Annotated in this window: 45 protein-coding genes and 1 tRNA gene; 21 read left to right on the top strand and 25 right to left on the bottom strand. The window is 52.5% G+C overall.

Going from position 1 to position 42,501, the window contains the following annotated elements:
* Positions 1 to 628, top strand: a 628-nt coding sequence (locus VGM48_RS21275) for a sensor histidine kinase (RefSeq protein WP_331582451.1), incomplete at its 5' end; no start/stop codon positions are given.
* Between the two features lie 2 nt (positions 629 to 630).
* Positions 631 to 1,068, top strand: a complete 438-nt coding sequence (locus VGM48_RS21270; RefSeq protein WP_331582450.1) for a response regulator — start codon at positions 631 to 633, stop codon at positions 1,066 to 1,068.
* 514 nt (positions 1,069 to 1,582) lie between these two features.
* On the opposite strand, the gene VGM48_RS21265 is transcribed toward VGM48_RS21270, so the two are convergent.
* The 11 genes from VGM48_RS21265 to VGM48_RS21215 all read right to left on the bottom strand — a co-directional run bounded on the left by VGM48_RS21265 (position 1,583) and on the right by VGM48_RS21215 (position 8,603).
* Positions 1,583 to 1,762, bottom strand: a complete 180-nt coding sequence (locus tag VGM48_RS21265; protein WP_331582452.1) for a relaxase/mobilization nuclease domain-containing protein — start codon at positions 1,760 to 1,762, stop codon at positions 1,583 to 1,585.
* Between the two features lie 122 nt (positions 1,763 to 1,884).
* Positions 1,885 to 2,658, bottom strand: a complete 774-nt coding sequence (locus VGM48_RS21260; protein WP_331582449.1) for a metallophosphoesterase family protein — start codon at positions 2,656 to 2,658, stop codon at positions 1,885 to 1,887.
* 11 nt (positions 2,659 to 2,669) lie between these two features.
* Entirely contained in the window at positions 2,670 to 3,305 is a 636-nt protein-coding gene (locus VGM48_RS21255; protein WP_331582448.1) for an MIP/aquaporin family protein, read from the bottom strand.
* A 5-nt stretch (positions 3,306 to 3,310) separates the two neighbouring features.
* Positions 3,311 to 4,156: an arsenite methyltransferase gene (locus tag VGM48_RS21250; protein WP_331582447.1), complete on the bottom strand. Its 846-nt coding sequence runs from the start codon at positions 4,154 to 4,156 to the stop codon at positions 3,311 to 3,313.
* Positions 4,157 to 4,168: 12 nt separating this feature from the next.
* Positions 4,169 to 4,645: an arsenate reductase ArsC gene (locus tag VGM48_RS21245; protein WP_331582446.1), complete on the bottom strand. Its 477-nt coding sequence runs from the start codon at positions 4,643 to 4,645 to the stop codon at positions 4,169 to 4,171.
* Between the two features lie 55 nt (positions 4,646 to 4,700).
* Positions 4,701 to 5,033, bottom strand: coding sequence for a metalloregulator ArsR/SmtB family transcription factor (locus VGM48_RS21240; protein WP_331582445.1), 333 nt, complete (start codon positions 5,031 to 5,033; stop codon positions 4,701 to 4,703).
* A gap of 291 nt (positions 5,034 to 5,324) precedes the next feature.
* The gene (locus VGM48_RS21235; RefSeq protein ID WP_331582444.1) at positions 5,325 to 5,549 is read right to left on the bottom strand and encodes a hypothetical protein; all 225 of its coding nucleotides are present in this window, start codon (positions 5,547 to 5,549) and stop codon (positions 5,325 to 5,327) included.
* A gap of 7 nt (positions 5,550 to 5,556) precedes the next feature.
* On the bottom strand, positions 5,557 to 6,324 hold the full coding sequence (locus tag VGM48_RS21230; RefSeq protein WP_331582443.1) for a ceramidase domain-containing protein: 768 nt from the start codon (positions 6,322 to 6,324) through the stop codon (positions 5,557 to 5,559).
* Positions 6,325 to 6,360: 36 nt separating this feature from the next.
* Entirely contained in the window at positions 6,361 to 6,753 is a 393-nt protein-coding gene (locus tag VGM48_RS21225) for a hypothetical protein (protein WP_331582442.1), read from the bottom strand.
* Between the two features lie 27 nt (positions 6,754 to 6,780).
* Positions 6,781 to 7,224, bottom strand: a complete 444-nt coding sequence (locus tag VGM48_RS21220; RefSeq protein ID WP_331582441.1) for a hypothetical protein — start codon at positions 7,222 to 7,224, stop codon at positions 6,781 to 6,783.
* 11 nt (positions 7,225 to 7,235) lie between these two features.
* Positions 7,236 to 8,603 (bottom strand): hypothetical protein, encoded by a 1,368-nt coding sequence (locus tag VGM48_RS21215; RefSeq protein ID WP_331582440.1) that lies wholly within the window; start codon positions 8,601 to 8,603, stop codon positions 7,236 to 7,238.
* A 648-nt stretch (positions 8,604 to 9,251) separates the two neighbouring features.
* Between VGM48_RS21215 and VGM48_RS21210 the strand changes: the two genes are divergently transcribed.
* Positions 9,252 to 9,611 carry a hypothetical protein gene (locus VGM48_RS21210; protein ID WP_331582439.1) on the top strand — a complete coding sequence of 120 codons (360 nt, stop codon included), beginning with the start codon at positions 9,252 to 9,254 and terminating at the stop codon, positions 9,609 to 9,611.
* Positions 9,612 to 9,650: 39 nt separating this feature from the next.
* Here the strand turns inward: VGM48_RS21210 and VGM48_RS21205 are convergent, their stop codons facing one another.
* The 3 genes from VGM48_RS21205 to ypfJ form a co-directional block, all read right to left on the bottom strand.
* Positions 9,651 to 10,073 carry a hypothetical protein gene (locus VGM48_RS21205; RefSeq protein WP_331582438.1) on the bottom strand — a complete coding sequence of 141 codons (423 nt, stop codon included), beginning with the start codon at positions 10,071 to 10,073 and terminating at the stop codon, positions 9,651 to 9,653.
* 208 nt (positions 10,074 to 10,281) lie between these two features.
* Positions 10,282 to 12,978, bottom strand: a complete 2,697-nt coding sequence (locus VGM48_RS21200; RefSeq protein WP_331582437.1) for a carbohydrate binding domain-containing protein — start codon at positions 12,976 to 12,978, stop codon at positions 10,282 to 10,284.
* Between the two features lie 193 nt (positions 12,979 to 13,171).
* On the bottom strand, positions 13,172 to 14,275 hold the full coding sequence (gene ypfJ, locus VGM48_RS21195) for a KPN_02809 family neutral zinc metallopeptidase (protein ID WP_331582436.1): 1,104 nt from the start codon (positions 14,273 to 14,275) through the stop codon (positions 13,172 to 13,174).
* 135 nt (positions 14,276 to 14,410) lie between these two features.
* Between ypfJ and VGM48_RS21190 the strand changes: the two genes are divergently transcribed.
* Positions 14,411 to 14,977, top strand: coding sequence for a helix-turn-helix domain-containing protein (locus VGM48_RS21190; protein ID WP_331582435.1), 567 nt, complete (start codon positions 14,411 to 14,413; stop codon positions 14,975 to 14,977).
* A 68-nt stretch (positions 14,978 to 15,045) separates the two neighbouring features.
* Positions 15,046 to 15,543 carry an SgcJ/EcaC family oxidoreductase gene (locus VGM48_RS21185; protein WP_331582434.1) on the top strand — a complete coding sequence of 166 codons (498 nt, stop codon included), beginning with the start codon at positions 15,046 to 15,048 and terminating at the stop codon, positions 15,541 to 15,543.
* Positions 15,544 to 15,552: 9 nt separating this feature from the next.
* Here VGM48_RS21185 and VGM48_RS21180 read toward each other — a convergent pair whose 3' ends face one another.
* From VGM48_RS21180 to VGM48_RS21160, 5 genes are all read right to left on the bottom strand, one after another.
* Positions 15,553 to 16,227: a hypothetical protein gene (locus VGM48_RS21180; RefSeq protein WP_331582433.1), complete on the bottom strand. Its 675-nt coding sequence runs from the start codon at positions 16,225 to 16,227 to the stop codon at positions 15,553 to 15,555.
* 12 nt (positions 16,228 to 16,239) lie between these two features.
* A complete protein-coding gene (locus VGM48_RS21175; RefSeq protein WP_331582432.1) occupies positions 16,240 to 17,268 on the bottom strand; it encodes a hypothetical protein in 1,029 nt (342 codons plus the stop codon).
* Between the two features lie 10 nt (positions 17,269 to 17,278).
* The gene (locus VGM48_RS21170; RefSeq protein WP_331582431.1) at positions 17,279 to 18,217 is read right to left on the bottom strand and encodes an ankyrin repeat domain-containing protein; all 939 of its coding nucleotides are present in this window, start codon (positions 18,215 to 18,217) and stop codon (positions 17,279 to 17,281) included.
* 77 nt (positions 18,218 to 18,294) lie between these two features.
* On the bottom strand, positions 18,295 to 18,933 hold the full coding sequence (locus VGM48_RS21165) for a response regulator transcription factor (RefSeq protein WP_331582430.1): 639 nt from the start codon (positions 18,931 to 18,933) through the stop codon (positions 18,295 to 18,297).
* The gene (locus VGM48_RS21160; RefSeq protein ID WP_331582429.1) at positions 18,933 to 20,681 is read right to left on the bottom strand and encodes a sensor histidine kinase; all 1,749 of its coding nucleotides are present in this window, start codon (positions 20,679 to 20,681) and stop codon (positions 18,933 to 18,935) included. The genes VGM48_RS21165 and VGM48_RS21160 overlap by 1 nt, the downstream gene beginning before the upstream one ends.
* Positions 20,682 to 21,205: 524 nt before the next feature.
* Between VGM48_RS21160 and VGM48_RS21155 the strand changes: the two genes are divergently transcribed.
* The 4 genes from VGM48_RS21155 (at position 21,206) to VGM48_RS21140 (ending at position 24,650) form a co-directional block, all read left to right on the top strand.
* Positions 21,206 to 22,024: an SDR family NAD(P)-dependent oxidoreductase gene (locus tag VGM48_RS21155; protein WP_331582428.1), complete on the top strand. Its 819-nt coding sequence runs from the start codon at positions 21,206 to 21,208 to the stop codon at positions 22,022 to 22,024.
* Positions 22,025 to 22,041: 17 nt separating this feature from the next.
* Positions 22,042 to 22,935 (top strand): AraC family transcriptional regulator, encoded by an 894-nt coding sequence (locus VGM48_RS21150; RefSeq protein WP_331582427.1) that lies wholly within the window; start codon positions 22,042 to 22,044, stop codon positions 22,933 to 22,935.
* Positions 22,936 to 23,018: 83 nt separating this feature from the next.
* Complete coding sequence (locus VGM48_RS21145; RefSeq protein ID WP_331582426.1) at positions 23,019 to 23,519, top strand: cupin domain-containing protein; 501 nt, start codon at positions 23,019 to 23,021, stop codon at positions 23,517 to 23,519.
* 342 nt (positions 23,520 to 23,861) lie between these two features.
* Complete coding sequence (locus VGM48_RS21140; RefSeq protein ID WP_331582425.1) at positions 23,862 to 24,650, top strand: SDR family oxidoreductase; 789 nt, start codon at positions 23,862 to 23,864, stop codon at positions 24,648 to 24,650.
* A gap of 77 nt (positions 24,651 to 24,727) precedes the next feature.
* Here VGM48_RS21140 and VGM48_RS21135 read toward each other — a convergent pair whose 3' ends face one another.
* Both VGM48_RS21135 and VGM48_RS21130 read right to left on the bottom strand, forming a co-directional pair.
* Entirely contained in the window at positions 24,728 to 25,795 is a 1,068-nt protein-coding gene (locus tag VGM48_RS21135) for an acyltransferase (protein ID WP_331582424.1), read from the bottom strand.
* A 509-nt stretch (positions 25,796 to 26,304) separates the two neighbouring features.
* Positions 26,305 to 26,386: transfer RNA gene (locus VGM48_RS21130), tRNA-Leu, on the bottom strand.
* 157 nt (positions 26,387 to 26,543) lie between these two features.
* Here VGM48_RS21130 and VGM48_RS21125 point away from each other — a divergent pair.
* On the top strand, positions 26,544 to 27,866 hold the full coding sequence (locus VGM48_RS21125; RefSeq protein ID WP_331582423.1) for a DEAD/DEAH box helicase: 1,323 nt from the start codon (positions 26,544 to 26,546) through the stop codon (positions 27,864 to 27,866).
* Positions 27,867 to 27,874: 8 nt separating this feature from the next.
* On the opposite strand, the gene VGM48_RS21120 is transcribed toward VGM48_RS21125, so the two are convergent.
* Positions 27,875 to 28,840 carry a DMT family transporter gene (locus tag VGM48_RS21120; protein ID WP_331582422.1) on the bottom strand — a complete coding sequence of 322 codons (966 nt, stop codon included), beginning with the start codon at positions 28,838 to 28,840 and terminating at the stop codon, positions 27,875 to 27,877.
* A 35-nt stretch (positions 28,841 to 28,875) separates the two neighbouring features.
* Positions 28,876 to 29,775 carry a 2,3,4,5-tetrahydropyridine-2,6-dicarboxylate N-succinyltransferase gene (locus tag VGM48_RS21115; RefSeq protein WP_331582421.1) on the bottom strand — a complete coding sequence of 300 codons (900 nt, stop codon included), beginning with the start codon at positions 29,773 to 29,775 and terminating at the stop codon, positions 28,876 to 28,878.
* Positions 29,776 to 29,826: 51 nt separating this feature from the next.
* Between VGM48_RS21115 and VGM48_RS21110 the strand changes: the two genes are divergently transcribed.
* The 9 genes from VGM48_RS21110 to VGM48_RS21070 all read left to right on the top strand — a co-directional run bounded on the left by VGM48_RS21110 (position 29,827) and on the right by VGM48_RS21070 (position 38,639).
* Positions 29,827 to 30,396 carry an L-threonylcarbamoyladenylate synthase gene (locus tag VGM48_RS21110; RefSeq protein ID WP_331582420.1) on the top strand — a complete coding sequence of 190 codons (570 nt, stop codon included), beginning with the start codon at positions 29,827 to 29,829 and terminating at the stop codon, positions 30,394 to 30,396.
* A gap of 95 nt (positions 30,397 to 30,491) precedes the next feature.
* Positions 30,492 to 30,869, top strand: coding sequence for a hypothetical protein (locus VGM48_RS21105; RefSeq protein WP_331582419.1), 378 nt, complete (start codon positions 30,492 to 30,494; stop codon positions 30,867 to 30,869).
* A 9-nt stretch (positions 30,870 to 30,878) separates the two neighbouring features.
* Entirely contained in the window at positions 30,879 to 32,009 is a 1,131-nt protein-coding gene (locus VGM48_RS21100; RefSeq protein ID WP_331582418.1) for a glycosyltransferase family 9 protein, read from the top strand.
* An 82-nt stretch (positions 32,010 to 32,091) separates the two neighbouring features.
* Entirely contained in the window at positions 32,092 to 33,510 is a 1,419-nt protein-coding gene (locus VGM48_RS21095) for a CCA tRNA nucleotidyltransferase (RefSeq protein ID WP_331582417.1), read from the top strand.
* An 83-nt stretch (positions 33,511 to 33,593) separates the two neighbouring features.
* A complete protein-coding gene (locus tag VGM48_RS21090) occupies positions 33,594 to 34,187 on the top strand; it encodes an IS1096 element passenger TnpR family protein (RefSeq protein ID WP_331582416.1) in 594 nt (197 codons plus the stop codon).
* Between the two features lie 28 nt (positions 34,188 to 34,215).
* A complete protein-coding gene (gene miaA / locus VGM48_RS21085; protein WP_331582415.1) occupies positions 34,216 to 35,106 on the top strand; it encodes a tRNA (adenosine(37)-N6)-dimethylallyltransferase MiaA in 891 nt (296 codons plus the stop codon).
* 64 nt (positions 35,107 to 35,170) lie between these two features.
* Complete coding sequence (locus VGM48_RS21080; RefSeq protein ID WP_331582414.1) at positions 35,171 to 35,893, top strand: hypothetical protein; 723 nt, start codon at positions 35,171 to 35,173, stop codon at positions 35,891 to 35,893.
* Positions 35,894 to 36,035: 142 nt separating this feature from the next.
* On the top strand, positions 36,036 to 37,394 hold the full coding sequence (locus VGM48_RS21075) for a GH1 family beta-glucosidase (RefSeq protein WP_331582413.1): 1,359 nt from the start codon (positions 36,036 to 36,038) through the stop codon (positions 37,392 to 37,394).
* 54 nt (positions 37,395 to 37,448) lie between these two features.
* On the top strand, positions 37,449 to 38,639 hold the full coding sequence (locus VGM48_RS21070; RefSeq protein WP_331582412.1) for a cytochrome c3 family protein: 1,191 nt from the start codon (positions 37,449 to 37,451) through the stop codon (positions 38,637 to 38,639).
* Between the two features lie 101 nt (positions 38,640 to 38,740).
* On the opposite strand, the gene VGM48_RS21065 is transcribed toward VGM48_RS21070, so the two are convergent.
* Both VGM48_RS21065 and VGM48_RS21060 read right to left on the bottom strand, forming a co-directional pair.
* Complete coding sequence (locus tag VGM48_RS21065) at positions 38,741 to 39,529, bottom strand: polysaccharide deacetylase family protein (RefSeq protein WP_331582411.1); 789 nt, start codon at positions 39,527 to 39,529, stop codon at positions 38,741 to 38,743.
* A 38-nt stretch (positions 39,530 to 39,567) separates the two neighbouring features.
* The gene (locus VGM48_RS21060) at positions 39,568 to 40,056 is read right to left on the bottom strand and encodes a GAF domain-containing protein (RefSeq protein ID WP_331582410.1); all 489 of its coding nucleotides are present in this window, start codon (positions 40,054 to 40,056) and stop codon (positions 39,568 to 39,570) included.
* A 37-nt stretch (positions 40,057 to 40,093) separates the two neighbouring features.
* On the opposite strand from VGM48_RS21060, the gene VGM48_RS21055 reads away from it, so the two are divergent.
* Together VGM48_RS21055 and VGM48_RS21050 are read left to right on the top strand one after the other, a co-directional pair.
* Complete coding sequence (locus VGM48_RS21055) at positions 40,094 to 41,188, top strand: aromatic ring-hydroxylating dioxygenase subunit alpha (protein WP_331582409.1); 1,095 nt, start codon at positions 40,094 to 40,096, stop codon at positions 41,186 to 41,188.
* A gap of 10 nt (positions 41,189 to 41,198) precedes the next feature.
* On the top strand, positions 41,199 to 42,501 hold a 1,303-nt coding region (locus VGM48_RS21050; RefSeq protein WP_331582408.1), incomplete at its 3' end, for an APC family permease.

Below are 42,501 nucleotides of genomic sequence, written 5' to 3'. Positions count from 1 at the left end.
TGCCTATGTGGTCTCTCATGACCTGAAAGCGCCCGTAAGAGGTATCGCCAACGTCGTTCAATGGATAGAGGAGGATCTTCCCGACGAGATATCCGGGAAGATGCGGACGTACCTGGATCTTATTCCTGACCGCATTCGCCGAATCGAAATGCTCATAGACGGCCTGCTCGAATATGCACGCGTAGGCCGCGATAACCCCGTAAAGCAACGCGTAGACGTCGGCATTTTGATCGATGAACTGAACGATATCATGGTGCCGAAGGACTGCCGGGTCGACAAAATGCACCTGCCTGTTTTCCGGACGGAAAAACTGTTGCTGCAACAGGTGTTTGGCAATCTCATCAGCAATGCCGTGAAATACGGCGGGGACGAGATAGCCATCTCCTGCCGGGAGGAAAGTGACCGTTACGAGTTCTCGGTCGCCGACAACGGGCCGGGCATCCCGGAGGAATACCATGAAAAGATCTTTGTCATTTTTCAAACCCTTCGCGATAAAGAGGATAAGGAAAGTACAGGCATCGGGCTTGCCATTGTCAAAAAGATCATCGATGATAAACATTGCAACATCCGGGTCGGTTCCTCCGGCAGCGGCGGTGCAATGTTCGTATTCACCTGGCCAAAAAGCTGAACATGGATAAAAAAACGATCTTATTGGTAGAGGACGATCAGTTGGACATCATCAGCGTACAACGGTCGTTGAACAAACTGGAGCTCCCATACCAACTGCACACCGCATTCAACGGCATCGAGGCGCTGGAAATGCTCCGGGGCAGCGCCGGCAAGGCCCCGATAACGCCGCTTCCGGACATTATCTTGCTGGATATCAATATGCCGAAGATGAACGGCATCGAATTTCTTAGGGCCTTACGCCGGGAAGTACGGTTCAACGACATCAAGGTCTTTATTATGACCACCTCCGGCGAACAAGCTGATCGCACCGAGACCGAACAACTCGGCATATCCGGATATCTGATCAAACCGCTTAATTTCAGCAACAACACAAAACGCGCCGATTCAATGGATGGATTTGTCCAATTCTATATCGGAAAGATCCTGCGCGAAGGCTGACCGGTGTCCCCGCGGGCCCTATTTTGCACGAAAATACCAGTTCCTATTTACCGAATGGCGAATGACGAGGACATGCTTTAAAAAGGAGAGTTTATTTTCTGAATCGAGATCTCGTAAGATGTTTCGTATTGGGAGCCCGTCTCTATGATTCATTTTGAAAATGCCTTTTTCAATAAATAATGGCATCAGCTCCTTGGCAAGGATTTCTTCGGAATCTGGGTGTTCCTGAAAGTAGTCGCGGACAACTTGATCGATCCGGCCAATTTTGTGTAGCTTCTCTTCCGATAACGGTGCCATAAGAGTCGTATGGGGTCAATCATCTATTCGTGTCGTTCGCCGGCTCGGGCGAGCAGCTGGATATTCGGCGAAAGAACTTTTGTGTGCTACAAGGTAAACCTTACCCTTCAAAAAAACCGGCTTGATTAGCAGTTGCCATACGGGTATCAGCGTCTGAAACGGTGTGCCAAACGCGACGGGTCGGGAATTTCAGCGCTTTGCCGGCGCCCGGAAGGGATCAACGGAACTCCGCTTCGATGGCTTTATAGGTCGGTTTGGACAAATCGACGCCCATACGGTGGGTGTTGACACGGTTGCCGTCGGGCCGGATCAGCGACGAGACTATATGAATATGGGGATGATTGGCATCGTTGTGACGATAAACCAGGTACGGATGGCTTTCCATTTTAAGACCCATCATCTAGCGGTCGGCAATGATGCATGGAAGGATTGCGGCGGGCGAAGATGATTGTAATGGTGAGGGCGGCGTTATGGGCGATAATCACTATAGGATAACCCCTGCAAAGCGGGGCTTCTTTTTTAGCGAGCTAGACGAAGCGCGTCGGCGAAGGCCTGGGGCAACGGGCTACCCTCGACTGCCCTGGCGGCTTTTTCAACGTCGTATTCGAAGCGGATAAATTCCACCCGGATGCTGTCTTTCCCGGTGATGCCGCTTTGGTCACTAATGTGAAGCAGCACGTAACAGCCGCGAGGATCACCGTCCTTAGGTTTCCCGACGGAGCCGATGTTGATGGCATGACGATAGTGGGGTGGGGTGTCCGGTACGGATGGCAGGATGCGGTGGTAGGGTTTGTGGGTGTGACCGAAGCACATAATATCGGCATCGGCGTCCTGCATGATGCGCAGCAGGCTTTTTTCTTCCCGGTCCTCAAACAGATATTCGTTAACGCGACGGGGGCTGCCGTGGACAAGCAACAGGGTGAGCTTGTCCTTGTTCAGTTGGAACTCGACCCGCAGATGAGCGGGTAGGGTACGGAGATAGGCGCGTTCCACATCCTTTACCATTTGGTTGGTGTGGGAAATGGAAACCGCGCCGTTGGCCTTCTCCTCGTCGGTTTTGTAAGCGCAGCCGCAGTCGTCACTGGCGCGGCCGACGCCATAGTCGTAATTGCCCGCGATGGTTGGGATCTTTCGTTGGCGCATCTCGTTGATGACTTCATTGGGCCAAATGTTGTAGCCGACGAGGTCGCCCAGACAGTAGATGGCGTCCGCCTTCTGCTGGTCGATGCTGGCAAAAAAGGCCTCAAGGGCAGGGAGGTTGGCGTGAACATCGGAGAACAAGGCAATTTTCATTTTCTTGAGTGTTATTGTAAGGCTTTGTTTACACCGACTGCTGTGACGGCTCCCATTATGGGAGCGGCGATATAGAGCCAGAGGGATTGTAGATGATGGCTGGCAATGGCTGGTCCAAGGGAGCGGGCAGGGTTCATGGAGGCGCCGCAAATGGGTCCGGCGAAAAGAGCTTCGAGTGCCACGACGCCACCGATGGCAATGCCGGCAAATAGTCCTTGTTCTTTCGGCCCCTGGGCTACGCTGACGATCACGAGCATGAGCAGGAAGGTCAGGATGAATTCAAGGATAAAGGATTGGGTATCGCTTCCGGCGGGAAGAGAAGCCCCAAGGTACAGGGAGGTAGGGAACAGATATTTGAGTAGGAAACTGGCCACGAGGGCCCCGGCGCATTGGCTGATGATATAGGGTAAGGTTTGTTTCCACGCAAATACCCGTTGAAACGCAAAGGCGATGGTCACGGCAGGGTTGATATGCGCCCCGGACTTGCTGCCGAGGGCGTAGATCATAGCCATTACAACAAGGCCGAAGGTGAGGGCGACACCGACATGTGACACGGATCCGTGGATGACTTCATCAATGGTCATAGCGCCGGTGCCGCAAAAGACGAGGGCGAAGGTACCGATGAACTCTGCGACGTATTTTTTCATACGGTTTATTTACAGCAATCCGGTCCGCAGCAGGTTTTTGCGGTGGCTGGTTTTTGGGCAAAGACGGTGACGCTGACAATACAAGTGGCGGAGGCCTTGAACTCGGCGATCTCGTCGGCGTTAAGGTACTGGTTGAGTATGTCGTCGGGGATGGTGATGGGCTTTTCCTTCTGGAGGGTGATCTTTTGGAAACCGGTGGTCTCGATCAGGCCCAGGTATTCCTCCTTTTGGATGGCTCCGGCGACGCAACCCGCGTACATCTCAGCGGCCTGTTGGATCTTTTCGGGCAATTCTCCGACCAGGACGATGTCCGAGATGCTGAAGTGTCCACCGGGCTTGAGGACGCGGTATATTTCCTGGAAGACGCCGTATTTGTTGGGCACCAGGTTCAGCACGCAGTTGGAGACGATGACGTCGGCGATATCGGCAGAGACGGGCATTTTTTCAATGTCACCCTGGCGGAACTCGACGTTGTTATAGCCCAACTTATCGACATTAACCCGGGCCTTCTCGATCATGGCTGGGGTGAAGTCGATGCCGATGACCCGGCCCGTCTCGCCGGTTTCTTTGCGGGCAATGAAACAGTCGTTGCCGGCACCTGAGCCCAGGTCGATCACGACGTCGCCGGTTTTGATCTGTGCGAACTGCGTAGGCAGACCGCATCCCAGACCCAGGTCGGCATCGGGGTTATAGCCTTCGAGCGTGCTGTAGTCGTCACTCATGATGTTGTAGACGTCGGTCGAGCAACACCCGGATCCACAGCAGGAGCTTTGGTTGATTTCTTTGTCTTGTAAGGCGATCTCGCTGTACTTCTGGCGGACCATGTCTTTTATTTGATCGGTCGTTTCCATGATATGTATAGTTTAATGTGAGGATTCGGTGGTGGGTATCCAATAGCTCAGCTGGCTCGCTGCATTGACGAAGGCTTTTATGGCCTGTTCGATCTCGTCCCGGACTTCACGGGTGTGCTGCAGGATCTCTTCGCGGCTGCCACGGAATGCGGATGGGTCATTGAAGGACCAGGCAATGCGGTTGACGATGCCTGGGAAAATGGGGCAGCGTTCGGCGGCCTCGTTGTCGCAGACAGTGATCACGGCATTGTATCGCTGGCCCTGTCGGAAAAGCTCAAAAACGGCCTGGGTGAGCTTGCCCGTCAGGTCGATCCCTGCTTCCTGCATGACGGCGACGACATTCGGATTGAGGGTGCCGGGTTCCAGACCGGCGCTTTCGGCCTCGAAAAGATCCCCGCCGTACTTTTTCAGGAAGGCTTCGGCCATCTGGCTGCGGGCCGAGTTATGGATGCAGACGAAGAGGACGCGGTGTTTGGTGCTGGTGCTCATAACTATGATATTAACATTGCGATATTGCGATGATAGCAGCCAAAAAAATACGGGGTCAACCGCAGCAGTTGTCCGCTCCTTTATAGGCGGCGAAAAGGGCGCCGAATTCCTTTTGATACAAAGCCCAGGTTTTTGGTTCGATGCAGTAGCAAACGCTGGTACCTTCGATGGTGCCCTGGATCAGACCGGCGTTTTTCAGTTCCTTTAAGTGTTGGGAGATGGTGGGTTGTGCCAGGCCCAATTCTTCCACCAGGTCGCCATTAACGCAGGCGTTGGTCTTGATCAGGTATTGCACAATGGCGATGCGGGCCGGATGGGCCAGGGCTTTCATCATGCCGGCCAACTTGTTCTGCTTATCGCTGAATATTTCAGATTTGGTCAGGCCCATATGCTTATTGTTTCATTGCAATATTACGATATAATGGTGAAATGCCAAATTTTTTTTAAACTTTCCATTTTGTTTATTCAAACTCCAGGGGCCCACTTGCCGATCGGGCAGATCGTGGAATGATTGCTTGTTAGCTCAGACAGGATTGAGTGTCCTTTATCTAAGGACAAAAGGGGGTAATACCGGAGACGGAATGACCCTTGTCGATGAATAAAACTAAAATAATTAGCATTTTGTCTATGGGATCATTATTTTAGAGGCGAGATGGGATACGTGCACATTACAATTCATTTACGTGGAGGAGGCAAGCGATGCGGAGTTAGGGCATTCGCCGAGCCGATGAATCTCGAAGATATACGCAGGCATGCCTGGCATCTCGCCGCAGAAGTATTGGGAAGAAACGCTATCGAAAATGTATCTGCCCGGGAAGTTCCGGCCGATGATCCGGCTGTAGTGGCGTTGATATTGGGGGAACAGCGGAAGAACAAGTCTACCCCCCGAAGTACTGGAGAACATCCATACATTAAGCAGCAACAACGGCGGCCCCCGAGGTAAGATATTTCATTCTGTATAAATGGACAAAATAGCCTGTGGATGCAGCCGCCGCCAGGTGTTTTAAAGTATGCCCGCTTACCGCGATGGCATGGTAGATTTGAAAATCCAACTGCTCAAATATCTTGGCGATGACATACCAGACCACGATCCAAATGAGGCTAGGGATAATTGCCTTTATGGTTGGCTTGTAATATAGCAACAGAAGCAAAGGGATGGCAAGCATAGGATAGAACTGGACCCAAAAATATAGCCGGAGATCTCCTTTGCCAGCGGTTTCTGTATAATGCCACCATAGTACGCTGGCTATGCCCAAGGCCACCAAAGGTAAAAGGAGCATGACCCCGACTTTACGGCTGGCCAATTCAGTAATGGTTGCGGCGAGAAAGGACATAAAAACGATGGTCATTGGAATACGATCCCAAACTAATCTGTCATTATTTGGATCCCAATGGTAATACGCCGATCCAAGGCCAGTTAGTAGCACTCCGACAAATAGCATAGCATAAATAGCACGGATAGCAAAAGGCGATGGTGACCTTGACACGAGCACTAACCCATAAATACCTATAATGAGAAAGGGAATATTGCTCAAAACATTACCAGCGTTTACGATGCCTAACAACGAACGGGTGTCCGCAAAATTATGAAACTCGGGAGTTTGGGCGATTGGAGGTATACAAAAGATGAGAATTAAGCTTACAAAGGTGATTGTCAGCAATATGAGGGACTTTGTCATTTTTCTAACGTAGTGATTTGGGATCCATTTGTAAAGTTAATGTTGTGATGCATTTTTGCGGTGTCTAGTCAGCGCCATGATGATAAACAATACCGCCCAAATGAGATTTAAGATAAGGAAAAAGATCAAAAAAGGGCCAGATTGCGTGATCTGACCCACTGAGATCATATAAATTCCGTATGTTCCAAAATATAGGTTGAACGTGGTCAGCAAAGTTCGAATAAATCCGATATCTCCTTTTGTTGCTCCAACCTTTTTTAGGAGAATAACTAGCGGGCTGACTATGCTGGTAATGATCCAGATCAGCAGAAAGAAAGCGACCAGATCTGGACCACCACCCAATTTCGCATTTGTCCTGTAAAATAGACCTGGGACAAATATTGTTGCTGCCAGTATTACAAGCGACCACAAAATATACGTTAGTTTCATAAATTATCTGATTAGTATCCATGTCTTTTAGGGAATTTTCAAATACGAGCCGGAAATATAGTTCAGCCACGCCTGCTGGTCCTGAGATCCTATTTCGAAGAAAGTTTTGTCTGAATCGGAATAGAAAAATCCGGCGTAATGGCTGATAATGGCTTTTCTGAGATGACCATCGGTGGTTTCGTACGACGCCAAGTAGCAACCCATCCAAACCGGATTGAGTTTGGGTAACTCCTTGCATCCGGATAAATAAATATGCATGGAGTCATCATTTAGCGCAATTCCCCCTAAGAACCTGAGACTGTCAACGGAGATCCGAACTACCCGATTGAAAGTATGCAATTTATAGATTCGCCAATTCTTGGTCGAGTCCCAGGATAGAGGACGCATGTGAGCAGGGCAAGATTGTTTATTTGTTGCGCGGCTATAAGCCACAGTACCTATGAGGATTAGGATCAGGATGTTGTATTTCATAGCGAAGCAATTTAATTACAACTGCCAACATTGGGATGGCTATTCTCTACGGTGTTTCGGGTCATATTGGAGGAGAGGGGCATATTGCGAATATCTTCTCCTAAGTCACCAGGATCATTTCCTGCCCCCCCAGGCCACGAACCCTTCGTTGATGGAAGGGTAACGCCACCTGCTGCCATGGCGTTTATGGCAAAGGTAGTGCAGTTGTTGGAGTTAAGGTTGTACAGGTATCCGGTATTATTTCCTAAAGACACATAATTTAAGATGCTGAAAAACTGGCTGCTTGACACATTGACTGTTAAATTGATATTGTACGTATGTGATTGATCGTTATTGAGGACCCCTTGACTAAAGGCACCGGAGGTGGTCGGAACGACCATGCTTGTGGGATAGAAGCCGACATTCCGTGACGTGATATTTCCTTGGTCATTTTCTGTTAATATCAAAAAGACATGCCCAACGTTAACAAAATTACTGGCGGAACTGCTCCCAACTGGTCCACCTGGTGTGAAGCCCCACGGCAGTCTCGTGCCGGGGTCTGATTGGTCTACGCATACTTGAACACTATAGGAATGGTCTGGAGACGGGCCATCCGTAAAACAATGGAAATAATCGGAAATACTAGCAATAGGGTTTCCCGGCGGGGGCACCACAACCGACTTAAATTGTCGAGTAGGGACTATTCCTAAACTAGGCAGGCCCCCACTCGGCAATCCAGGATCAGAGGAAAAGCCGAACGTCGTGCAGGTTGTTTCGGACCAGGAAAAGCTTTCATCTGGAAAGTCGGGGGAGTAGTTATATCCGACTATTTCACTGCAAACCTGGATAGTCTGAATAATATCAATTTGTTTAGCGCCGGAGGATCCGGAAACAGGATCACCACCGGTGTTTGAACTCGGTTTCCGATGGAATGGTGTCTGAACGGAATTGCCTTGCCAATCTTCTACCAAGTAAACTCCAGTCATTGAATTGATATTGATTGTTGTATCCGGGATGAATGTGACCATATATGCGTGTCGTGTTTTTCCTTTATCCTGCGTGATCACCAAGGAAGTGAGGTCGCTGAGGTCATATGCTCGTTCTGTCGCCTCATCGAAAGTTACGAGCAGGTCATTTTTGTAGGCTATTGGTGCGACGACTACATCGCCGGAGGAAAGGTGTCTTACGGTTGCCCTTTTCCAATCAACAGATTTAGGTTGTTTCGCTCGGTAGTTTTTGGCGTTTGCCCCTTTTCCAACGCCAACTATTTCCCGATTAAAGAAGGCCTGGGCTTCTGCAATTGGAGTCGGGATTTCCGAACTAGAAGAGGTAGAGGATTTCTTACAACCGATAAAGACGAAGGCGATGCTAAGGAACAGCAGGGAAAGTTTGGGTGACATAAAAGTAAGGTTTAAATATTGGTGCATTTTAACAGCCTGAATTTACTGCTGGAACGTGTTCAATCCTCCGTTCTGGCATGAATGTGACGATTATCACATCCCATTTTACTGAAGAGTATCGGACCCTCCTTAGCCAATTTGCCAGGAAATTGATATATAAGTAATATCCATTATATTTTTCATAGATGAATTTATTTAACAATAACGAATAGGTGATATGCACTCTCGGAAACTGCGGTCTAAGAGCGTTAAAATAATGTCCTGGATGAACCCATATCAAAGCATAAATTATGGAAAGGCTTTTGTCGTTGCTAAACTATATCGCCTTCTTAGAAGGATAGCCACTGAGGTTAACGGAACCATATTTTGCCGAGATGACTACGCTCGTTGAACTCTCTTTAAAATACACGGGATCGGGACAATGTCCCATTCGGGCAGGCGGCGATTTGCTGCGTCGACGGCTTCGGGCTGATGTCCATCTGGGGGATGGACGATTTTCAAAAGGTCTGTCGTGGAGAGTTCCTTGTAGATTTCAGAGAGATCGAAATCCATTTGAAGTTTAGCTATTCAACGTCGCGGCCCTGAATTTATTTTGTCGTGCGGCCGTTGCCCAATCTTTACTACCTTCATCGATTAATGGCAACCAATATGACATACGAAGAACTGATAAAAAAGCATCCAGGCTCGCTGGTGGAAAAGATCGTAACGGAAGTAGTGAATAAAGATTCTTTCGAGGTTCACTTTGAAGAAGAGGAGGACGAACAGTGGGCCGTAATAAAAGTGCATGTCTACGAAGAGGACAAGGAGATGGCGCTTCGGTTACTCTCCGACGACAAGTGGGTATTACAGTTTGGATACTATAACGACGAGGATGAATTCATCGAACTGCTTCAGCCACTCACCCAATCGGAGATAGACCTGGTTCCCAAGGGGCTTCAAAAGGTCATGCGCAAAGTTCTGGCGAGTGAAGAGGGCCTACGGCTCCCGGGGAATTTCTTATCCCGGTAGAAATTTAGCCCAGGCACGTCAGGTGCATCTAGCCCTTTTCTAAGGAATCGCCGGAGCGCCAGGTGAGATCACTTGGATCTTCGCTTCTTTTATTTTGCGTTCCAGCCTCCGGTGAAATTCGGCGGCCGGGTCCGGCAAAAGCATTCTTCTTTCCGTTTCCAACAAAGCATTACTCAATAGGTATTCGTAAAAACTGCTCTCATCGAATTGCCGGACACCATAAATGACCTGCCCCTGCTGCATCCGCATCTTCCTCGTTTCATTTTCCTCTCTAAATGCCTTTAGAAATTGCTTATAGTCGAATCCCGTCAAAACGCCATATTGCTGCATGATCCGGATCTTTACCTTGTCTTCCACCAACTGCTGCAGGGTTCTCCTCTTGATCCATTCCGCAGGCGTAATGCCGTCGAAAGGATGATCCCAGAAATCCGCTCCATTGTACGATGCATTATACTTCTGCATAAAAAAAGAAAAACAGGCGCTTCTGAACCCATTCATTCTCCATAGAAATTCGCCTTGCGAGACCCTTTCACCGTCTATTTGAACGACTGTTGAAGTATCGTCGTCACCAAATGAGGCAGCGCATGGACTCTGCGCGCCCACCTGGAAAAAGCAAAAGACAGACAGGAACAAACAGCATGTTATGTTAGGGTTGGCCATGGTCTTCTCGTTATTCGGTTACCCATATCCGGTATGTCTTGCGGCTGGTCCTTTCTGAAAGAATGGCAATGTACAGACCACTGCTGATCCCGGGCAACTTAACGGTCACCCAATTCGCACCCTTCACGAACAGCAGTTGCCGGCTGTAAGCCAGCCGGCCGGATGAGTTGTAAATTTCAATCTTTCCCTCACTGCTCCCTTTCCCGGTATTATAGATAAAACTTACCGTGCCTCCGCTGTTGACCGGCGAGGGGAAGACCCGGTCCTCGCCGGAAGAGTCGTCTTCGGGACCGGCAGCTGTTCTGCTTTCCGTTACCTGCACGGAGGCTGTTGCTGTTCCAGCACCATTGTAAGCTCCAATATTCGGTGCAGCGGTAGAAGAAACAGGGTTACCCCAATAATCATGGTCACCGTTGCCGGTCATCAGTTTGCCTGCATGAAAAGCAGGAGACCCGGGTTTTAATTTATATCCATCCACATTGCCGAAGGTGAAAACCCCGTTGACCACGCCGCCCGGGGTTCCGCTGCCGGGGGACACGAGTTGTGGATCACTCGCCAGGTTATTGTTGCCGGTTGGCTCGCCGGAAGTATGCCTGCCATAGATGACATTGTTGTCAAATACTTTTGCCCCGATATTGCTCCAGCCGGTCCACGAACCGGCAGACACGAAATAAAATATATTGTTCGTATAAGATATGCTTACCGGATATCCGTTCCAGTCGGTCGCGTATATGGGCAACGTAGCCGATCCGGCGGGGAGATAGAACGTGTTGTTATAGATCTGGACATTGTAGATGATCCCAGCCAGGTGAAAGAGCCGCATGTTGTCGTTCTGGCTTATATTGTACCGGACTATTGCGTTGGTGTTCCCATTTGGTAAAGGACTGCAAAGCAACATAAAGCCACCCGCATTATCATGGCTGTAATTGTACTGAAAAATGGTGCCGTTCTGCCCAAAATCCACGTCATACGCCTGGCCATCCACGCCTGTTTTCGATGTTTTTACGTTATAGGCTTCGTTATACTGGAACAAGGTGCTATCTGAATTCCAGGCCCAAATACCCGCATTGGGTTCCCCCGAGGTCATATTGGCGCCATTCAGTAAATTGTATTCAACGACGGCGGAAAATGTTTCCGCCGGTACGATACCATCCCCACCTGCATTTTCAACATAGTTATTGCGGATTTCGATATGGGTATGTGGTACATAGGCGGTGCCATCGGCACACCCGACCGAAGGACGGCACCCCCAGTCCGAGGCCGTTCCGATACCCGTCCTGTTTACGGTTTTGACGATGTTGTTCTCGATTTTAACCGTGTCAAACCAGGAGTGCAAGGGATGGACGCCTTTGCGGGCCGACACAAGTATGCCGAGGCTGCCATCGACATCCTTTGTATTGTCCCCCAGGACATCGTGAATGTAGTTGTTGCGGATATAAATATGAGTAAGCTTCCCCTGGTCGATGGCTTCCACTTCGATACCTCTCTTTTTTTGCCCTGAATCGACGGGATTGGTGATCTCGAGGTTGGTAATTTCCCAATATTGCTGGTTGGTCAGATATACTACCCTCAGGTTTCCGTTCCCATTGAGAATGGGCTTTGTCGCGCCGCCGCCATAGCTGCCGATGACGACCGGGTTACCGGCCGACCCGGAGCCTTTCGGGCTTAAAGTTCCCGTCCAGGCGCCCGTGCTCTTGAATAAGATGCTGTCACCTCCACTGAAATTGGTACGGTTGACCTTTTCAAGGGATTGCCAGGCATTAGCGGAAGTTTTGCCGTCGGCGGTATCATTGCCGTTGACGTTGTCAATATAGTAAGTCGTGTTGCCGGCGGAAATGGCGGACCGAACAGGGTATACATCGAGATCATCCCCGTAAGCGACGCCCGCATCCGGTTTATAGAAGTAGACCGTGGCCCGGGTATTGGTGTCACCCGTCGTGAAGTACACCCGGTACTTTGCATAGGAGGTATCGATGGCGGTGGCGTTAACCGGTGGTCCGCCATAATTCTTGACCCCCAGCAGGACCGACTGGCCCGATGCACTTACTTTAGCCCAGCCTTCAAAAGTATAATCCGTTTTGGGCACCAGGCCGGTTATCACCTGTTCGATACTTGTCTCGCCGCCCGACCCGGATATCGCATGCATTCCGGAATGCGCATTGAGGGTCGTCACCGCCGAAGTGCCGGACGGGTTCCAGGCATACCAGGGCGAAAGCCCGGCGCTTTCAAAGCCAGGATTCGAGAGTGGAATATACAGCTCAAAGTCATCGCCATATGCCTGACCCTCTCCCGGCTTGTAAAAATACAACGTGGCACTTTTACCATTGGCGCCGGTAGTAAAGCTCAATTGGTATTTCGCATAGGCTGTGTCCGAAACTGTAATATGGATATCGGAGTCGCCATAGTTCTTGACGCCGATGTTTACGGATTGCCCCTCCGCGCCCATCTTTGCCCAAGTTTCGAAAGCATAGGTAGTATTCGGCTGAAGGTCGGAAACCACCTGTTCGATGCTGCATTCACCGCCTGATTCCAACACGGCATAGGTGCCGGTATGCGCCTTGCCGCTGCTCACCGTTGTGGTGCCTTTGGGGTTCCAGGAATACCAGGCCGATAGGTTGCCGGTCTCGAATCCGCCGTTGTTAATGTGTTGTGCCTTAGCGATGTAAAAGGCTAAAAGGAAAGCAGCGAATAGTGTGATCTTTTGCATAGATTGATTTGACCATTTAAAGATCGACACGGATGTCCAATGGCTCCGGATCACTGCCCGCAGTACGACAGGCGGATCAGACCAATGATGTATTGAAAATCGCGCTAATTTGATGCCAATCATTCTTCGACATACTGGCTGGCACCTACCACTAAAGAGGAAGTTGAGTATAGTGAGGTCTCCCATTCCTTTGTTAATTCAGCGAAGGATCATTAAAGGTGTCGCCTTGTTTCATATCTCCTGTCTCGAATCCCTTTTTAAACCAATAAACCCGTTGGGCTGAGGTGCCATGTGTAAAGGCATCCGGCACCACTGTTCCGGTAGCCTCTTTCTGAAGCCTGTCATCCCCGATCGCATTGGCTGCTTTTAGTGCCCCTTCGATGTCCCCGGGCTCCAGGATACTTTTCATCTTATTTGCGTGATTGGCCCAGACCCCGGCTAGGAAGTCGGCCTGCAATTCCAATTTAACGGAATATTTGTTGTACGCTGTTTTGCTTACCTGTGACCGCAATTGTTCCATTTTTGTCGATATGCCCATAAGGTTTTGAATATGATGCCCTACTTCATGTGCAATGACATAGGCAACGGCAAAATCACCGGGAGCTTTGAACCGGTCCCGCAATTCCTGGCAGAATGAAAGATCCAGGTATAATTTTCGGTCGTCGGGACAATAAAAAGGTCCCACCGCGGAGCTCGCGGACCCACAAGCCGACTCGACCTGGTCGGTGAATAACACCAGGGTAGGATCCTGATAGGTCTTCCCCTGATCGGCAAATAATTTGCTCCAAACATCCTCGGTATCGGCCAGCACCACTTTGGCAAATTTTGCCTGCTGGTCATCTGCGGCGTTTCCGTCGGGTGTCTGCGGTGCCGTTTGGGCTTGGCCAGGCTGCTGGGGTAACTGCGGCGGCGTGCCTGTCCCTCCCATGAACGTGTATATCAGATAAATGACAAGTCCGACGACGCCACCACCGGCAGCTACATGTCCGCCTGTGATGCCACGGCGGTCTTCCACATTAGAGCTTTCCCTATCGCCCAGCCATTTCATAGTCGGTGTTTTAAGGTGTGCTATAGGCGCATAAAAAAGCGTGCCAGGTAGAGGCACACTTCTGCCCGGTGAAGTCGACCGGGAGCGGATAATTTTCGTTACATTCGGAGTGCCATGGTCAACCGGCACTTCTTCTTCCCACCGCATCCAATGCTGCGGGGTGTTGTAAACAATATCATGATCGGCCACCTCGTCGCCGATCGTAACCAGACGGGGTGGACCTTCCAGTTCCCACCTTTGCCTGAGCATTCCATTTTGTTTTATCCTTTTGACAAGCCCATCGTCGAAGACATTTTCACGGGGGAGCGGCGTTCCCTATCCGCCTGTACTGTTTCCGGCCCGCAGACCGTCCGAAATATCCTTTCATTGGGCCCAAACCATCTAATGATCAAGATCGGCTTTCAGCCGGGAGCCCTTTACCGGTTGCTTGGGACCTCCCTGACCGAAATGCTGGTCTATAAAGACTATGACGGTGAAGCAATATTTGGATCGAAGGTCCTATTGACGATCGACGCATTTGCAAACGCCGGCAATTTTGAGGAAATGAAGGGGATAGCGGATGATTTCATGTTCAGTTTACTCTCGCGGATCAGGTCGACAACGGCGATCGACCAGGTAATACCGGAGATATTGCGGTCGGGCGGGATGGTAAAGATCGAAACGCTGGTGCAAAATGCCCATCTCAGTAATCGCCAGTTTGAACGGGCCTTCAAAGAGCGGATGGGTGTTTCGGCCAAGTTTTATTCCCGGGTGGTGCGGTTTACGAAAGCCTGGCTACTGAAAGAATCAAACCCCCGGATCACGTGGACGGGAGTCGCCCACGAGTGTCACTATTTCGACCAGATGCATCTGATCCGGGATTTCAAAGAGTTTGCCGGCACGAATCCAAAGGAGATATCGGACGCATTCGAGCGTCAACCGTTTCTTGCCGTAAAAGGTATTTTCTATTGATCCCGGAATGTCGGATTCGTACTATTTTCGAAGGGGCAGGCAAATTAGTTTTGTAATAAATATTTATTATGAAACGCTTCCGTTGTACTTTCTTCTGCCTGATGCTCGTTGCGACAGTCGCCGCCCAAACCACTTCTTCCGACACAACAGAAATAAAATCGATCATCCGGCAACAAGAGGATGCCTGGAACAGGCATGATTGGGCCGCCTTTTGCAGTCATTATACCGAAGAGGCAACACTGATCAATTTTGTCGGCCAGTTCTGGGATGGGAAGGACAATATCCTCGAACACTTCAAACTGCTCAACGCCTGTTGCCTGGAGCCTACGTCTCTAAAGTTCGAAGTTAGAAAATTCCGGTCGCTGGGGCCGGATCTGATGATGGTGTTCATTGAGGAGACATTGCTGGCCGATCGGGATTATGAAGTACCGATCCAGCGGTATAAGAAGGGGCATATTGACTATAAATGGCGGGTGGATTTTTTTGTGCGGAGAAACCAGGAGTGGAAGAGCTTATCCACCCAAATGACATTGATGAATCCGGTGCTTTTTCCCCATGGGTCATGACCACCGGCGCTACCCCCGGACCGCCGTTCCCATCCTCACCAGTCCGATCCCATAAATGACCAGCCACAACGGCAGCATCACGACACCCGTGATGAAAGCGGCCATCAACATCTGATGCAGAAAATGATTGGCAAAATTTTCTGGATACTCCCTTAGCGCCACGGCCGGTATCCGGAGGGCATCCATGCTGACGAATATCCCAAAAGCGACAGGAAAAACCCCCTCGACCAATAGTCCGATACCCGCAATGACCCCCAACGCCTGCAGACCACGGGAGACGTTCTCCCGCCGCCGCAGGTTGACGCTGATAAGCCAGACCCCAAAGATGCCTTGTGGCACCATATAAAAGATGTCCGAGACGATCCGGGGAAAGGCGAGCAGCAGACTGAGGCTGGTGAGAAGCGTTGCGGCCATGCCCATGATATGAACCGGCACCCGACCGTAATGAGTGATCTTCTGTTGCAGACTGAAGAAGGCAAACACAAAAAAGGTCTGCACCAGGTACTGTATCGCGCAGATGACGTAGTGCAGCCGCCCCATCGGCGAATAAGGACCCGCCGCCCCAATCACGAGCAATTTGACAAGCAGAAAAAGTCCGGTAACCGCCAGCAGGCCGCTGATGATCGCATACCAGCCGGCTGTCCGATAACCCGCGATGGGGGGCAGATAAGAAGTAGCGCGCATGAGTTTCATTTTTTAAGGTTCTTGTTCCGGGTTCTTCGCAGCCAGCAGCAAGGCCATCGTGGCCCAGTTGCTTCCCGCCGCCGAAATGAATTGATCCTTTTCATGCGGAAATCCGCTATCGACAAAGGGAACAAACGGGAAGGATCTCGTCTTTACATGCCAGGAACCATCCTTTTCCTGGCCCCGCAGTAAAAAGCCGATCCCTTTCTGAAATGCCTCATCCGTGACGGCCAGCTGACCGGACTGATTCAGGGCATACAAGGCCTGTCCAGACGCATAGGCGTCTGTTGGCAGGGAATCCAACTGCGCCCAGCCGCCATCGCTCCGTTGTTCCGACAATAACTTTCTCGCCTGTTTGGCGATGAACGCCGTATCGCCTTTGCACCAGGTCAATCCCAGCAGCTGAAAGACGCGTTCCTCATTGGCCCTGGGAGTCGTTTGCGTCATCCACGCCCTGGCCCGCGCAACCCGCTGTTCCACCTCGGGGCGCAGAACGCCCGGTAGGTAAACCTGCATATTTTTCACCGCCAGCGCAGTCACGCTAAACGAAAAATATTCCATCGGCGGCCGTTTTCCCGGGCTGAACCAGCTCCCGTCTGCTGTCTGCATATGCATGATATTACGGGCCAGGATATCGGTCAGCTTATCGCCGGCGAAGTGATTGGCGGCCAGCCCCCATAGATCGTAATCGCCGGTGATTAGCGTCGCCACCGGATCATCATCTTCCATCAACGCGCGGGTATCTCCATTGGTGATCCACTGGTGTCTGGTGCTGTCCATCGCTTCGGCGTAGATGGTATCATTCACCTGATAACCCTTTTCCTTCGCCATAGCAAAGGTCACCAGCCCGAGCCCCTGATTATGACAGGAATGGCAGTTCACCAGCGCCTGTGCATTCTTTAGGAACAGATGACTGCCGCGTTCCAGCAGCGGCAGACTTTTCTTGATGGCAGATTCCACGGCCGCGTCCCGGTCGTCACTGGCTTTCCATCCGAAAGCGAGCAGGGAGAGCAGCCCAAAAAGGATCAGATATTTTTTCATTACAAATAATTTATTCTTTTGCACCGGCTTTTATCAGCAGGTCCACCGTGCGGGTATGGCCTTTCTTCCGGGCCCATGACAAGGCCGTGCTGCCATCTGTCGCTTTCGTATTCACATTCGCCCCTTTGTCCAAAAAAGCCTGGATGATGGCGGGGTCATCATGCTCATCCAGTGTTGCCCACATCAGCGGAGTCATGCCGGCCCGGACATTCTTCGAATTTATATTTTTTGCTTTCAGCAGAAGGAGTTTCACTACCGCCACATTTCCCGCCACCGCTGCCCACATAACGGGCGGATTATTGTCCTCATCGGGAATATTCACATCGGCGCCGTGATTCACCAGGCAAGTAACGACGTCCCAGTTGCCGGTTCTCACGGCCATATACAAAGCGGTGTATCCCCAGGGATGAGCATCGATCTCGAATCCCTTGCTGAGTAGCAGATTGATGGTTAGGGTATCGCTGAATCTGCAGGCTCGCAGCAGCGCGGTCTCGGCGTTCCATCGCCTGGCTTTCAGGTCGGCGCCGCGCTCGATCAGCCATTTCACCGTCTCATATTTTCCATACCCGGTGCAAGCCATCAGCAAGGCACTGTTCCCGGATTTGGCGGTATCATTGATGCGGGCGCCATACTGCACCAGCAGATTCATTTTGTCGCGATCGTTGGTACAAAGCATCAGTGGCCGGTGACCATATCGATTCGGCAGGTTGGGATCGGCGTGGTGCTGCAACAGCACTTCCATGCACTCGACGGAGGCATACAAAGCTGCATTGATTAAGACATTGTCACTGTCGTCATCATAGCCGTTCACATCCGCGCCGTTTCGCAGCAGCGCCTTCGTTTCCTCGAGGCTGTTCCTTCTGACTGCGTCGTTTAAGGAGTGTGATTGGGCCGATCCACATTGCGAGATCAGCAAAAAGAAGAAGATAAGTAGGTGGCAGCTTCTCATACGCGGTAGATTGATTGCTACAAAACTACTTCAGCCGCTATCCGAAATCAATCGCGAGAAGAGGTGATTTCGGCGGCCTACACCAATTTTTGATAGATGGCCTTTGCTACGGCCTGGCTCTTGGAGTGTACATGGAGTTTTTCGTAAATATGCCGGACATGCGTCTTGACGGTGTCGATGGAGACAAAGCACACTTCGGCAATCGCCTGATAGGACTTGCCCTTTACAAGCCATTCGAGAATTTCCTTTTCCCGTTCGGAAAGATCGATACTCTCGCTGGACGCGGCAGCTGGCTGGTTTCTAAACATCTGCAGAACCTTCGCCGCTACCGATCCCGTCATCGGCGCCCCGCCGTTATAGGTTTCATTGATCGCCTCGATCATTTTTGCCGGAGATGTCTTCTTTAGCATATAGCCCGATGCGCCTGCAAGCAGCGCGGCAAAGATCTTGTCGTTTTCCTCGAAGACCGTTTGCATCAGTACCCTGACCACAGGAAATTGCTCCGATATGATCTTCACCGCCTCGATACCCGACGTTCCGGGCATATTGATATCCATCAGGACGACATCGGGACTCGCTTCCTTCATATGAAGAACGAGGTGGTTTGCATCGGCGAAGGCGCCGGCGCATTGCATATTGACCTGGCTGTCCACCAGCTGCTGCAGACTTTCTCTCAGCGGTTTACTGTCCTCGAATATGGCCACCTTTATCTCCATCAGTTTATCTTAAACTTCATTTTAACCCTCGTCCCCTCCGCCAGCCGTGAATCGATCAGGTAACTCGCGTTGATCTCCTCAGCCCGTTTTTTCAGGCTTTTCAATCCATTGCCCGCCGATTGCTGGGACGCGTCGAAGCCCTTGCCATCGTCTTCAATGCTCAGTTCGACATGGTGACGGCTCCGGACGATCCGGATCACGATCTGCCCGGCGTCGGAATATTTGGTGGCATTGTTCACCGCTTCCTTGAAAAAAAGGTACAGATTCTTTCGTTGTTTCATCGTCAGCCGCACGTTGTTCAACGACTCATCGCTGGAAAACTCGAGCTTTATCTTCTTTGCGTCGAGGATCTCCGTTGCGAAAAGGTTCATCCGCAGGACGATATTTTCAAAATGGTCGTTGCCTGGATTGACGGCCCAGACGATATCGCTCATATTCTCCTGGATGGTCGCCGTGTTCTCGCCGATGGAATTCAAAAGGGGTAGGGCCTCGGGGGACTTTGCCTTCGCCAGTTCGTTGATGATGCGAATGCTGCTGAGGGTAGAGCCGATATCGTCGTGGAGGTCGTCCGCGATATTATTGCGCATCTTTTGAAGTTGTCGCTGTTTCCGGTTCCGGATGCCGATCCCTGTCACCACAAATGCGGCTATCAGCAGGGCCAGGATAAAATAAAACTGATACCGGCTCTTCAATTCGGCAGTCGCCGCCTCGATGGCCCGCTGCTTTTCATTCTCTTTAAAGAAAGCGCTTTGAAAGGCCATTATTCTCTCCCTGTTGTAAAGACTGTCTTTCAGTCGGACGGCCATGTGAAGGTATTTTAGGCTGCTATCAGGGTTGTGCTCTCCTTCATAGATGGCAGTCAGGATATCGGCCGCTTTCTGTTTGCTTATCGGATAGATGACGGAAGACCCCTGGAACAATATTTTCCAGGCATAGGACTTTGCCGAATCATTCAGATGCTGGTCCCGGAATACGGTCGCCAGTCCGAGATACGCGGAAAGCATATTGTATTGCATATTGACCGCCTCGCTGGCCGGCAAACTCAGCCGGTAATAGTATAAGGCCGAATCATTCATTTTGCTGGCTGCAAAGGCATCGCCACACATGGTATAGACGTTGGTCGCTGACCATTTTGTGTCCCAGTCGTTATTGGTAAAGAAGGGACTGTTGATGAACATCACATAACCCGTTTTGGCGTAAAACAACGCCGAATCGTACTGTTTCAACCCCACGAACACCGGCACCAGGAGACTATATAGCCGGTGCAGTTCGGGCACCTTCGCCGCGATACCTTGTTTAAATGCTTCCCGGTAGTATTTCAGCCCCGTAGCAAACTCGCCTAGGTTGATATAGCTATCACCTACCGCCCCGAACGAGTAGCCTCTGGCATAGACATCATCCATTCTTTTTGAAAGGGGTAGCAGTTTGAAGGCGTAATCAAGTTCCAGATTGTAATTCCCCATGGCGTACAAGGCCCCGTTGATAGAGATCAGGGAATAAAGCCTGCCTCTGTCGTAATCAAGTTTCTCGGAAAGCTCGTAGGCCTGCTTTCCATACACGAAGCCGGTATCGGGATAACTAAAGCAATAGGCATCGGCAAGATGGATCAGCGTCTGTACTTTATTCGTGTCCTCTCGTTGTGTGGCCGCCACATGCTTCACCGAATCGTACCACCCGCCCTGGGCAGACACTCCTATCCAGGCCAAACTGTAAACAGTCACCAGCAGTATCGTGACGCTTCTCATCATCCAACCCCATAAAGAAAAGAACATCGGCCGTGAAAACCTATCACCCGATTGGGTGATTTACATATAAGGTACGACAAAAATGGGTGTGGCCAGACCTCAGTCCGCTATCGCGGCCGTTGGTTTTTTGTCTTCAACCGCTTAGGCAAGCGAAGCTTCCCCCGCTACTGACAAAAAACCCCGACTAACGTCGGGGCGCTTGTGCCCGGGACTGGCTCTTATTGTCCTGGGCATCAATTATTTACCTGAAAAGTGTGTCGATCCTTTTTTTCAGTCAGCTCGCGCGTCTCCCGAATAGGTGCGTTTTATTTATGCCCGGCGAGGTATCCCCATCTTAGGGGACATTTCGAAACTCTCCTGCCGTCTAAATTCGTGTCTTAAAAAAATACAAATATGGCTGTATATCAGCCTATTTTCCATTTAGACTTCTTAATGCACGTTAAAATGTATTAATCTTCCCTACTTCTGTTCAATTCCGTCTGAAATTGGCTATCTAACTTTGACTTATCAATTAAAAGATAAAAACAATGGCAAAGTCAATTTTTATAACAGGGGCCTCACGTGGATTCGGCAGGATTTGGGCAGAAGCATTTTTAAAGCGAGGCGATAAAGTAGTGGCTACCGCACGCGACTTAAACACGCTTAACGGCCTTGTAAACAAATATGGGGAGAATATATTACCTATCCAACTGGATGTAAATGACCGTACAGCCGATTTTGCGGCGATCATAAAAGCAAAAGATCAATTCGGCAGTATCGATGTATTGATCAACAATGCCGGATATGGTTTATTCGGCAGTGTTGAAGAAACAAGCGAAAAAGAAGCCCGCGATCAAATTGAGACAAACTTCTTCGGTTTGTTATGGCTTTCACAGGCTGTAATACCCGTAATGCGCGAACAGGGCCATGGTCATATTATTCAATTATCGAGCGTGCTGGGCTTAGTTGCCATACCTGTACTTGGTCTTTACAACGCATCCAAATTTGCAGTTGAAGGCTTAAGCGAAACTTTGGCTGCCGAAGTAAAAGGTTTTGGTATAAAAGTAAGCCTGATCGAACCGAACGGCTTTAGTACCGATTGGGCAGGGCCTTCTGCATTCCATGCCCAAAGTATGCCGGAATATGATAAAGTTAAAGCCGATTTCCATGCAGGTATAACTGATGATGAATTCGGTGATCCTGTGGCGACAACCGATGCAGTATTGAAACTTATCGACAGCGAAGACCCTCCGTTACGTTTGTTTTTAGGCAAAGTGGCATATCAATGGGTAAAACAGGCATATGACGGCCGTTATGCTGAATGGGATAAGTGGAACGAAGTAGCTACTGCCGCGCACGGGCACTAATTTTTAACTATTTCATCATGAAGCATTTCAAGTCATTAAGTGATCTATGTAAAGCAAATGGGTTCCCTCTGCCTGACCATCCCCTCATCGCCTTGCACAGATGCAATGGTACCAGTCCGTTGATTGAGCGGGAATTCACTGGCGATTTTTATGTGATTGCTTTTAAAAGGAAGATAAAGTCAGGCGTCATACTATATGGCCGGACAAAATACGATCATGAAAACGGATCAATGATGTTTATAAAGCCCCGCCAGGTGATTGAGTACAAAGACCTGGAATTTGAAGAGGACGGCTTTTTAGTTTATATCCATGAAGACTTTCTAAACGGCTCTATTTTACACAAGGAGATACAGAAATACGGTTTTTTTGACTACGAGACTAACGAGGCTTTACATTTATCACCGCATGAAGAGGAGGTAATGTGGGATCTTTACAACAAAATTGAATCTGAGTACAAAAACAATCCGGACGAATATAGTCGTGAAATTATGCTCACCCATATCGACTCTATATTGAAATATTCGCAACGTTTTTATAAACGCCAGTTTATTAACCGTACCGAATTGTCCGGAAAAATAGTTTCTAAATTCAATGGTGCGTTATCCGAGTATTCTGGTCAAGGTTTATTACAGACAAAGGGGTTGCCTACAGTAAATGCAATGGCGGCACGCTTGAATTTATCGCCGCGTTATTTAAGCGATCTGTTGAAACAAGAAACAGGCAAGACAGCTATAGAACTGATCCATATTTACTTGGTTAATGAGGCTAAAAACCTTTTAAAGGGCGAGAATCAAAGTGTTTCTGGGATAGCCTATATGCTTGGCTTTGATAACCTGTCCTATTTTTCAAGACTTTTCAAAAAGGAAACCGGATTAACCCCAATTCAATTTAAAAAGCAATCGATAAATTGAAGTTTCGCAACAATTTCCTTTGACCATTCCGGGCGCGGGATATTGGTGAAAAATAGAATTGTTTATACAATTAAACTGCATTTATGAAAGACATGAAGAATGGCCCTATCGCTGTAGGGCCGCAGGACGGCCAAAGCCTGTCGGTGATTGGCGGCGCGTGTCGCATATTGGTTAACGGCAGGGATACCGGCGGTGCCTATGCCACAATTGAATTGCTGGTCCCGCCAGGCGGTGGGCCACCTCCCCATTCGCACCCCGATTTTCACGAAACTCTTTTTGTTATGGACGGGGAAGTAGAAGTAAGATCTGAAGCAGGCGCCTACACGGCCAAAAAAGGCTCTTATGTAGTTATACAAAAAGACGGCATAATACATAATTTTAAGAATAAAAGTGATCAAATGGCCCGCTTGTTATGCACTGTTGTACCAGCCGGGTTGGATGAACTTTTTGAGGAGATAGGCAAACCGGTAAAATGGGGTGAGTTCTTACCTCCTCCGCATATGGACCGTGAGGGCATAGAAAAATTGGCCGGGATCTTCGAAAAGTACGGTCAGAAGATATTCCCGCCTGATTATTTAGGATGATAGAACCGTCCGTTATCTGCTTCCGGAAATCTCAACGCGACCATTCCCCTCATCAGCTGTCATCCGGCGTCCACCGTGATACATTTGTTATATTTAGGGAACCCGCGGCGTAAAGGCACAATCGGAACCCGTAAAAAAGCCGGGGTGAACACCCCCGCCGCTTATCACATGGGAAAACTAACTACCTTATTTTTCGGGCATCAGCTCAAAACGGATCAATAATAACTTTCCGCAGACGTAAGCCCTTTCAAATTTGGGGCCGGTGGCTTATTGTCGCATATTTGCAGAAATATTTAAAGGATTTGAGCCAGGATCCTACTACGTAAATAAACACAAGTACACATGAGCTTTGAAAACAAAAAAATTCTGATTACCGGTGGCTCGAGCGGCATTGGTAAAGCGATTGTCTCAGAACTCTACCGTCGTGGGGCACGTCAGTTCGCGGTCATGGGTAGAGATTTAAAAAAAATGCAAGCCCTGGGAAGTGAATTTCCGGAAGCTAAATTCTTTTACCTGCCCGGCGATGTCGCCAAATCGGAAGTGATCGAAAAAGCGATAGGCAAACTGCGAAAAGAATGGGGCGGGTTGGATATCCTGATTAATAATGCGGGCGTCGTAAGTGCCGGTGCGTTGGAAGAGATCAGCGATGAAGACATTATTGCCCAGCAAAACACCAACATTACGGGCCCCATCCTATTAACGAAACACGCTCTCCCGCTATTGAGGCAGAGCAGTGATGCCGCGATCATGAATGTTTCATCCGGGTTGGGTTTAATCGGTATGGCTTTTTATGCGCCATATGCCGCTTCAAAAGCTGCCCTGCGCCAATTTTCTGAAGCGCTTCGCCGGGAACTTATCGGTCAGGGTATCCATGTGATGACGGTGTATCCGACTGCGACCGATACACCGATGATGAAAACAGCCAACACAACCGGAATGGACACACCGGAACAGGTAGCCAATCGTGCAGTCGACGGTTTGGTCAACAGAGAAATTGATGTTATTATGGGAGGTGAAAGAATGTTGAAAAACAGGAAACTGAATTTCGAAGATCCGCTGCAACTGGATGAAATACTCAAGGCAAATTACGAAGCAATGGCCAAACGCGCGTCAGGCCACCGCTCCATGTGACGTGGCCTGCTTGCCGCAATAATCCCCTTATCTTAATTGACGGCAAGCAGATCTACTTAAGACCTTCTGGTTTCCGGCTAAAGATCAACCGCGACTGGAGCGAGTATAGGCGGTGTGCTTGAGAACCGCGATTTCAGTTTCAGGAACGGTTTTTCGATGACGTATCGTGAAAATAGCGAAGCCAAAGCGATGCAAATAATATTTTGAGGGAAATGGGTCACCCACCAGTCTCTCTTGATGACAAAGAATTGTTGCCATAGATAAATGCTGTAGGACAGCACCCCAATATAGTTCATGGGTTTTGAATTGAGAACCCGGAACCACCTATTACGGGGGCCAAAGACCGAATAGAGGATGACAAAGGCAATCACAAGATTGGCCAATGTGCCGAAATAGGTACCGATGGAGATCATTATAACCCCCAATACATTGCCCTTCCCGAGCATGGCCAGCCAGGGGATCGAGCACAGAACGGTGAGGCTAAACGCGAGCAAGACATTCCAGCGCCCCTCACACTTCCGGACTAAATCATCTTTAAACAGGGCAACATAACAACCAAGGGCAATAGAATCGATCCGGACAAAAAGCGATAGGATGGTTATCCAACTGACAGGGTGTACGTAGAACACGAAAAAACGAATAAACGGAACTACAAGGAAGAGGAATTTGGCTGTGTTCTTTCGCCATTTGTTCCCCAGTAGAAAGATGAGGGGCCAAAGGAGGTAGAAATTCTCTTCGACACTCAGCGACCATGCATGGTCGGTATAGTATTCTCCGACGTTGATCCATCTCATATAAGTGAGCGTTGTCACCCACTTCGATAATGGAATATGAAGAAAACCGGCTCGTTGGAGAAACCAATAGACGAGGAGCAGGAAATAATAGGCCGGGAAAATGCGCAGGACGCGCCGCATATAGAAATGCTTCAGTGAAATACTTCCAGCTGCCTTTTCCTCCTCTAGCAGCAGGGTGGTGATCAGGAAACCTGAAATGACAAAGAATACGTTTACCCCAAATCCTCCATCGAAAATGGGAAGGATATCCAATCGGGAGCCGTGGCCGAAATTTAAAGTAATTAAGTGAAAGGCGAGAACTATAAAGATGCTGATCGCTCTGAGTCCGTTGAGGCTGGGCAATTGTTGCACGTCGGATTATATTTCGGGCAACATTACTATAAAAGTTTCAACACAACAAGTCTTGGCGTCTATTGATAAGCGGTTGTGATACACGAATTTCGTTGAAAGCGACACATCCATCAGGGATTTCGACACGCTGATGGTACATTTTGACATAGCGCTCTTTTCTGCAATTTTTTTCCAGTCAGTTGCTAGTGGGCAGCACGCATTTTGGTGTGTCATTTGATGTGTCAAATTTGTGTCAGAAATAGTGGTAGTAAGCGGGAGAAAGCGACACTTTTTTGACACACCCCAAAAGAAAAAACCTTGAAAGTCAACACATTCAAGACTTCATATGGTGCCCAGGACTGGATTACGTCCGCTTCGCTCCCGTGATCCAGGCGACTCCTACGAGGGGCGTACCCGACGACCCCAAGTCCGCTATCGCGGCCTTTGGTTTTTTCATTTGTCCACTTACGCGAGTAAACTCGCGCCGCTCCCAAACGAAAAAACCCCTCAGCAAAGCTGAGGGGTCGTTGTGCCCAGGACTGGATTCGAACCAGCACACCTTACGGCGCTGCTACCTGAAAACAGTGCGTCTACCAATTTCGCCACCTGGGCCTAAATCAGGTCAAACCCGATTGTTACTAGATGCTTTCCCCTTTCGGGGGTGCAAATATACGGAAAGATGATCTTTGCCCAAAAAAAAGCCCTGTTTTTCTTTGACGCCAGGCACCCCCGGCCATCTTATCCGTAGGAACTAGCGTACTTTTGCCGAATGGTACTGACCTCAGACTCCGTAAAGGAAATGCTCTCCCGCCTCCGCATCGATGAACTCAACGAATTACAACTCGCCGCCCTCGAAGCCGGCCGGCAAAACAACGACCTGATCCTGCTGGCCGCCACCGGTTCCGGCAAGACCCTCGGCTTCCTTCTGCCGGTACTGGCCCTGATGGACGACCAACAGGCCGGCACCCAGGCCCTCATCATCGTCCCCTCCCGCGAACTGGCGATCCAGATAGAGCAGGTATTCAAAACCATGGGCACCGGCTTCAAAGTCACCTGCTGCTATGGCGGTCACCTCCGCGAAACGGAAGAAAATAATCTCATCGAAGCGCCTGCACTCATCGTCGGCACCCCCGGTCGGCTCGCCGATCACCTCCGCCGAGGGAACATCCGCCCCGGCGGCATCAAGACCCTGGTGCTCGACGAATTCGATAAATCCCTCGAACTGGGCTTTGACGAGGAAATGTCCGCCATCATCGGCGCCTTGCCCGCACTGACAAAAAGGATCCTCACATCCGCCACCGACGCAGCGGAGATCCCCCCATTCGTAGGATTAAACGTTGTACATACACTGAATTTTCTTACCGGCGAGCCCACCGAGCGCCTCGCCCTCCAACAGGTATTCAGTCCGGATAATGACAAAATAGACACCCTGTTCCGCCTCATTTGTTGGTTCGGCAGCCGCTCCGCTGTCGTATTCTGCAATCACCGGGAGTCGGTCGAACGCACCAGCGCCCTGTTAAAGGAAAAAGGCATCGTCAATGTCTTTTACCACGGCGCCCTGGAGCAGCCCGAACGCGATAGCGCCCTGGCCAAGTTCCGTAATGGCAGCGCCGACGTACTAGTCACCACCGACCTCGCCGCCCGCGGCCTGGATGTCCCGAACATCCGCTATATCATCCACTACCACCTGCCCAACACTACGGAGGTCTTCACCCATCGCAACGGTCGGACGGCAAGGATGGAAGCCAGCGGAACGGCCATCCTCATCCTGTCCCCCGAAGAGACCCTGCCTTCCTTCATAACCACGGTCCCCGCCGTTATCGAGCTGCCGGCGACGGCGACGGTACCCGATAAGCCAAAATGGACGACTCTGTTTATTTCGGCGGGAAAAAAGGACAAGGTCAATAAGGTCGATATCGTGGGATTCTTTACAAAGACGGGCGATATGAAGAAAGAGGACATCGGCCTCATCGAGGTAAAGGACTTCCACTCGTTTGTCGCCCTCCGCAAGTCGAAGGTGTCCCACACCCTGCAGTTGATAAAAAATGCAAGGCTGAAGAATAAAAAGCTAAAGATCGATGTAGCCAAATAGAGGTCCTTTTAATGCCCCGCCTCCGCTTCGACCTCCGCGGCCGCCTCGGTCTTCCGCCCCTTCCAGCCAACAAGCAACACCCCCACGATCACCAGCACCGTCCCGATCACCTGCTCCGCAAAGATGGGATCACCCAGCAAAAAATGCGCTTGCAGGATCGTGGACACGGGCCCCACACTCGTCACGATCGCCGCATTGTTCGGACCGATGATCTTCATCCCCGCCGACAGCATAAACGACGGGATCACCGTCGCTACCAACGCCAGCAGGATGCCGTACGTCCACAACGTCGAACCGCCTGAATAGGGTAGGAGTTCATCCCCCCGGATCGTCTGCCGGAGAAAATAGTGCGTAAGGATCGCCGCCGTTGCCGACAACATGCTGTAGGTCGTAAACTTCGAAGCGCCGACCACCCCCACCATCCGTCCCGTCCCGGACAGATAAAAGGCATACGTGATCGCGCATAAAAAGATCAGCAGGCTTCCCCAGTAGAAATTCGGGTTCCCCGTGTCGATCCGCAGCTCGCCACAAAAGGCGATCCCGATCCCCGCATACGTCAGCGCCAACGCCCAAAACTGTATCCGGCTGATCTTCTCCCGGAAAAGAAACGAGTTGATCAGCACCGAAAAACTCGGATAAAGGAACAGGATCAACCGCTCCAGCCCCGCCGAAATATACTGTAGCCCGATAAAATCGAAAAAACTGCTCAGATAATACCCCAGCAACCCCAGCAGCACCACATAAAACCATTGGCGTTTGCTCATGCGTACATTACCTTCTTTGCGGCTACCCCAAACCGCAATGAGCAGATAGAAGGGTAGGGACAGCAACATCCGCAACATCAGCAGAGTCAACCCATCGGTATGGGTATGCCGGAATGCCAGTTTGACTATTATAGCTTTCGTGGAGAAAATGATGGCTCCTGAAAAGGAGATCAGGAAGCCCTTCAATAAGGTCCTATTCGTAATATTCATAAAAAAAGCCGCCCGGTAGGCGGCATTCCAATCATCTATACTGATACATTAAAATCCCGCAAGGCGTCATTCAGACTCGTCTTCAGATCGGTACTCGGCTTTCGCTGCCCGATGATCAGCGCGCAGCTCACCCCATACTCACCCGCGGGGAATTTCTTCATATAACTTCCCGGGATCACGACGCTCCGCGCAGGCACCCGGCCCTTGTATTCCACCGGCGACGACCCGCTCACATCGATGATCTTCGTCGACTGGGTCAATACGACATTGGCTCCCAGCACCGCCTCTTTCTCCACGATAACGCCTTCCACCACGATGCTCCGGCTGCCAAGAAAGACGCCATCCTCGATGATCACCGGCGCCGCCTGCAAAGGCTCCAGCACTCCGCCGATCCCGACACCACCGCTCAGGTGAACCCCTTTGCCAATCTGCGCACAACTGCCGACCGTCGCCCAGGTGTCTACCATCGTTCCTTCGTCGACATAGGCGCCGATATTCACATAGCTAGGCATCAGCACGACGTTACGCGCCAGGAACGCCCCATAACGGGCAACTGCATGCGGCACCGCCCGGACCCCCAGCGACTTATAATCCTTCTTCAGCAGCATCTTATCGTAAAATTCAAACGGGGCAAGATCCCAGGTCTGCATCTGCTGGATACCGAAATATAGCAATATTGCCTGCTTCACCCATTCATTCACCGTCCAACCTGTTCCCGCGGCCAGAGCAGAGCCCCCCGTGTCTATCGTCGGTCCTCCAGCAGCCTGCCCGCTGCCACCTGCGTCTGTCGCCAACTTACCGGCGCCCGGCGCGGCGACCCGCAGCCGTCCCTTGTCCACCTCCTCGATAACCGCCCGAACCGCGTCGGCATATTTACTATCTTTCAATAACTCCCGGTTTCCCCAGGCTTCCGTGACCAGTTGTTTCAAATCCATTGAACCGTTTTTTGAAGATGCAAATTTACAAGTATTTTCGCACCTTCTACCATGAACTTCGACACCGATATCGACCACTCCCTTTCCGTCCTCCGGTCCGGCGGCCTCCTCCTGTATCCCACCGACACCATCTGGGGCATCGGCTGCGACGCCACCGACCCCCAGGCCGTCGCCAAAGTCTATGCCCTCAAACAGCGCGAAGCCGCCAAAAGCCTCATCGTCCTGGTAGCCGACAAGCGCGATCTCCTGAAATATACCAGCCAGCCCGATCCCAGCATCTTCGACTTCCTGGCCACCGTTCAAAAACCCACCACCGTCATCTATGAGGGCGCCATCGGCCTGGCGCCAAACCTCGTCAATGAGGACGGCACCATCGCCATCCGCCTCGTCGACGACCCCTTCTGCCGCCATCTGATCAAACGCTTCCGCAAACCCCTCGTCTCCACCTCGGCCAATATCTCCGGCGATCCCGCCCCCGCCTTTTTCAGTCAGATCGATCCCCGCATAAAACAAGGCGTCGACTACATCGTCCAACATCGCCGCGACGACGAAACACCCCGCCAGCCCAGCGCCATCATAAAATGGAATTCCGGCGCCGCCCCCACTGTCATCCGTTCCTGAATGTGTCATAAAAACGGGATTAATAACCCGTTAAACACGGATTAAAGGTTTGTCCGGCTATTGACATCTCCGCCGTCGCAGCGTAATTTGAGGGTATGCGAAGACCCCTCTATTTCCGCTTCCTCATCGCCCTCCTGGTATCCCAGGCAATCGCCGCTTCAGCCCAAAAAGGACCCGAACCATTCAGCCGGCAGGAGGGTCGGGTATCCCTCTGCGCGGCATATACCCGGGAGTTTGACAACTATGACAACGAAAACATCGTGGTAAGAGAGATGAAACTGCTAACCTTCGGGAATTCGGTCAATATCCCGATATCCCGCCGCCTTTCTTTTCAGTCCAGTCTGGTAAAATTCATAAACGGCCGATATGGCACCAACCTCAGGGAAAAGGATATCAAGAACAAGAATCCTATCCGGCTCATCCTCGACAAAGAAAACCAACGCCGTGACACGCACGTCGCAAAATCCGGTTAAATTTGCCCCGTGCAAAAATTCCTGGTAATACAAACCGCCTTCATCGGCGACGTCGTCCTCGCCACGGCCCTCATCGAAAAACTCCACGCGTTCTATCCCGACGCCCGGATCGACTTCCTCGTCCGAAAAGGCAACGAAGGCCTCCTACTCGGTCATCCCTACCTGCACGAAGTCCTCATCTGGGACAAAAAACAAAACAAACAAAGGAACCTGTTCCGCCTCCTCCGTCGCATCCGCGCCGAAAAATACGATACCGTCATCAATGTCCAGCGTTTCTTCGCCACCGGCCTCCTCACCGCCTTCTCGGGCGCAAAGCAAACCATCGGCTTCGACAAGAACCCGCTCAGCCGCTTCTTCACCCGCCGTATCCCCCATATCGTCAGCGCTCCGCCGCATCCGGGTGGTGCCCCCCAATCCGGCGCGCCAAAACACGAAACAGATAGAAACCAGGCCCTCATCGCCGCCCTCACCGACGACAAACCTGCAAAACCCCGGCTCTATCCTACAACCGCAGACGAAGAAAAGGTCAAACCCTATAAAGCAAAACCCTATATCACCATCTCACCCGCCTCCGTCTGGTTCACCAAGCAGTACCCGAAGGAGAAATGGGCCGGATTCATTCAAAAACTCCCCCCGCATCTGACTGTCTACCTCCTCGGCGCTCCCTCCGACAAAGACCTCTGCCAGTATATCCTCTCAGCCGCCCAAAACTCATCCGCGCAGTCTCCCCCGCAGCAAACTCCCGCAACGCAAACCTCCCCCGCAACGCAAACTGCCCCGCAAATCCCGTCCCCCGCGCAAACCTCCCCCGCAACGCCAAATGTCATCAACCTCTCCGGCGCCCTCACCTTCCTCCAATCGGCCAACCTCCAACAGGACGCCCTCATCAACTTCGTAAACGACTCCGCCCCCCTCCATTTCGCCTCCTCCGTCAACGCCCCCGTCACCGCCATCTACTGCTCCACCATCCCCGCCTTCGGCTTCGGCCCCCTCAGCGACAACCGCCATATCGTCGAAATAACCCAACCCCTCGACTGCCGCCCCTGCGGCCTCCACGGCTTCAAAGCCTGCCCCCGCGGCCACTTCAACTGCGCCTATAAAATTCAGGACCAGCAACTTCTGGATACCCTGCCAGGCTAGAACCCATCGTATCTGCCGCATATTCAGTAAGTTTGCGTGCGGAAGCGACCCCTAATGGCCGCCTCCTGCCGACGGTACAAGTATGGACATCAACTGCACCCCAAAAGAACTCTTCGTATTCGATAAGATCGCCCGGGCCGCCGCCACCCTCGGAGCCCCGGCCTACCTCATCGGCGGCTTCGTCCGTGACAAACTCATCGACCGCCAGACAAAAGACGCCGATATCGTCTGCGTCGGCGACGGCATCGCCCTCGCCCATAAAGTCGCCGAATCCCTCAAACCAAAACCCTCCGTCTCCTACTTCAAGAACTTCGGCACCGCCCAGATAAAATACGAAGACTGGGAGATAGAATTCGTCGGCGCCCGCAAAGAAAGCTACCGCGCCGAATCCCGCAACCCCGAGGTCGAACCCGGCACCCTCGCCGACGACCAGCTCCGCCGCGACTTCACCATCAACGCCATGGCCATCAGCCTCAACGCCGGCGACTATGGCAAACTCATCGACCCCTTCAACGGCCTCAGTGACCTCGAAGCAAAGATCATCCGCACCCCCCTCGACCCACTGCGCACCTTCAGCGACGACCCCCTGCGCATGCTCCGCGCCATCCGCTTCGCCTCCCAGCTCGGCTTCACCATCGCCGAGCCCACTCTGAAAGCCATTGCCGAGGACGCCCCACGCATCGCCATAGTTTCGCAAGAACGGATAACGGACGAGATAAACAAGATCATCCTCAGCCCCAAACCCTCCATCGGGTTCGATCTGCTCTATAAAACCGGGCTCCTCAAGATCATCTTCCCCCAGATGGTTGACCTGGAAGGCGCGGAATACATCGACGGCATGGGCCACAAGGACAACTTCTATCATACCCTCCAGGTCCTCGACAACATCAGCCGCAATACAGCCGACCTCTGGCTCCGCTGGGCCGCCATCCTCCACGATATCGGCAAACCCGCCACCAAAAAATTCGAGAACGGCCACGGCTGGACCTTCCACGGCCACGAAGTCGTGGGCGGCCGCATGGTCCCTAAGATCTTCACCAAACTCAAACTGCCGCTAAACGACAAGATGCGTTTCGTCCGCAAACTCGTCGAATACCACCTGCGTCCCATCAGCCTCACCAGGGAGAATATCACGGACTCGGCCATCCGCCGCCTCCTTTTCGACGCCGGCGACGATATCGACGCCCTGATGACCCTCTGCGAGGCCGATATCACCAGTAAGAACAAACAAAAGGTCAAACGCTTCCTGGAGAACTTCGAACTGGTCCGCCAGCGTCTCAAAGCCGTCGAAGAGAAGGACCAGATCCGCAACTGGCAACCCCCCGTCACCGGCGAGATGATCATGGAAAAATTCGGCCTCCCCCCCGGCCGCACCGTCGGCATCCTCAAAAACGCCATCCGCGAAGCCATCCTCGACGGGATCATCGATAACAACTATGACGCCGCCTATGCTTTTATGATGGAAAAAGCAGCAGGATTGCATTTGATCCCCGTCAAATGATGCCGCCGCAGCTCCCCGCCCTCATACAAATTCCATTTTTGGACAATTTCTGTATCTTGTGAACTCAAAATTGCATTGTAGCCATGGCGATATTGAAATTCAGGGTATATTTCGAAGAAGACGATAGCATTTACCGGGATGTGGTGGTACGGCACACGCAATCCTTTTTGGTGCTGCACCAGGTCATTCTCAAAGCATACGAGTTCGACAGCAAGCACCAGGCCACTTTTTTCCGCAGTAACGACCACTGGCAGCGGGGCCGTGAGATCTCGCTGGAGAAATATGACAGGCAATATAAGGTGGACCCCCTCCTCATGGAAGCCACTACCATCGGTTCGGAGATCCGCGACCCGAATCAGAAATTCATCTACGTCTACGATTTCGTCAAGAATTGGGGTTTCCTCGTCGAACTCATCAACGTCACCAAGGAAGCCGACCCGAAGATGGACTATCCCTCCGTCATCAAATCCGAAGGCATCGCCCCGTCCCAATATGGGACAAAAGGCCTCGTCGGCGACAAACTCACCGAAGTCGAAGAGAAGTACGACCTGACCAAGGGTACCGAAGGCTTCGGAACCATCGGCGCCTCCGGTGAAGCCGAAACCGAAGAGCAAAGCGAGAGCGAAGAAGGCGAAGAAGGCGAAGAAGAAGGCGCCGCCGGCGAGGAACAACTCTAAACAAGGCGAACCACCGTAAAAGGACCTTATGGCCCTGTCCACACCAACCGTCATCATCCTCGTGGGACCGACCGCCGTCGGCAAAACGGCCGCCGCCCTGCGCCTGGCCCGGCATTTCAAAACCCGCATCATCTCCGCCGACTCCCGCCAGTGCTACCGGGAACTCAATATCGGCGTCGCAAAGCCGTCCCCCGCCGAACTGGCCGCCGTTCATCACTATTTCATCGACTCCCACAGTATCGAATCCGAGGTCAACGCCGCGGGCTTCGAACAGCTGGCCCTCGGCTGGGCCGAAGACATTTTTCGAACTTCCCCCGTCGCCGTGATGGTCGGCGGCACCGGGCTCTATATCCGCGCTTTCACCGACGGCCTCGACAGCATCCCGCCCGTGGATCAGTCCATCCGTAGCCGGATCCGCCTCGACTACGAAGAGCAGGGCCTCGCCTGGCTGCAGGAAGAGATAAAGAAATATGACCCCGAATACTATGCTGCCGGGGAGATCCAGAACCCCCAACGCGTCATGCGCGCACTCGAGGTCAGGCTGTCCACCGGCCAATCGATCCTCTCTTTCCGTACCCGCGAACCCCGCGGCCGCCCCTTCGACATCAAAACCATCGGCCTCCAGCTCCCTAAAGAGCAGCTCCACCAGCGTATCCATGACCGCGTCGACGCGATGATGCAGGCCGGCCTCCTCGAAGAGGTAAAAAGCCTCCTTCCCTGGCGCCACCACAATGCGCTGCAGACCGTCGGCTACAAAGAGCTCTTCGATCACCTCGACGGCAAAACGACCCTCGCCGAAGCCGTCAACGCGATAAAGACCAATACCCGCCAGTACGCCAAACGCCAGCTCACCTGGTTCCGCCGCGACCTCTCGGTACGTTGGATCGATGCATCCGCTCCCCCGGAATCCTTCTTGTAAAATTCTCCCGTAATTCGTACATTCATCGCCAAAGCCACCGATTGGGGCACACAACCACCAAAACATGTACCGAATCCTGTCAACAGCCGCCCTCACCCTTTTTCTGATCCAGGGCCAGGCCCAAAAGATCATCGATGTCACCACCGCCGACGGTTCCGGCGCAACAGACTACAACACTACCTCCGCCGTTCTCGGCCAGATGTACACCGGGATAAAATATGTCCGGGTCACTGCCGGCACCCCCTTCTTTAAGGAACAATTTATGAAAGGCGTGTTGTTCGACGACGGTGGCGGCCGGTACCGGTGTAATGCCGTTCGCATCAACCTCCTCGACAACGAGATCAACTTCCTCGGCGCCGATGGCAAAGAGATGGTCTCCAGCTCACCCATCCGGCGCATCGTCCTCGCCGATAGCACAACCGGCGATAAATATTATTTTGTGTGGGGTTGGGAACTGACGCCGGCCGACAGATCGCTCGAAAAAGTCTGGTTCCAGATCCTTGTCAACGACGAGACCAGCCTCTGCCGCCAGATAAAGAAAAAGATCCACGAAACGCCCGCATATGGCACCGCCACCACCGACGAAGATATCCTCTCCATCGACGCCTGGTATCTCCATAAGCATGGCGCCCTCATCCCCGTGAAAAACTGGCAGGACCTGCAGGACCAGCTCCAGGATCAGAAGGCCCTGCTCACCCAGTATATCCACGACCATCACCTGAAAGGGAAGTCGGCCGACGACTTCACCCAGCTCGTCACCGCCTACAACGCCGCAAAAAAATCCTGATAACCGTGTGCCCTCACCCCGCCTGTAACGCCGCCCTAACGTTAGCCCGCGTCCGCGTCCGCCTCCCCAAAAGATAACCCAATAGTAATATTGGGTTAACATCCTTTCATCCGAATATTGCACACCGCAAATCTTCCAACGATTGGTCAACCACCTGTATAAGCTGTCAGCGAGGGAATTCGGCGATGATTTTCAATGGGGCGTGGCAATGGCCGCTGCACAGAATGAAGGGGCCTGGAACACTTACGGCAAAGGACCCTCCATCTGGGACACGTTCTCCCGCCGCCAGGGCAAGATCAAAGGCGGTGGCAAACCAACCGTCGCCTGCGACTTCTACCACCGCTATAAGGACGATATCCTTTTGGCAAAAGCCCTCGGCTTCTCCGTTTTCCGGTTCTCCCTCTCCTGGGCCCGCCTCCTTCCCGAAGGCATGGGCCGCGTCAACAAAGAAGGCGTCGCTTTCTACCATCGCGTCATCGACGAATGTCTCAAACTCGGGCTAACTCCCTATGTCACCCTCTATCACTGGGACATGCCCACCGCCCTCGAAAAAGAGGGCGGCTGGACCAGTCATTTTATGGGCAAATGGTTCACCCGCTTCGTCACCCTCTGCGCCGAAGAATATGGCGACAAGGTGAAAGACTGGATAGTTCTCAACGAACCCTTCGGATTCACGAGCCTCGGCTACATGCTCGGCCGCCATGCCCCCGGCAGGGTAGGGCTGTCTAACTTCCTTCCGGCCATCCATCATGCCGCCCTGGCCCAGGCCGAAGGCGGGCGCATCCTCCGGCAACTCGTCCCCGGCGCCCATATCGGCACCACCTTCTCCTGCTCCGAAATCGTCCCCTATACCAACAATCCCGAAGATATCCAGGCCGCCCGCCGCCTGGACATTCTTATCAACCGCCTGTTCATCGAACCGGTGCTCGGCCGCGGCTACCCTCGCGAAGATTTTAAATTCCTCGAAAAGCTCGAACTCCACAACCGCAGCTGGAAATATACCGAACGCATGACATTCAACTTCGACTGGATCGGCATCCAAAACTATTTCCCCATCGTCGTGCGGTACAACCCCCTCATCCCGATCGTCCAGGCCTCCGAAGTGAAGGCCTCCACCCGCAAGGTGCCCCACACCGCGATGGGCTGGGAGATCAACCCCGACAGCTTCTACCGCATCCTCAAAAGATTCTGGCTCTATGGCGGCGTGAAGGAGATCATCGTCTCCGAAAGCGGCGCGGCGTTCAAGGATGCCGTCGTCAATGGCGCCGTCGACGACCAGGCCCGCATCGAATACTATCAGGGCTATCTGCTCGCCCTGCTCCGCGCAAAAAAGGAAGGGGTGAATATAAAGGGGTTCTTCGCCTGGACCCTCATGGACAACTTCGAGTGGGCCGCCGGCTACGACGCCCGTTTCGGCCTCATCCACGTCGATTTCGCTACCCAGCTGCGAACGATAAAAAGCTCCGGCTACTGGTTCCGCGACTTCCTCCAGAAAAAATAGGTCGGCTTCCGACAACCGCAGGCCCCCCCTTTTCGTTCATGTGTATACAAAACTATGCTACGCCATCTGCGCCGCCACGCCCGCCGCAACGGTATCCTCCTTTCCCTCGCCCTGCTGATCTGGGGCGCAAACACCTTTTGGCTCACCCCCGCAGAACTCGCCCAAACTCCCCAAACCCCCGACCACGCCGCCTGCCTCTCCTGCCACAAACAAATCGTCCAATCCCACCTCCACACCGCCCACTGGCTCAGCTCCTCGGCGGCCAGCGCCGCAACCATAAAAGGCAGCTTCCGCAACGGCCGCAACCGCTTCGTCTATAACGACAAACTCGAAGTCGTCATGGAAAAAAAGAACGGCATCTGGCTCCAATCCTCCTACTTCAACGGCAACCTCTTCGAAGCCGAAGCCTTCGACATCGTCATCGGCTCCGCCCGCAAAGGCCAGACCTATCTGTATTGGGATAACAACCGGCTCTTCCAACTGCCGATCTCTTACTATACCCCCGCCGACGCCTGGTGTAACAGTCCCGGCTATCCCACCAACCTCGCGTATTATAGCAAACAGGTCCCGGGGCAATGCATGGAATGCCATGCCACTGCTGCCGAACTCTTTACCGACGATCACGGCTCCGTCACCTATGACAAAAACAGCCTCATCCTCGGCATCGACTGCCAGCGCTGCCACAGCGACGCCACGCAACACATCGCCTGGCACACCGCCCATCCCGCCGACAGCCTCCAGGGAAGATATATCGTCGACGCAAGGCACCTCAGCCGCCAGCAACGCCTCGACGCCTGCGCCCTCTGTCATTCCGGGTTTCGCAAGCAGTTCACCCCGTCGTTTACCTTCCGCGTCGGCGATACCCTCGATAAGTTCTCCACAGCCGTGTACGACAGCGCGGCCGCCGCGAACGCCGAACTCGACGTCCACGGCAACCAATACGGTCTGCTCACCTCGAGCAAATGCTTTATAAGATCGGGAAATTTAGACTGCTCTTCCTGTCACAACGTCCACGTCGACGAAGCCGGCAAAATGGCCGTGTTCTCGCAGCGCTGCATCTCCTGCCACAACCCGCTGCCCCCGCACCCCGGCCAGGACAGCACCCGCCTCGCCGCCAACTGCATCGACTGCCACATGCCCGCCCTGCCCTCCAACAAAATACTGTTGCAGCTAACCGCCGGCGCCTCCCCCGTCCACGATCTGGTCAGGACGCATCACATCGCAATATATCCAAAGGCAAAATAGGGGCGTTCCCCTTCGGGTCGCGCTCTACGCTGTAGTCCTCGGCCTCCCCCGCTATCGCTGGTCGGCCTCCGGACTGTCGCTCCGATCCGCTAACGCGCGCTCTAATGAAAATCGCGGTTGATCGCCGCGCTAAACGTCTTCAGACTCCACCCGCCTCCAACAATGATCCGGCGAATCGTCATCAACGGATCCGTAGGATCCATCTTGTCCGCCAGCTGAAACGCCATCAGAAAATCCCGCTTGCGGATCTCCGGCAACGCCTGGCGATTCCATAGCCCAAAAGGATAGGCAAAATATCTTATCGGCCCGCCGGTAACGGCTTCCAGTTTCTTCGTCGGCTTGTCGATCTGCACCTCCCAGTCCTTACCCTGGTACTTCTTTACACTGTGATGATCCCAGGTATGACTGCCGATCACATTCCCCGCCGCATGCAACTCCTTTACCTGCGCCTCCGTCATATAATGCGGCTGGCGGTTCAGACTCACCGTCATGATAAAGAACACTCCCTTGAACCCATATTTCTTCATCTCCGGCCAGGCCACCGTATACTGATCTTCATCCGTATCGTCAAAGGTCAGCATGATCGGCTTGCTCGGCAGCGCAGCACCCTTCGTCAGGTAAGCATATAATTGATCCGGGAGTATGGTATGATACCCGCTGTCATGCAGCATCTTCAACTCCGCCCGCAGATCGGCCGGCGGCATGATATAATCTTTCGAAACTTTGGAATCGGTCGCTTTCCAATCGCGAATCTGATGATAACATAAGATCGGCACCTGTTTCCTTCCCAGGATCACCGAAGCCGGGGGCACATGATCATCATTCAGCGGTGCCGCCGTCGCAGTAAGAATAAAACCCACAAAACCCAAACAAAGCAAATGTCTTTTCATATTAGAGATTAAAATAGTATTGTCAGTAACGAGCCAGCTTAATTATTATTGTTTACTCCCGGTATCGCTTTCACCACCTCCTCCAACCACCGGGCATCCTCCTCATCAAAAGCACTTATTTCCGCACTGTCCGCATCCAGCACCCCTACCACCTCGCCGCCCAAAAAAATCGGCACCACGATCTCGCTCCGCGAAAGGCTGCTGCACGCGATGTGCCCAGGAAACAACTCCACATCCTCCACGATCAACGTCCTCGCCTCCGCCCACGCCGTACCGCAGACTCCCCGGCCCCGGCGGATCCGCGTACACGCCACCGGCCCCTGAAAAGGCCCGACGACCAGTTCCCCCTCCCGGACAAGGTAGAACCCCACCCAAAGCCAGCCAAACTGCTCCTTCAGGGCAGCCGCAACATTGGCCAGGTTGGCCGTTCCATCGGGCTCGCCCTCCATCAGGGCGATTATCTGGGGTAACAGCGAGCCGTACTGCTCTTCTTTCGACCCCCTCGCGATCTGTAAGTCTTCTGACATGCCCGCAAAATTACAATAACTTAACTTATATTCGGTTATGCCCAGGTTCACCATCGACGCCGACATCGCAAAAGCAAAAACCCCCGACACGGGTCTTTATACCGATCCGCAACTGTTCCGGGAAATAAAGGAAAAATGCTTCGCGGCCTCCTGGCAGTTCATCGGCCATACCCAACTCGTCCCCGCCCCGGGCGACACCCATCCCTTCTGCCTCCTCGAAAACTACCTCGACGAACCCCTGGTCCTCGTCAACGATGAAGGCACGCCTGGACTCTTATCCAATGTCTGTACCCACCGCGGCAACCTCGTCGTAAACGAACCCTGCCGCCTCACCCATCTCCGCTGCCGCTATCATGGCCGGCTTTTCAACCTCGACGGTTCCTTCCGCAGCATGCCCGAGTTCAGGGAAGTGGAAGACTTCCCCACGGGATCCGACAATCTCAAACAGCTTCCCCTCAAGACCTGGGGACCCTGGCTCTTCACGGCGCTAAACCCCACGCTGCCCTTCGAAGCTTTCTGGGGCGATATCCAAAAACGTCTCCCCTGGCTGCCCTTCGAAAAATATGTCTTCCGGCCCGAACTCTCCCGCGACTTCACCGTCCGCGCCAACTGGGCCCTCTACTGCGAGAACTATCTGGAGGGATTTCATATTCCCTTCGTTCATGCCGGTCTCAACACCGTCATCGACTTCGGCAACTATACCACGGAGCTCTTCGCCCACTCCAACCTCCAACTCGGCATCGCAAAGGACGGCGAAGACGTCTTCGACCTGCCGCCGACCTCCCCCGACTATGGCAAAAAGGTCGCCGCCTACTATTTCTTCGTCTTCCCCAACCTCATGTTCAACTTCTATCCCTGGGGCCTCAGCGTCAACATCGTAAAACCGCAAACGCAGAGCGAGACGATCATCTCTTTTCTTACGTATATCTGCGACGAAACCCGGTACGACAAAGGCGCCGGCTCCGGCCTCGACACCGTCGAACTCGAGGACGAAGAGGTCGTCGAAGCCGTTCAGAAAGGGGTCCGCTCCAGATTTTATACGCATGGCCGATATTCCGTCACCCGCGAACAGGGGACGCATCATTTCCATCGACTCATCGCCCGCTTTCTCGACTCACCCCCCGCCCACTAAACCCCTCATGATGTCCACCACGCTAAAAAAATCCCTCGGCCTCGGTTCCGCCATCTCCTTGGTCATCGGCAGCATCATCGGCGCCGGCATCTTCATGCGGCCCGCCTCCATGGCCGAACGCCTGGGGTCACCCTATATGCTCTTCCTCGTCTGGATCGTCGCCGGATTTATTTCGATCATCGGCGCGATGATCTATGCCGAACTCGGCACCATGTTCCCCGATACCGGCGGCCCGTATGTCTATTTGCAGAAGACCTACGGCGATCTCGTCGCCTTCCTCTTCGGCTGGGCCAGCAATATCGTCATCAACACCACCGCCATCGCCTCCATGGCCTTCGTGGCCGCCCAATACCTCGGTTTCTTCGTCCATCTGCCGCGCTTCGACTCCGCCGTCGAAACTTCGGTCCGGCTGCATATCCCCTTCGTCGCCGATATCTATCCCCTACAGGACATCGGGGTAAAGGCCGTCGCCGCCGGCATGCTCGGCGTGCTCATCGTAGTCAATTATTGCAGTACACGCGGAGGCAATGGATTACAAGTCCTCGCCACCGCCGTAAAAACCTTCGCCCTCGTCCTGCTCATCGGTGGCCTGCTCTTCAGCGGCAAGGGCCACGTCGCCAACTTCGTCACCAACAGTCCCGGTTATCATCCCGGCGGCTGGCTCCTGCTGGTTGCTTTTATGGCCGCCACCTCCGGCGCCTTCTCTTCATACGATGGCTGGTATAATATAAATATGGTGGCCGGCGAACTCGAGAACCCGCAACGAAACATCAGCCGCAGCCTGCTCATCGGGGTAGGGGCCTGCATCACCATTTATTTGCTGACCACCGTCGCTTATACCTATGTGTTGCCCGTGGAGAAGATGGCCCATTCGCCGCTGGTCGCCGCCGATGCCATGGAGAATGTCTTCGGTCATGCCGCCGCCGGCCTCGTCTCCGCGCTCATCGTCCTCACCGCCTTCGGCTGTGCACAGGCCAATCTCCTGGCGCCCTCCCGCATCGTCTTCAAGACCGCGCAGGAAGGCGGCTTCTTCGCCTGGACCGGCAAGGTCCATCCCCGCTTCGGCACCCCGGGCAATGCCGTCATATTTATGGGCGTCATCAGCATCCTCTTCGTCTTCAGCGGCAGCTTCGATATCCTCGCCGATATGTTCGTCTTCCTCAGCTGGATCTTCTATGGCCTCACCGCCTTCGGCCTCTTCCTGCTTCGCCGTCGCATGCCCGACACCCCGCGGCCCTGGCGCGTAAAAGGCTATCCCCTCCTTCCCGCCTTCTTCGTCGTCTTTACCGGCTTCTACCTCGTCGCCACGCTCT

It is taken from the genome of Puia sp. (assembly GCF_036500295.1).
Taxonomy (GTDB): Bacteria; Bacteroidota; Bacteroidia; order Chitinophagales; family Chitinophagaceae; genus Puia.
Note: the sequence above shows the minus strand (reverse complement) of the source record. Positions and strands in the feature narration are given on the sequence as shown.

What these genes read in the sequence shown, in the direction of transcription:
- VGM48_RS21270 (WP_331582450.1), top strand. Translation starts at nt 631, where the DNA reads ATGGATAAAAAAACGATCTTATTGGTAGAGGACGATCAGTTGGACATC.
- VGM48_RS21265 (WP_331582452.1), bottom strand. Translation starts at nt 1,762, where the DNA reads ATGGGTCTTAAAATGGAAAGCCATCCGTACCTGGTTTATCGTCACAAC.
- VGM48_RS21260 (WP_331582449.1), bottom strand. Translation starts at nt 2,658, where the DNA reads ATGAAAATTGCCTTGTTCTCCGATGTTCACGCCAACCTCCCTGCCCTT.
- VGM48_RS21255 (WP_331582448.1), bottom strand. Translation starts at nt 3,305, where the DNA reads ATGAAAAAATACGTCGCAGAGTTCATCGGTACCTTCGCCCTCGTCTTT.
- VGM48_RS21250 (WP_331582447.1), bottom strand. Translation starts at nt 4,156, where the DNA reads ATGGAAACGACCGATCAAATAAAAGACATGGTCCGCCAGAAGTACAGC.
- VGM48_RS21245 (WP_331582446.1), bottom strand. Translation starts at nt 4,645, where the DNA reads ATGAGCACCAGCACCAAACACCGCGTCCTCTTCGTCTGCATCCATAAC.
- VGM48_RS21240 (WP_331582445.1), bottom strand. Translation starts at nt 5,033, where the DNA reads ATGGGCCTGACCAAATCTGAAATATTCAGCGATAAGCAGAACAAGTTG.
- VGM48_RS21235 (WP_331582444.1), bottom strand. Translation starts at nt 5,549, where the DNA reads ATGTTCTCCAGTACTTCGGGGGGTAGACTTGTTCTTCCGCTGTTCCCC.
- VGM48_RS21230 (WP_331582443.1), bottom strand. Translation starts at nt 6,324, where the DNA reads ATGACAAAGTCCCTCATATTGCTGACAATCACCTTTGTAAGCTTAATT.
- VGM48_RS21225 (WP_331582442.1), bottom strand. Translation starts at nt 6,753, where the DNA reads ATGAAACTAACGTATATTTTGTGGTCGCTTGTAATACTGGCAGCAACA.
- VGM48_RS21220 (WP_331582441.1), bottom strand. Translation starts at nt 7,224, where the DNA reads ATGAAATACAACATCCTGATCCTAATCCTCATAGGTACTGTGGCTTAT.
- VGM48_RS21215 (WP_331582440.1), bottom strand. Translation starts at nt 8,603, where the DNA reads ATGTCACCCAAACTTTCCCTGCTGTTCCTTAGCATCGCCTTCGTCTTT.
- VGM48_RS21210 (WP_331582439.1), top strand. Translation starts at nt 9,252, where the DNA reads ATGACATACGAAGAACTGATAAAAAAGCATCCAGGCTCGCTGGTGGAA.
- VGM48_RS21205 (WP_331582438.1), bottom strand. Translation starts at nt 10,073, where the DNA reads ATGCAGAAGTATAATGCATCGTACAATGGAGCGGATTTCTGGGATCAT.
- VGM48_RS21200 (WP_331582437.1), bottom strand. Translation starts at nt 12,978, where the DNA reads ATGCAAAAGATCACACTATTCGCTGCTTTCCTTTTAGCCTTTTACATC.
- ypfJ (WP_331582436.1), bottom strand. Translation starts at nt 14,275, where the DNA reads ATGCTCAGGCAAAGGTGGGAACTGGAAGGTCCACCCCGTCTGGTTACG.
- VGM48_RS21190 (WP_331582435.1), top strand. Translation starts at nt 14,411, where the DNA reads ATGATCAAGATCGGCTTTCAGCCGGGAGCCCTTTACCGGTTGCTTGGG.
- VGM48_RS21185 (WP_331582434.1), top strand. Translation starts at nt 15,046, where the DNA reads ATGAAACGCTTCCGTTGTACTTTCTTCTGCCTGATGCTCGTTGCGACA.
- VGM48_RS21180 (WP_331582433.1), bottom strand. Translation starts at nt 16,227, where the DNA reads ATGCGCGCTACTTCTTATCTGCCCCCCATCGCGGGTTATCGGACAGCC.
- VGM48_RS21175 (WP_331582432.1), bottom strand. Translation starts at nt 17,268, where the DNA reads ATGAAAAAATATCTGATCCTTTTTGGGCTGCTCTCCCTGCTCGCTTTC.
- VGM48_RS21170 (WP_331582431.1), bottom strand. Translation starts at nt 18,217, where the DNA reads ATGAGAAGCTGCCACCTACTTATCTTCTTCTTTTTGCTGATCTCGCAA.
- VGM48_RS21165 (WP_331582430.1), bottom strand. Translation starts at nt 18,933, where the DNA reads ATGGAGATAAAGGTGGCCATATTCGAGGACAGTAAACCGCTGAGAGAA.
- VGM48_RS21160 (WP_331582429.1), bottom strand. Translation starts at nt 20,681, where the DNA reads ATGATGAGAAGCGTCACGATACTGCTGGTGACTGTTTACAGTTTGGCC.
- VGM48_RS21155 (WP_331582428.1), top strand. Translation starts at nt 21,206, where the DNA reads ATGGCAAAGTCAATTTTTATAACAGGGGCCTCACGTGGATTCGGCAGG.
- VGM48_RS21150 (WP_331582427.1), top strand. Translation starts at nt 22,042, where the DNA reads ATGAAGCATTTCAAGTCATTAAGTGATCTATGTAAAGCAAATGGGTTC.
- VGM48_RS21145 (WP_331582426.1), top strand. Translation starts at nt 23,019, where the DNA reads ATGAAAGACATGAAGAATGGCCCTATCGCTGTAGGGCCGCAGGACGGC.
- VGM48_RS21140 (WP_331582425.1), top strand. Translation starts at nt 23,862, where the DNA reads ATGAGCTTTGAAAACAAAAAAATTCTGATTACCGGTGGCTCGAGCGGC.
- VGM48_RS21125 (WP_331582423.1), top strand. Translation starts at nt 26,544, where the DNA reads ATGGTACTGACCTCAGACTCCGTAAAGGAAATGCTCTCCCGCCTCCGC.
- VGM48_RS21120 (WP_331582422.1), bottom strand. Translation starts at nt 28,840, where the DNA reads ATGAATATTACGAATAGGACCTTATTGAAGGGCTTCCTGATCTCCTTT.
- VGM48_RS21115 (WP_331582421.1), bottom strand. Translation starts at nt 29,775, where the DNA reads ATGGATTTGAAACAACTGGTCACGGAAGCCTGGGGAAACCGGGAGTTA.
- VGM48_RS21110 (WP_331582420.1), top strand. Translation starts at nt 29,827, where the DNA reads ATGAACTTCGACACCGATATCGACCACTCCCTTTCCGTCCTCCGGTCC.
- VGM48_RS21105 (WP_331582419.1), top strand. Translation starts at nt 30,492, where the DNA reads ATGCGAAGACCCCTCTATTTCCGCTTCCTCATCGCCCTCCTGGTATCC.
- VGM48_RS21095 (WP_331582417.1), top strand. Translation starts at nt 32,092, where the DNA reads ATGGACATCAACTGCACCCCAAAAGAACTCTTCGTATTCGATAAGATC.
- VGM48_RS21090 (WP_331582416.1), top strand. Translation starts at nt 33,594, where the DNA reads ATGGCGATATTGAAATTCAGGGTATATTTCGAAGAAGACGATAGCATT.
- miaA (WP_331582415.1), top strand. Translation starts at nt 34,216, where the DNA reads ATGGCCCTGTCCACACCAACCGTCATCATCCTCGTGGGACCGACCGCC.
- VGM48_RS21080 (WP_331582414.1), top strand. Translation starts at nt 35,171, where the DNA reads ATGTACCGAATCCTGTCAACAGCCGCCCTCACCCTTTTTCTGATCCAG.
- VGM48_RS21070 (WP_331582412.1), top strand. Translation starts at nt 37,449, where the DNA reads ATGCTACGCCATCTGCGCCGCCACGCCCGCCGCAACGGTATCCTCCTT.
- VGM48_RS21065 (WP_331582411.1), bottom strand. Translation starts at nt 39,529, where the DNA reads ATGAAAAGACATTTGCTTTGTTTGGGTTTTGTGGGTTTTATTCTTACT.
- VGM48_RS21060 (WP_331582410.1), bottom strand. Translation starts at nt 40,056, where the DNA reads ATGTCAGAAGACTTACAGATCGCGAGGGGGTCGAAAGAAGAGCAGTAC.
- VGM48_RS21055 (WP_331582409.1), top strand. Translation starts at nt 40,094, where the DNA reads ATGCCCAGGTTCACCATCGACGCCGACATCGCAAAAGCAAAAACCCCC.